The organism is Streptosporangium sp. NPDC049644 (assembly GCF_040675205.1).
Classification (GTDB): Bacteria; Actinomycetota; Actinomycetes; order Streptosporangiales; family Streptosporangiaceae; genus Streptosporangium; species Streptosporangium fukuiense.
In genome coordinates this window covers 55,966-109,103 of the sequence record NZ_JBFAOJ010000015.1, presented here as the reverse complement: position 1 = coordinate 109,103, position 53,138 = coordinate 55,966, and the positions used below count along the sequence as shown (strand labels likewise).

The window sequence follows — 53,138 nt, the reverse complement described above, 5'->3', positions numbered from 1 at the left end:
AGCCCCACGACCGGCGTGGAGGTGGTCGTCGAGCTGCGCGGCGGGAAGGCGCAGAAGGCGGCCGCCGCCTACGTCATGGCCTCGGTCGACGTCACCTTCACCGCGGGCAGGCGCAAGGACGTGCTGACCGTCCCGGTCGCCGCGCTGCTGGCGCTGCGGGAGGGTGGCTTCGGCGTCGAGGTCGTCAGCGGCTCGACGTCCTCCTACGTCCCGGTCACGACGGGCCTGTTCGCGGCCGGCCGGGTGGAGATCTCCGGTGACGGGATCACCGAGGGAACCGCGGTGGGGGTGCCGAAGTGATCTCGCTGAGCGACGTGACGAAGATCTATCCCGGCGGCGTCACCGCACTGGCCGGCGTCTCACTGGACATCGGCGCCGGCGAACTCGTCGCCCTCGCGGGCCCCTCGGGCTCGGGCAAGTCCACCATGCTCAACGTGCTCGGCACCCTGGACCGGCCCACCACCGGCAGCGTGCGCATCGACGGCTACGAGGTGGGCGGGCTCGGTGACGCCAGGCTGTCGGCGCTGCGGGCCACCCGGATCGGCTTCGTCTTCCAGCAGTTCCACCTCGCCGCGCGCGTCACGGCGCTGGACAACGTGGCCGACGGGCTGCTCTACTCCGGTCTGCGGCCGGGCGAGCGGCGGCGCAGGGCGGCGGCGGCGCTGGAGCGGGTCGGGCTGGGCCATCGGATGGACCATGAACCGCATGAGCTGTCCGGTGGTGAGCGCCAGCGTGTCGCGGTGGCGCGGGCGGTGGCGGGCGATCCCCCGCTTCTGCTGGCCGACGAGCCGACCGGCAACCTCGACTCCGCCTCGGGGGCCGGGGTGATGGAGCTGATGCGTGACCTGCACGCGGGAGGCACCACCGTAGTGATCATCACGCACGACCGGGAGATCGCCGAGTCACTGCCCCGCCGGGTGCGGATGCGCGACGGTCGCGTGACCTTCGACAACGCGCGGCCCGAGGCCACGGTCCCGGAGGTGGGGCGATGACTACAGAGATGCCGCGACCGGCGCTGCGACCGGCGCTACGACCGGCCAGGATGTGGCCGCGCGATGTGCTCAGGGTGGGCGTGGTGGGCCTGCGCACCCGGCCGATGCGGGCGTTCCTGTCCGCGCTGGGGATCGCCATCGGCATCTCCGCGATGGTCGCCGTGGTCGGCATCTCCTCCTCCTCGCGTGCCGATCTGGACCGCACCCTGTCCGAGCTGGGCACCAACCTGCTGACCGTCTCGCCCGGCATAACGATGACCGGTGAGCAGGCCAGGCTGCCGGTCGAAGCCGAGGCGATGGTGGGCAGGATCGCTCCGGTGGAGTCGGTCTCGGCCATCGGGCGGGTGGCCGACGCCGACGTCTACCGCACCGGAAAGATCCCCAAGGCGGAGACGAACGGGATCGCGACCTACGCCGTGCGGACCGGGCTGCCCGCCACCGTCGGGGTCGAGGTCCGTAGCGGTACCTGGCTCAACGCCGCCACCGCCTCCTATCCGGCGACGGTGCTGGGCGCGATCACCGCGCAACGCCTCGGGATCGGCCACGCGGGGCCAGACACCCAGGTAATGGTCGGCGGGGTGTGGTTCACCGTGGTCGGCATCCTGGCCCCGACGCCGCTGGCGCCCGAACTGGACACCGCGGCGCTGGTCGGCTGGCCGGTGGCCGAGTCCAGGCTGGGCTTCGACGGTCGCCCGACCGTCGTCTACACCCGCTCGCGGGACGCGCAGGTGGAGGCGGTGGCTCAGGTGCTCGGCGCCACCGCCAACCCGGAGGCCCCCAACGAGGTCGACGTGTCGCGTCCCTCCGACGCGCTGGCCGCCAAGCAGGCCGCCGACGCGGCCTTCACCGGGCTGCTGCTCGGCGTGGGCGGGGTGGCACTGCTGGTCGGCGGGGTCGGGGTGGCCAACACCATGGTCATCTCGGTGCTGGAACGGCGCGGCGAGATCGGCCTGCGCCGCTCCCTGGGGGCGACCAAGGGGCAGATCCGCACCCAGTTCCTCGCCGAGTCGCTGCTGCTGTCGGCGCTGGGCGGGATCGCTGGCGCGCTGCTGGGCGTGGCGGTCACGGCGGGGTATGTCACCTCGGTGTCGTGGTCCGTGGTGATACCGGTGTGGGCGGTGCTCGGCGGGGTGGGCGCCACGCTGGTCATCGGCGTGCTGGCCGGCCTGTACCCGGCGATCCGCGCCTCCCGCCTGTCGCCCGCCGAGGCGCTGACACAGCCATAGCCGGTACCAGGAGCCGTGGGTGACAGCAGTGCGGCAGGGGCCCCTGGAGATCGTCCAGGCTCCGGAAGCGAACGACCGTCATCCCCGGCTTCCGAGCTTCGACCTTCGGGACCATCCTGTGGCGGGCCGGAACCCGGCCGAGGCGGAGGGCCGATGGCGCCGGTGTCGAACCATCGGGTGGGAGGGTACGTCATGAGGGCATGAGACATCGGCTGTTAGTCGTTCTGCTCCTTCTGGCCGGGGCCCTCGTGATCGCTCCCGGTACGGCATGTGCCTGCTCCTGCGCTCCCCTCGAACCGGCCGAGCAGGTGAAGGGGGCGGCGGCCGTCTTCACCGGGACGGTGGTGGCCGCCCGCCGGGTCGGCGGAGACCCGCTCGGTACTCCACCGCCGGTCGTCTACACCTTCCGGGCCGACCAGATCTACAAGGGGAAGGCGAGCGCCGAGTTCGAGGTGGCCACCAACGCAGACAGCGCCGCGTGCGGATACAACTTCGTCACCGGGTCGCGGTACCTGGTGTTCGCCGCCACCGGCCGGTCAGGTCTGCTCACGGCCGATCCGGGGGTGGCCCTGAACACCTCGCTCTGCGCCGGTAACCTGCTGGTCAGCCCGGGTGATGCCGCGTTGCGTGCCGGGGACGGCCTGCCGAGCGGGGAGTCGCTCGCCGCGGAACTCGTCACCGCCCTGGGTACCGCGACCCCGCCCCCGGCGCTCCCGTCCCCGACGGCCGTCGCCACTCCCGCACCGGACGCCTCCGGCGGCGGGCCGATCCCGATCTGGATCTACGCGGGGGTGGCCGTGACGGGCGCCGGCCTCACCTTCACCGGGTGGCGATTCTCCCGGCGGCGCGGACGGAGCAGGCGCCTGCCGGACTAGGCGTATCGACCGGACGGGCCGGCGACCGCGACAGACGGAAAGATCCGCAGAACGGCACGCGGTTGCCGTGGAGCCGGTTCGGGTCGCCTCCCTGGGATACGGGCTCGTCCAGGGAGGCGGCACCGGGCTCAGAGGCCGTAGGTGGAGAACAGGTTGGTGGTCGGCCAGGTGGTGACCGCGTTCGCTGCCTTGTGCATCAGGGAGTCGATGTCGCCGTAGCCGAGGCCCGAGGGGTCGTCACGCTGGTCGAACAGCACCACCCAGCTCAGCCCGTCGTACCTGCGGACCATCAGGGTCGAGGTGCCGGGCAGCGACCCGGTGTGCCAGGTGTTCATGCCACCGGTGACCGGGCGCACATTCCAGCCCAGACCGTAGTACCAGCCGTCCGCGTTGATGCCGATGGACGGCTTGGCGAACGTCCTGGTGATGGACGCCGCGGTGAGCGGCCCCGCCCCGTCGAAGATCGTGCTGAACTTCGCCAGGTCGACGGCGGAGGAGAGCCAGCCGCCGTGCGCGGCCATGTTCTCGATGTTGAAGCTCCCGTAAGGAGCGGGCACCACGGTGCCGGAGGTGTCGAGCACCGTCGTTCCGGTCTTCCCGGAGAAGTACGGAGCCTCCGTCGACCGCCGCTGGTTCTTCGCGGATCTGCCGAGCACCATCCGCTTGATCTTGACGGCGCCGAGGACCTTCTGCTGTACGTAGTCGGCGTACGACAGGCCGCTGATCTTCTCGATGACCTTCTCGAGCAGCAGGTAGCCGTAGTTCGAGTAGGCGTACTTCGTTCCAGGGGCGTGGTCGAGCGGACGCCTGCCGGTCCACTCGATGACGTTGGCCTGGCTCACGGGCAGGGACACCCCGAGCAGCTTCGCGACGGCGCGGTCCTGGAACATCGGGTCCGAGGAGACCGCGCTGTTCCAGCCGCCCAGGTGCTGCAGCAGGTGGAGCACGGTGACGTCGCCGAGCCGGGCGTCGGCGGCGGTGCTCAGGCCGAGCAGCGGCGCCACCCGGGCGGACAGGCTCAGCTTTCCGTCCTGGACGAGCTTCGTCACCGCGGTCGCGGTGACCGGCTTGCTGAGGCTGGCGACGCGGAACAGGGAGGTGGGGCCCGCCTGGAACGTGGTGTCTGCGGTCCAGTTGTAGCCACGGGCCAGCATCAGCCTGCCCTTGCGCACCACGGCCAGGGACGCGTGCGGGATGGCACGTGCCTGCATGAAACTTTTCAGGGTGCTGTCGAAGGATGCCAGCCCCGAGGCGCTCTTCCCGGTGACCGTCCAGACGGGGGCGGTCACCCGGCCTGACGTGGCGGCGGCGAATCCCGGACGAGCCTGTGCGGTGGCGGCCCCGGCCGCCGCGGCGCCCGCGAGCAGCCTGAACGTGTCCCTGCGGGTCAACATCCCAGATCCCCCGATCTTTGAGGTCGTCACGAAAGCGGGATCTTACGGGAAATAGATCCCTATCCGGTGGAGATAGGGCGGAGCGCAGAGTGCGGACGGCTCCGAACTCCCATCATTGACACATTTGTCAAGTCTCTCTAACTTGCAGATGGTCTTGTATGCGGAAGCTGTCCATGTGTGTGACCACGGGAGTGTGACCATGTCGCCCCAGAGTCCGTCGTTCGGCCGACGTCAGATGCTGGCCGGGGCCGCGGCCCTCGGCCTCGCGCTCGTCCCGGCCACCCGGGCCGCGGCCGGGAGCATCCCCGCGCGCCCGTTCGGGCCGTACGGCTCACCGCTCCGCAGGCTGAACGAGCGCACACTGTACGTCGACTCCCAGGGTCGGGGTGACCACACCACGGTCCAGGCGGCGGTCGACGCGACGCCGGACGCTCCCGGGCAGGGCTGGACCCTGGTGATCGCGGCCGGCACCTACCGCGAGACGGTCCTGGTGGCCCAGGCCAAGACCGGCCTGACCTTCGTCGGCGCCACCCGCCGGGCCCGCGACGTCGTCATCGTCTTCGACAATGCCGCGGGAACGGCCAGGCCCTCCGGCGGCACGTACGGCACGAGCGGCAGCGCCACCACCACGATCCAGGCCGACGGCTTCACCGCGGCCCACCTGACCTTCGCCAATGACTGGCTGCGCGCCGACCACCCGGAGATCACCGCGACGCAGGCCGTCGCGGTGAAGGTGATGGGCGATCGTTCCTTCTTTGAGGCGTGCCGTTTCCTCGGTCATCAGGACACGCTGTACGCCGACACCCTCAGCCTGGCCGCCTTCGCCAGGCAGTACTACCGGCGCTGCCATGTCGAAGGTGACGTCGACTTCGTCTTCGGCCGGGCCACCGCGGTCTTCGACCGGTGTGAACTACGGACCCTGGTCCGCGACGTGCCGTTTCGGCCCTACGGTTTCGTGTTCGCCCCGAGCACCGCCGCCGCGAACCCGCACGGTTACCTGGCGACCGGTTGCCGCATCACCGGCGAGTCCCCCGACGGCGCCTACGGCCTCGCACGTCCCTGGCGCCCGAGCAGCGACCCGACCGCCGTCCCGATGCTGACCGTGCGCGAGACCTGGATCGGCCCCGGGATCGACGTCGCCGCTCCGTACGTGAACATGAGCGCCGGTTATCCCTGGCAGGACGCCAGATTCGGCGAGTACCGCAATGTCGGCCCGGGGGCCGCGAGGCCCGTTCCCGAGAACAGGCCCCAACTGACCCCCGAACAGGCGGCCGGGCGGACCGTCCGCGCCTGTCTCGGCGACTGGCGGCCGTCGACGATCGGTGACCATCTCAGGTCAGCTCCGGGCCGGTGACAGTTCCGCCATCCGCGACCAGCCCTCGCCGGGTACCTCGACGTTGATGATCTCCGGCGTCTCCGTGATCAGCTCGGGCATCCAGGCCATGGCGGTCCTGAAGTGCTCCGAGTTCACATGCGCCTCGCCCGCCGCGGGCGAGGCGAACGCCTCCAGCAGGACGAACTGGCCGGGCACCTCGACGCTCCTGGACCATTCGAAGAAGACGTTCCCCGGCTCGCTGCGGGTGGCCTGGGTGAAGTCGTCGACGAGCGAGAGCCACTCCTCGGCCCGCTCGGGACGGATCGTGAACTTGACGGCGATGAAGATCATGAGCTGTTCCCTGTCGAGAGTCGAGACGAGTGTTCCCCGCCTGCGGGTATGGCGTGGGGCAGGTGTGCGGCGCCATGGCCAAGATAGGCGAGCGGATGCCGGGGAGCGGGAACCCACCCGCCGTGAGTCGGCCTCGGTCGGCGGCGCATGGGCGGGTCCCGACCGGGAAGGTCGGCACATGACGGGCGACGAGACCTGGCTCAGGAACCTCACCGTCCCGGGAGTGACGTCCTCACCCGACAGGGAGCAGACCATGCAGGCTCCACCGTCCCTACGCGTGGCCCGGCCGGTCATGTACCACCGCTGGTCCGAGATGACCTTCATGCACTGGCGGTACCCGCCGGCCGAGATCCAGCTGCTGCTGCCGGCCGGGCTCGCGGTGGACACCTTCGACGGCGCCGCCTGGGTCGGCCTCACCACCTTCCTGATGGAGGACGTACGGGCACCGCACTCGCCGGCCCTGCCGTGGCTGTCGCGATTCCCCGAGACCAACGTGCGCACGTACGTGCGAGATGACCGGGGGCGCGACGGCGTCTGGTTCCTGTCGCTGGACGCCGGGCGCCTGCTCGCCGTTCTCGGCGCGCGGGTCGCCTATCGGCTGCCCTACTTCTGGTCCGGCATGTCCGTCCGCGCGGACGGTGAGCGTCGCGGCTACCGCTGCCGCCGCCGGTGCCCCGGGCCGGTGGGCGCGCGATGCGACGCGGACGTGGAGGTCGGCCCGCCGCTCGCGGAGCCGGAGCGCGACGAGCTGGCGCACTTCCTGACCGCCCGCTACCGGCTGTTCACCACGGTCGCGGGCCGGACGGCCCACGCCGAGATCGAGCACCCCGACTGGCCGCTGCGCCACGCCCGGCTGATCCGCCTGGAGGAGGACCTCCTCCGGGCGGGCGGGCTCGCCGCCCCGGATGGCGCCCCCGTACTGCACGCCTCATCCGGGGTGCCGGTGAGGATCGGGATGTGGAGCCGGTGACCACCTGTCATCCCTGCCTGACCAGCAGGTGGCGCGGGCCGCGCAGGACCGCGCTCTGCCGGTACGGGGGCGGGTCGGCGACGAGCCGGGGATTCTCCAGGTGGCGTACCAGCCCGTTCAGCGCGATCTGCGTCTCCAGCCGGGCCAGGGGGGCGCCGAAGCACAGATGGATGCCACTGCCGAAACCGAGATGCCGGTTGTCCCGCCGGTCGGGATCGAACCGGTCGGGGTCGCGGAAGTACGCGGGGTCTCGGTTGCCGGAGGCGAGCATGAGCGTGATCCGCGAGCCCTTCGGGATGGTGACGCCCGCGATGGTGAGGTCGCTGTAGGCGGCCCGCCAGGGGATGATGTGCACCGGAGGTTCGTAGCGCAGCAGTTCCTCGACCGTCCGGATGATCATCTCGGGCTCGCGACGCAGGCGCTCCAGCACTTCTGGGTGGCGCAGCAGGGTCAGCACGCCGTTGGTGATCAGGTTGACCGTCGTCTCGTGACCCGCGATGAGCAGCAGGTTGGCGGTGCTGACGATCTCCTCGTCCGTCATGCGCCCGTCGGGGCCTTCGTCGCTCGCCAGCCGGGACAGCAGGTCGTCGCCCGGCGGCCGGCCGCGGCGGCTCCGCAGGAGTTCGGCGAGATAGTGCCTGAGGTCCTTGCGGGCCTGCGTGCCCTCCCGCAGGCGTTCCTGAGGGTCCGTCGCGGGGTCGAAGTCGAGCAGCGCGACGATCGCCTCGACCCATCGGTGGAATCGCGGCTCGTCCTCGCGCGGCACGCCGAGCAGGTGGCAGATCACGGTGACCGGGAAGGGGTAGGCGAAGTCGTCCACGATGTCGATCTGGTCCCTGCCCACCAGGTTCTCGATCAGGTCGGTGACGACGGCGGTCAGGTCGGGCCGCATGTCGTCCACCAGCGTGGGCGAGTGCGGGGGGCCGAAGTGCCGCATCGCCATGCGGCGCAGCCGGTCGTGCCGCGGCGGGTCGAGGCCGATGAACGCCGGTGGGTCTCCGCGCTCGGCGAGGGCCGGCCCCGGGTTTTCGAGGCTGTGCGCGTCGGAGCTGAGGTGCGGGTCGTGCAGCAACGCGCTGATCTCCCGGTAGGTGCTGACGACGTAGTCGCCGTCCTCCTGCCGGGCCACCGGCCTCCTGCGCAGCTCCGCGTAGAGCGGGTACGGGTCGGCCCGGCTGGAGTAGTCGAGGATCCGCTGGAGAGTGCTGGGCGCCTGAGCGACTTTCATGACCGCTTCTCCTAGGGTTTCAACGGCCCGGTCTTACGAACGCCACGCGCCGCTCGCTCGGCTCGTGGCCGGTGACCATGACGGTGGCTCCGTGGGTGATGACGACGGGATCCGGGAAGCGGGCGGGGACCGGCTTCATGTCCGCGGGCCGGTCGGGGGTGGGGCAGGAGGGTGGGAAGGGGGCCGCCGCCTCGATCAGCTGCTGGTAGTGGTCGAGCCATTTGGCGTTGTCGAAGCTGACGGCCGCGGTGACTCTGCCGCGGTACCCGTAGGCCGCGACGAACCGGTGCTCCTCCACCGACCCCTGGGTGACGACGACCTCGTCCGCCATGACCGGAACGCCGACGGACTTGATGTTGACGCCGAACTGCATGGACCAGAACGTCGGCATGGACAGGTGCGGCCAGCGGTCGGTCGGAGGGCTGACCATGTTGTGCGCCGCGACCTGGGCCTGCTCCACCGCGTTGGCCCAGTGCTCCAGCGACAGGAACCGGTACTCGTAGACCGGGTGCGGGCAGCGTGCCACGTCCCCGGCGACGAAGACGTCATCGGTGACCAGGCCGTTGATGTCGAACGCCCGGCACCCCGAGTCGCAGGCCACCCCCCAGCGACCGGCGGCCAGCCCCGAGTCCCGCAGCCACTCGGTGTTGCGCACACCGCCGAGCGCGACCACCACCACGTCGGCGTCGATCGTCTCTCCATCGGAGAAGTGAGCGCGGCGCACCCGCCCGTCGCCCTCCAGCCGGGTGACCCTGACACCGCAGCGCAGGTCGACGCCGTGAGCACGCTGGAGGCCCGCGGCGATCGAGCCGATCATGCTGCCGAGTGCCCCCACCAGCGGGGCCTCGGCGACCTCGGCGACGGTCACCGGTATGCCGCGCTCGCGGCAGACGGAGGCGATCTCGGAGCCGGCGAATCCGGCCCCGATGACGAGTACCCGGCCGGGCCCGGCGTCCAGCCGCTCCCGCAGGCGGCCGGAGTCGTCGCGGGTGCGGACCACGAACACGCCGTCCAGTGCGGCCTCGGCCTCGTCGGGCCAGGACCTGGCACGTACACCGGTGGTGATCAGCAACCTGTCGTAGGGGATCTCCCGCCCGTCCGCGAGCCGCACCCGCTTGCCGGCGAGATCCAGTCCCGAGGCGGCCACACCGAGCAGCCACTCCGCGCCGACCTCGCGGCGCCGGGGTAGTGCGGTGCCGTCCGCGGGTACCCAGCCGGTCAGGACCTGCTTGGAGAGCGGAGGCCGGTCGTAGGGCTCGCACGCCTCGTCCCCGATGAGGGTCAGCGATCCGGTGAAGCCCTCGTCGCGCAGCGCCTCCGCGGCTCTCAGCCCCGCGAGGGAGGCGCCGACGATCACGATGCGGCCGTCACGCCTGAACGCCTTCAGGCTTCTCTCGCTGCTCATGACGGCTCAGATGTCTCGACCAGGATCGCCTGGACCGGACAGGCCGCGGCCGCACGCAGTACCTGGTCCCGCTGCGCGTCGTCGGGGCTGGAGTGGAACGCGAGGGCCTCCTCGCCCTGCATCCGGAACGTGTCCGGGGCCAGGAAGGCGCACTGCGCATACCCCTGGCAGCGCGCCAGGTCGACGACAACCCTCATCAGGACCATCCCTTCCGAGCCCGAACACGGTCGAACGAGGCACGAGGGGAGTCCGCAGGCCGGGTCTACCGTGAACCCGGCCTTGGAGCGATGCCGTGGCACGTCCTCACGTGCCGCCGACGGCCACCACGGTTTCGGGGAGAACGGTCAGGGAAAACCGCGAGGTAATGCGCTGACCTGGCTAAACGAGCGTATCGCGGACATTGCGGCGGAGCATCGCCCTTCTGTCAGCGGGTGGTCAAGGATTGCGTACGAGCGATCCCCCGGCTCGGCCATGGCGCGTTCCGGTCGGCTGACGGTCGTGAGGGCGGTTCCGGTGCGCCCCCTTCGCGAGCGGTGATGCCCGATCGGCCGGTTGACGATCGAGGCTCAGAACGCGGCCCGGACCTCTTCCTGGCCGGGATCCCCCTAGTTGAGCGCCCTGCTCCGTGCCGCCGGTGAGCGCAGGTTCATCCGCAGGCGGACCCGGGAGCCTACGGCGATCCGCTCGATGGTGAACTCGTCGCACAGCTGGGTCATCAGCCACAGGCCGAAACCTCGAACGGTGCCCGTGGGGCGTCTCGCCGGGATGTGCTCGGTGGCCAGAACCCCCACGGTGTCGGTGACGTCGATGGTCAGGTGGGTCTCGTCTCGCCAGACGTCCACCGTGCCCTTGCCGCCGCCGTGCTCCAGAACGTTGATGACCGCCTCGTTGGTGGCGAGGAGGAGGTCGTTCAGACGTTCGCCCCGCATGCCGGCCTGGGTGGCGTAGTGGTGGAGACGTTCCCGCAACGCGCTGAGATCCTCGTCGATCGGCCAGTGCTGGCCGTGGTCGCCGATCACGACACCCCCTTGACGTCGCCTTGTCTGGCAGTCACCGGGGGACGAGCCGACTTGCTCCAGAATCAGGGCGTTGCGGATGAGTTACACGATGCTAGACACCTGCCCGATCGTTGCCAACTTACGACGGTCATCCGCCGTGAATATCCGGGGCTCGCAGTGCCTTGACGGCGTCGGCGACGGTGGGCTGGATGCCGAAGGCCTGGGCGAGTCCGGTCAGGTGGAGGATTCGTTTCAGGCGGGGGTGCGGGCCGGCCAGGACGATGCTGCCTCCGCGATCCTGGACGAGCTTGCGGGCGTTCAGGAATTCCTGGATTCCTGTGGAGTCGCAGAAGGTCAGATCGGCCAGGTCCATGACGAGGTCACCCCGGTCCTGGCCGATGGCCTGGCGAAGGTCGTGACGGAACCGCTCGGCATTGGTGTAGTCGAGCTCGCCGGCCAGGCTCAGCAGGACCATCTCCTTTACCGAGGGGTCGGACACATCGGTCACGCGGACGGCAGCGCTCACGGGTTACACCTCTGTGGACGGTCGGGAGGAGGGAAGGCGGCCGGTGCCTCAAGCCTGGAGCCGACCGGGCCGATCCGAAGGAGCTCGGCTTGAGATCCTCCGAATTTCTCTAGAGCACTTTTACGCTACAGCCGAGGGGTGATCAGTTGTTATCCCACTGGCGGATACCTTCTCTGGACCTGTCGTCGAGCACCTCCGACCAGCCGCAGATCTCGGCGATCCGCCACGCGTGCGGCCGGAGACCCCTGACGACCAGTCTGCGGTCGCCCGCCATTCCGGACGCGACCTCTGCCAGCACCCGCAGGCCGCCCACGTCGACGAAGTCGACGCCCTGGAGATCGGCATGCAGATCGCCGCAGGTGCGCTCCGCCGCCACGGCGAGGGCCCGGACCAGGATGTGCCGCGTACAGAGGTCGATGTCTCCCTCGCAGCGCAGGCCGACCGGCAGATCGGTGAAGAGAACGCGCAGTGAGCCGTGGCTGACCTCACCTACCATTGTGATCACCTTCTGGACGGGACATGAGGGTCGGTCGGCATCTGCCGCGACGGCAGGCACGTCGACTGATCGTCATGAGGAACCGGCGGTGCCGGTGCCTGCTCTCATCATCCTTCAGCTGGGCGCATTTTGGTATGGTTTGCCGGTTTCGTGTTTCAATGCACAGAAACCGATCGGCCATCGCGTCCGCCGGGGACCCGCACGCACGGGAATGAACGTCTCGCGGAATCGGCTGACCGGGAGACCGCCGTACGGCGGTCCGGCAAAGGAGAACCCCCATGCAGGTGGACGTCAAGCTCTCCCCCGGCGGCGATTCCTTCGTGGCGACGGTGGACGGCAGGCGCGCGGGGCGGCTGGAGCTCGTCCGGCGTGACGGGGTCATCGTCTATCCCCACACCAAGGTCGAGCCGGCGTACGAGGGCAACGGGGTGGGGGCCGCACTCGTCCGCACCGCGCTGGACGCGGCCCGCGCCGAAGAGGCCAAGGTCGTGCCTCTCTGCTGGTTCGTCAAGGAGTGGATAGACCGCCACCCCGACTACGCCGATCTTGTTCAGGGCGGCTGACCGATCCATAGCGAGCGGGTTTGGGACGTTCGCGCCCCCGATAGTCACGCCGGAGCAGGCGGACGTGCTGGTCACCGCGATGTCCGGGCAGAAAGCTTCTTGGCGGCCGGTGACCGGAACTTTCGGGCGGATGGAGCGGCCCACTCCGGGGGTTATCGTAAGAACGCGGGCGGTTTTGCAACAGGATTCATGGCAGATTGTGATCATCAGGTCGCGAGTCGTGCGGGATGATAGTGGCAATTACCCGGTTAGCGTAGATCGGCTGTGACGCTTGTCATGCGGGCCGGGTCATGGCCCGATCCCTTGCTAGGCTGCAGGGAACCGTTCGAACCGGGCGTTGTCTCACCCCGGCAGGTGAGACTTCTCAAGAAGTGGGGTCACACCGTGAAGAAGTTGCTCGTTCTGGCGCTCGTCGCCCTCGGGGGGCTGCTGGTCTGGCGCAAGGTGCAGGCCGACCGCGCCGAGCTCGACCTGTGGACCGAAGCCACCGGCAGCGAGAACTGACAGACGCGGCTACCGATTCGGGTGCTTTCATGGTCCTTGCCCAAGATGGAGTAAAGCCCATCAGGCTTGTCTGCCTGGATCTGGCAGGCACCACGATCGGTGACGTCGCCATGGTCGAGCGGGCGTTCGCCGAGGCGATCGCCACGCAGGGCATCGTGCCCGGGACCGGTGCGTACGCTCGTGCCATGGTGCACGTGCACCGGTCCCGGGGATGCTCCAAGATCGATGTCTTCCGGGGGATCTTCCCGGACAACGAGGCCCAGGCCCAGGCGGCCAACCTGACCTTCGAGCGCTCCTACGAGGGCGCCATCGGACGCGCGGGCCTGGCTCCGCTGCCCGGAATCGTCGAGGCACTCGACAAGCTCCGCGGTGCCGGCGTCAAGATCTGTCTCACCACCGGCTTCAGCCGCGTCACGCTCGGCCGCGTGCTGGCCGCCCTGAGCTGGTCCGACAGGATCGATCTGGCCCTGTGCCCCGAGGACACCGGCCGTGGCCGTCCGATGCCCGACCTGGTGCTGGCCGCGGTGATGCGCCTCGGTATCGAGGACGTACGCCAGGTCGCCGTCGTCGGGGACTCCGAGAGCGAAATGCTCTGCGGCCGCCGTGCCGGCGCGGCGGTGGTCGCCGGCGTCCTGACCGGCGTCCACAGCAGGGAACGCCTCCTCAACGGGGGAGCCACCCACATCCTCGACTCCCTCGCCGAACTCCCCGACCTCCTCCTCGGCACCACCACCGCCGAACCTCCCTTGGCCACCGCGGCCCACTGACGGGCCACAGAGCAGCCTTAGCGGATCTCTACGAACCGGATGCCACCCCGGGTAAAAAGCTCGATGTTCCCTGTGCCCCTGTCCAACCTGCAGCGACAGGAACCTTCTGGGTAACGCCCACCTTTGATCGTCAGCAGTACTGCGGTTACTCAGGGGCGGATGAGGACTTTACGTATACGCCCATGCCCCGCACCGTCTCTACGAGTCCCTCGTCTTTGAGGACCTGAACCGCCTTGCGCAAGGTGTCGCGTGCGACCTGGAACTCTGCTTCCAACTCGACGAGGCTGGGGATCCGGCGGCCAGGCGGGATCTTTCCCGAGGCGATGCGCTGGCGCAAAATCTCGGCGATCTGCCGATAAGGCGGGATCGGTCCCTCTCTGTCGATCATGTGATGACCCTATGCGGCCACCCTCGACACCTGATAGCTACCCCAGAGGGTAGACGGGGGTAGTACACCAGGGATACGGTGCCCTTCAAACACCACGGATTCGCCAGGTGCTGAACACCGGACAGGCCCTTGATCAGGAAGAGAGCCCTGACCTGATGCCCAACCTTAGTGTTCCGGTCCTCGACCAACGGCCGGTCGGTGGCTGCGGCTGTTTCGCCGATGTGCCACCGATGCCGATGGGCTGTGCCGTCTGCGGGCACGCCCCTTACGCGCACGGCTGTCCCGACCGGCCCGCCGACCACGAGTACACCCAGCCCTCCGGTGACCTGCTGGACATCCGTCTACGGGCCCGTCGTACCGGAGATTGTTCTCCGCGCTGCTTCGACCCACCTGCTCCCACGACCCCGGCCAAGACGATCCCGCCGATCTCCACCCAGGAGGTCCCCGTCGAGGTGGTTGCACCGGTATCCGCTCAGCAGCGTGTCGATTCGGCCCCGGCCAAGAGGATTTCGTCGGTGCCCGCGCAGCGTCGTCCCGAGCAGAGCCCGCCCGTCGAGCCTCCCTTACCGGCACCGCCTCGACCGATACCTTGCCGTCCGCGTCCGGCGCCTCCGTCGGGGTCTGCTCTCATCAGGCCGCCCCGGCTGGGCTACCGGCGTCGCCTCGCGTCCCGCCCGAGGCGAAGAACCACCTGCGCACTGAACCGCTCGGCGGTCATCCCGTCTTCGTACCGGCCACCCGGCCGGTACGGCGAACCCCTCCAGATCCTTCCCCGCTTCATGAAGCAGGCCCGTCCACCGCTGGAAACGACCGGACGGGCCCTTGATCGGATCGAGGTCCAATCAGTGAGAGATGGTAGTTCCACCCACCCAGAGCCCACCAGCCCCAAGACGACGATTCCCGGCTGGCGGCTGATCCTCAGTGACGCCGGACGGCTGTGGGCCAGCCGGGAGAAGCCCTTCTCCCCGGTGGCCACTCATGCCGGGGCCGAGCGGACCGTCGACGGCGACAGCCTGGAGGCGTTGCGGGCCGAGACCGACCGGCAGGAGACCTTCGCCCGCGAGGCGGAGGAACAGGCGGCACGCGAACAGGAGACGCGGGAGCAGAAGCAGGAGATACGAGATCGGGAGACGCCGGAGCGGGAGCAGGCCGGGCAGGTGATCGCATGATCCGCCGCTGTCTGGCCCGCGCCCAAGGCCGTCACCGCGACGGCCAGGACGCCGCCGCTCCGGTCCCGGAGTACACCTGGGACCACGAGGCCCGAGCCGAGGCCGCGATGCTGGAGATCACCCGGCCCGGCTGGGCCGTCCTGTACGGCACCGGCAGTCGCCTCTTCCACGCCATCGCCACCTGGCCCACCCCCGAACCGCTGCTCCTGTGCGACCGGACCATCGAGGGTCTCAAGGCCCAGATGCGTGAAGCCGAAACGACCATGCTCCACCGCTGGGCCCTCACCTCCGGCTCGGCCGGCATCGGCCACTTCTGAGCGGGCACGGCGACCCCATCCCTTCCCCGGTCCAGGGCCGCCGCGCCGCCCAAGTCGTACCGCGTGAGGGTGAAACGCGGTGCGTGACGCGGGCGGGCCGCCCACCCGGCCCGCCCGCGTCCTCCAGACAGGAGCCCCCGCGATGAACCCCCCGCAACAGAACCCGCTCACCGCACTGCGGCAGGCGTTCCCCGGCTGGTACATCGACCACGACACCGTCCTCGGCCGCTGGATCGCGACCTCTCACCACCCAGGAGACCAAGGCCGGCGCCAAGCACTTCCTCCAATGCGCCTGCCCCGAACGGCTCGGCATCGCGCTGACCGGCCAGACGGAACTCACGCGTACCGCTCGCTGAACCGGCGCGGCGAGTGCGGCCCGCCTCCGTGGCGTACTCGCCGCGCCAACCCACTCCCACGATCCAGGCTCGCTCGCTCGGCTCGAGCCCATGCGAAACCGCTCGATCCGCTCAATGGGGTCCGGCCTCGTGCTCTGAGACCGTTCGCGACCTCCGGCTTTCTCACCCGGCGCGCATGCCGCGCCCGCCCAGTCCAAGTGGCGTAGGAGCCGGTCCTGTTGCTACGGTGTACGACTGAAGCAGGCCGCCTCCCAGACAGCGGCCTGAATCTCGGGGCCTTAGCTCAGTTGGCAGAGCGCCTGCTTTGCAAGCAGGATGTCAGGAGTTCGAATCTCCTAGGCTCCACTCCCTCTCGGACACGAAAAAGCCCGGGTCAGGAATGCTGCCGTAACCTGGGCTTCGATCTTCATCGGGCCTTCTTCCGTGCCCGTTGCGTGCCCGATCCCTTCTTGGGCGCCTCACGGGCGAGGTCGTCGAGCTTGCGGGCCACCTTCCGCCGTCGTTCGTGGGTGGAGTGCTGATAGATCATCGCGACTCGCGTGCTGGAGTGGCCCATGCGCTCCATCAGCTCCCGGATCGGCGCCCCGGCGTTCGTGGCGAGGGTGTTGCCGGTGTGCCGAAGGTCGTGAGAGTCAAGCGGCGGCGCGCCGCGTCGCCGTACCCGGCCATCTGCCGCCCGCCGTCCGGGTGTGCGGCGTGGGCACCGGTCCCGGACGGCGGCGCCCCGGGCCGTAGCCGCACCGCGTCCCCGCCATACCGCCGCAACCCATCGTGTCAGGCAACTCGCTCAAGCACCGAAGACAGGTGGCCTCCTCAAGCCCCGTCTGTCCTCACGCCATTCCCTGTCGTTCCACCTCGCATAGGCTCCGCCCAGAGGACCGAACATGATGCGAGGATCATCGGACTGCACCAGGCAGAACATCCGGTGCCCCATCAACATCGCCGTCCACGAGCTACAGGCGATGATATCCAGGACCATCTCGGCGACCTCGGGAAAGCACGCTGCGAACTTGTCGTAACCGATCAGTACCAGAACCAGGCCGGTCGCCTCCGGTCGAACCCCGTAGTCACAGACCGCGACATCACTCAGGCAGTCATCGAGCGCCATCAAGCTGCGCCCGTAGTAGGCCGGGAAACTGAACGCCGAGGCGAAGTCCCGGTGCAGGTCACCTTCCTCCAGCCAGCCCGAGGCATCCAGACGGACCACCTGATAGCCATGAGCAGTCAGCCAATCGATCGCCTCGTCCAAAATCGCCTGAGACCAGAAGAGTGTCACCGGCGAGCCCGCCATCAGGCGGTAGTCCAGGAGATGAGTGGATCGGGCATCCTGATCGAAGACTGCCATGATCGGTAAGATTAGTCACTGCTGGAGCAATACCGTCATCCAACGGAAGACCACGCCTCCGACCGGGGCACTCCGACTTCGGGATGATCATCAAAGGTAAGGGCCAGGTTCGTAGTTCTCAGATCGTGCCACTCGCGTGCCAGTAAGGCCGGGGAACAGGGGGACTCACGGCCACTCGACCCGTCCTTCCGCCGGTCAACGTTTCCCCGGCTCAGGAGCCAGGCGCGATAGAGACTTCCCAAGCTGACGGTCCGGCAGGGTTGACAATGGGTTCCTGATCAGCAGTAGGTCGGATCCTGACCCTCGCGATCGAACCTCTCCCGGGAGATCACCTTGTCCGCAAAGACGATCTCTGAGTCCACTCCGTTGACATCTGGAGTCTTCAACGGGACGCTCTCTCCTTGCTGAACGAGAACCTGGCCCGGTTTGAGCTTTGCCAAGTCGGCTGCCCGGAAGCTGACATGGCCGGTATTGACCTGGCTGTTTCCCCTCCCTTGGAAGCCGAACGCGGTGTAGGTGATCCCGGGTTTCAAGACGACTGGTCCTGGATCCGCCCTCCAGCCATCGGCCGGAGCGTCGAGACGAACCGACGCGCTCTGTCCGTCCAGATCCGATGCGATGAACCTCGCGTCATCGACGATGCGAGTAGATGGCTCAATGCTTGGAGTGGCCGAACGGCGGCCTGTAGTGCTGGCGGCTGGCGCGCTGGAGTACGGTTCGTCGTGGTAGATGATCACTCCATCCGGCGTTGCGCCATCGCACCATGCCAAGACGATGATGGGGTGGCCTTCTGTGTCGACGCTGAATCCGGTCGCTCCCTTCACGGGAGGCGTGCAGGCCACCACACCCATCACGATCATGACCGTCAATGTGATCTTCAGCCATCGCCGCATGCCCTCAGAGTAAGAAGCATCAGCCCTGCACCATAGCCGAATGATCTTATCGGAGCCCGACCGTTACGAGGAGGACGGGGAATGGGGACGGGCTACGTGGTACGCCGCCACAGGTGTAGGCGTGATCGTCGGGTTATTGAGGACGGTCAACCGGGGGCAATCACAGTCACTCGCAGGGAGCCTCGGCCCGCCTGGAGATCAACTCCTACACCAACGCCGACATGCTCCCCGACTGGGACGCCCCCAAGCGCTTCCACCGGTACAGCAAGCGGCCCGCGTTCTTCTGCCAGACCCTCATCCGCGAACACGGCCCCGTCCGCTGGACGACCCTGACCACCTCCCGCATCGCCTACGAAGACGAACGCGCCCGCCTGGGCATGGACTACGCCGAAGCGATCCTCATCATCCGCCGCACCATGGCCGACCAGAACGGCCACCCGATCGAGGTCACCGAGGTCAAGGCCCCCGCCAACCGCTACGAGATCGGCTACAGCGCCGAACTCGCCGACGACACCAGCGCGGTATTCACCCCCGAAGAACTCGCCGACAACGGCATCGCCCTCATGATCTAGCGCAACACCAAGGGAGATCTCTCGGCGGACCCGCTACCTCCCCTCGGAGCCGTCCTCCTTGCGCTGCTCAGCCCGGTACTCGTCCAGGAAGGCGAAGAACGACTCCAGTGGTGTGGTTCCCGGTTCCACCTGACGTTCGATATCGGCTGCCCAGCCCAATGCGCTCGACCGGCCATAGCGAGCGAGCCATTCGGAGAAGGGGCCGTTCGGCCACAGGTCGAACCGCTCCTCGACACCATGAACATCCAGCGCGAGCTTGTACCCGACCAGCATCGTTTCCAGCTCCCGGAGGGAGCCGTTGCGAATCCACATCCCTGGTCGCCGTCGAAGCTCATCGAGGAAGCCGTACACGTCTCGCCACTCAGATACAGGCTTGACTTGTGGCGACGGTGTCTCCTCATCTGGCATGGCTCCACACTACTGATCATTAGTGGCTCAGAGTTTCTTTACTGGTTCAAGGCGACCCGCCTGCAGCGGCTCGCCGCGCGCCGGGCGGTCGCTGGCCCGGCATGCGGCCCTCCGGCCGGTCCGGGCCAGCGCCGCCCACGCGCCACAGTCCTCAAAAAGCGGAAGTGCCGCCTTATGACCACGCCGAACGCGGACTTTGCAGGTGAACGTAAGCAAGCTGAGCGAGTAACTGTGTGGTGGAAGGTGATGTGAGATGGCAGGGGGTGAACTGCCACTCTTTTATGCCTATTTGACCCTATGATCAGGTTCGACATGTCTGCTTCCCGACAAGGAGTGAACCATAGATGGAGGACTGGATCGATGAGCCGATTGTGGATCCGATCGTTTCGGAACTAGATCGGCAGAAGATCATCAGTATGCCCGTCCTCCTACACAGATCCTCCGAGCTTTCCTCGAGAACAAGGCGCTTTTTCACTATCAGTGGATCCATTACTGGAGTGATCGGAGCATTTCTGGCTGGTATAGCCATCCAGTCCGATTCCCAGCCTGTGGCCTTTGTGTCCGTTCTGGCTTTTATCATCGCTGGCCTCTTTGTCAACATTGGACGCCCTAGCCTCACTGCGCGACTGCAACATCTCTATGGGGACTGCTACATAATTCCAGCGGATCTAGATGACAATGCTTTAGGTCTGATCCGTCGTGCGCGGAAAGCGATTGAGAGCGTATCTGCATCTAGAGTAAATCGCTTGGGGCTGCTTGACGACATAGCCAACGATGTCGTTCTTCCAGAAAAACTCTGGGACATCGCCCGCCTTCTCCATACACAGGTGGCATTGCGGGCGGAGCAGGACGAGGCGATGAGCGAGGTGGTAACGCCCGAACTGATGGCAGTCATCGCTCCGCAGCGGGAAGCCCTGGATCGCTCGATAACGTCAGTCACCAAGCAGGTCGTTGAACTCGAAGATTATGCCAATCGTGTTCAGGAGGCTGACGCGGCGCTTCGGGCTCATGAGCTGTTGAAGAGCAACGATAAGTATCGAGACCTCTTGGCCCAGACTGACGATGCTCAGGGTCTCCTGAGTCTCACCGAACACGTCAATGTGCTCGAAAGCACGCTCGCTAAAAATTTGCGAGACGCGATTAATGCAGGCCAGATCCTAGTAGTCCCAGGGGATACCACCGCAGTATGAATCAAGGCATATATCATTCTTTTTAATGAGATAATCTGGTTTCCGTAGCTCGCCGCTATTCATATCTAGTCGTCCCCGGCAATCACATATCATCTGCCGCTGCGACCGCCGGCCCAATCGCTTCGCGGCCCCTTCGGGGTGGGACGAGGCAGACGGGAAGATCCGGCGAGAAGGGGCGTGCGTACGCATGGTCTATCCCTTTGCCGGCCTCACACACCAATTGGATGCTCAGCGCATGAGTGAACAAGAAGGTCCTGCCGCACGTCAGGGGAAGGCAATTGACGGTATCCAAGCAGTGGACGGGTGGGGGAACGCAGCTCTTGCCCTGAGCGCAGCAGTTCCCATCCTCGGCTTCATCTTCGAAGAAGAGCTCACTACTAACGCCCTCCTTGGAGCGCTCATCTTCGCGACCGTCGGAATTGGGCTACGTATTGAGGCAGCGATCAAGAGTTGTAGGTGACGTGCCACTCGCGTGCCAGTAAGGCCGGGGAACAAGAGGGAATCACGGGGACTCACGGACAGGGGAAGGCCGCCTCTCACCTGCACCACAGCACTTCAGGGAGCCGTGTGCCGAAATCTTCCAAACTGGTGATGTGCTACTGAAATCGAGATTGCTCCCATGACCGCCATGTACGTCGGCCACATCCATTTACGGGAGTGAACCCACGGCCTTCAAACGCAACGAGTGGACTGGCATGATGTAGGCATGATCGAGAAGCAGCCCGAGGCCCCTCACCGGTACCAGAAAAAAGCATCACGGTTCCGGACGTTCATCGTGTGCTCCGTCACTGCAGGCTTGGTACTCATCGGCGGCCTGTTCTTGCTTAATCGTGACGATTCTCAGCAGACAGACATGTCCACCGTGCTCCATCAGATCCGTTCGGGCAATGTCTCGACCGCCAGGCTCATCGACGCCGAGCGGAGAATCGAGATTACTACGATGGACAAGAAGCATTTTCACTCTTATTGGAGCGAGGTCGGCGATCAAGGCTCAGAGCTTGCCGACGAACTCCAGAAGGTCATGCCTCCGGACGGCTACACAGTCGAGGTTCCCAAACGCTGGGGATGGTTCTCACCGCTTGGGGTCGCCAGGTACCAGGGTTGCACTTCGGGTTGCAATACAGGGGCGTTCAGGGCCGTTCAGAATGGACCGCATACACCCCATGACCTGCGTTGAACTACCTGGAACAGTCCAAGGCCAATCTTTTGATCCGCAGGTTTCTGATTCGACCTGCATAGATCCTTTTATCCTGGCGCTGCAGCTCATCGGTGATCAGGGCAAGGAACAGAGCACTGTCAGGCAAGCCGCTGGGTGACCTTGCTCAGTCCGAGGTACCCCAGGTCAACCACGTTCGCGACGCCGGGCACATGAGGCCGAGAAGGCCGATCACGGTTTCGTCAGACCCGCATGCCAGGATTTCTCTGATCTAACCGGGAGAGAGCAGGATTCTCGTGAGCGTCTACAGCTGGCTTGATGACGATGCGTTCTGCGCAACGCACGTCCGCGGCCTCACCCCGCATGAGGCGCTGGCTCGCCTCGGTATTGAGGTGTTCGACGGTGATGACGAGAAAGGCGAGATAGAGGAAGGTCTCATCTGCGCCCATCCGGCCGAGGGCGGCACCATTCTGGGCGAGTGGAACGGCTTCGCCGGCACATTGGACGAGGTGCTGCGCCCCTTGTCGGCAGGAACGGTCACGGCAAGCGTCTTTGTCAACGTGAACAGGGTCGCGTCCTTCGACCACTATGCGGACGGTCGCAAGCTCCTGTCTTTCGACCCGCTGATTCCCCATGAGACGGACAACATCCAGACGGACTACCTGGCCGACCGGATCGAGCTCGGCCTGGTCCATGGGAACTCGGGGGGCGGGCTTGCCGCGGCGCGACGGCTGGCCGAGCGCATCACCGGGGTCCGGCCGAACGCTTCCAGTCACATCGTGACCGCCCACGGCATCCTTGAGTACTGAGACTTGTCAGCCTCACGTACCAGGTGTCGTGCGCGCGGTCGCCCAGTGGTTTGCCGAACGGTGCTCTGTTCCTTCTGCTGCCCGCCGAGGAGGGAGGGCAACCCCTAAACCGCTATACCGCTCACCATTCATCCCACCCTGACCACCTGTACCAGGGGCCGACAAGTGGGTCGAGATTCTCCACATCGTCCCCAGGCATCTGGCCTGCGGGGCTCCACACGAAGCCTGCCGAGGTGCGGATCAGCCAGTCATCGACCGAGAATCGAGCACCGCCGCCAGGGGTCGACTCTGACCAGCAGACGCGATAGAGGCCAACGTACCGGCACTCGTGCGATACCTGCCCGCTCTTGGCGACAGTCTCGGCGAAGGCTGTCAAGGCGGGCTGCGACAACGCAAATCGTGCGTAGAACGGTGCATCGACGATGATTGAGAGGACGACGCCGCCAAGAATCATCCATGGCACGAACCATTGTCGTATGTGCGCGGACACCGCGTTGGAGTCCGTTATCGCCGCGACGATGATCCGTGTGATCCACACTAGGAAGAGCACGCCACCCGCGAAGAAAGCGAAAAGGAGCAACTCGACGTACAGGTAGGGCGCGCTGGCCCACCACAGACACACGAGCGCCGTGAGCGAGAATGCCGTGAGTAACGGCCATCCGGGTGGCTTGGCGATCATGGCGTTACCTTAGTGTCCCGCCAGACAACACCAATAGCCCGCATGATGAGCCCTCGGTGGCGTACTACCGGATGTGGCTCACCACGCATGACGGCGATGGTCAAGCGGCGCTCCGCGCCACCTCGCGCCCCTGCACTCGCTCGGCAGCCGGGCAATGGCCGGGAGGTCGGCCCCCGCGGACTCAGGACTCCAGGCCGTGCACCGAGCCCGGCGCTCGGCTTACCTGACCGGCGACAGCGTACGGTAAACGCCAACGGGTTCAGCGCCTGAGCTCTTTCAAGTCAGCATCTCTGAGTGACCGACTGGGTGACGACGACCCTGGACAAGGCCGGACGACGGTGGACCACCGTGGACCGTATGCGCAGGTGGAAGCGGGTGTCACCCATGGTCCCGCCCCCACCGGGTTTGCTTCGCAAGCAGGATGTCAGGAGTTCGAATCTCCTAGGCTCCACGTCACAGGCCACCTCTCGTGATCAGGAAGTGGCCTGTGCGATCTCGTGCAGCAGCGAAATACACCAACGGCGACGAATCCAGCTGCTCACCGAGCCGTTTGAGAGATCGGGAGCTGTGGAATTTGAACCCGGGATAAAGCAGGCTTCTGGGCCGCTTGAGAGCGGTAGAGCCGGCCGCCTCGCTGAGTGAGGCGGCCGGCTCGTTCCACGTCAGGCCGGGATCTGCTTCTCGTGCCAGGTGTAGTAGAGGTAGGTGCTGCCGGGCCCGGTCAACGTGCCGTAGACCTGCCAGAAGCTGTTGGCGCCGAGCGAGTAGCGGAAGACCTTGTCCCCGGGCCGGTCGTCCACGAACACACTCTGTAACCCGTTGGACCAGATCCGTACCTCGATCGTGAATGTCGAGGTGTCCGGGATGTCGAGGCAGACCTCGTACGTGTACGCCGACGGGCCGCCGATGTTGTAGCTGTGACCGTCCACCGCGGGCCTCTCGACGTTGGTGGGGACGTAGCTATTCAGGACCCGGGTGTACCCGCCCGTGGCGCAGTCGATTGCGGAGGTGGCTGCGGACGCGGGACTGATGCCGGTGAGCGTGGCACCGAGGACGCCGGTGGCGACGAGAATGGAGATGGTGCGCTTCATGCCTCTCCTCATCCGTGCGGTGACTCTCCAACCAAGTAGTTGAAGGCTGAACTGATTCTGGCTCGGTTGCCGTATCTGGACAAGTCCGGGCAAGAATCCGTGCATTTTCGAGTCAAGCGGGTCGCGTTCAGTCCTTCATCGATGAACTCGGCCTATGTGTTCTCGGTGAAAGCGCGGTTCGCGAGGGCGCAACATCACCTCGTGCGGGCACACGCAGCCGAGCCGCGACCACCTATGGAGCAGGGCGAGGAGCCCTCTATGCCGCGACCGGCTCCCGTTCGCAAGCGGGATGTCAGGAGTTCGAATCTCCTGGGCTCCGCCAATTCAAACGCACTCTCACCGAAGGTCGTCGGCGAGAGTGCGTGACTGTCCGAGTGACTACGATTATCGGTATTTCGGCGTCGGCAAGCTGTCTGCAGATGCTGCCTCAGCGAAGCCGCACGGTGCCTTTCCAGAAGTGGTCCAGCGTGATAGCGAACGTTCGGCTGCCATTCTGTGCGGACGGGGTTGTGTCCCAGTTGCATACGCCGGGTGGCGGTGTGCTCGCGGCTTTTCCGACGGCTCAGTTGTAGGGGTTGTCGTAGGTCACGGATTTGGTGCGGCTGTTGTAAGTGTTGCCGGGATAGAACCAGCCGCCCGTCACGTACAAGGTGACGTTCGTCAGGGTGGTGGAGTGGGTGTATTCACCGTCGTAGAGGAATAGCGACAACTGGCACCCGGGGGGAGCGGCTGCCGTGCCCGTCTGGGTGGGATAGAGGACGGTGCTGCCGTTGACGGAGACGTAGAAGTTCGGCATGGGGTAGGAGCCGCTCCCCCAGCACAGCCGGAGCGCGTACCTGAACTTTGTGTTCCCGTCGTCGAACGCCAGCGTGCCGGTCAGCTGGGCGAGCATGATCGACGGGCCGGCGTTCGAGGTCACCGTGATGGACACGGTCTGGTCTGGGCCGTAGGCGGCGTGCGCGGGAGTGACGGGCACCAGGATTGCCGCGAGCGTTGCGAGGACGATGGCGACAGAGCTGGCCGCACGACGTGCTTTGGAATGTGCCAATTCCAACCTCATCTCTTCATGATGTCGGCGGAGCACACAGGAGATTATTGTCGGGGCCTACAGGCGTCCAGAGAGACGATTGGGAGCCACTGATTCGGCCCGGCGTTAACTTGTTTCCATGGCAGCTCTCGCGAAGGTAAGCCAGGCGTGCCACCAGGTCGGGGATTAGTCCTGCGGAGCCGTAATACCGGCGTGACGGGTGAAATTTTCATTCCACCGGGACGCGGTCGACTCCGGCACCGGAGGCGGCCGGACCGGTGTGATCGTCTTCTGGCTTTCCCTGCAGTGCTCATAGCCTCTCACCCGCCTCCGAAGAGACCGTCCATCGCCGTCGCGCCCTCCTGCATGACGGGCCGGACCTGGAGACGGTAGACCGTCTCGGTGACCACGGTGTTGGCGTGGCCGACCAGGCGAGAGATGTGCTCGATGGGCACGCCGGAGTCCGATAGCAGCGAGACGAAGCTGTGCCGCATCTCCCGGGGCGCCCACTCCGTGTCGACCAGCCCGGCTTCTTTGAGGATCTTCCGTAAGTCCCGCCGGACGTTGCCGGCGCTCAGCGCGGCCCTGTTCTTCGTGCAGAACACCAGCCTGCCGGTTCCGCCATGGTCGGTGGTTCCGCTGGTGAGCCCGTCGTTCTCCCAGAGTTTGTTCGTAGATCACGCTGCGGCTCATGGTCTCGCAGACGCGATACAGCCGCGTCTGCCAGTTCGCTCGCGCCAGGCGGATCCTCGGCTCCCGCCTGACCGTGCAGCCTTCTGAAGGTGGAGACGAGGTCGACATCACGGTGGCATGCCGAGGACTCGATGATGTGCACCAGCTGCTGCAATTCGCAGACGGCCTCACCGTGATCGATCCCCTCGAAGCTCGCGACCGGATCCGCGAGATCGTGGCACGGATCCTTCACCAGTACTCGTAGGATCCGCCGAGTACGAACTGGAGCTGTGCGCCGAACGCCAAGCCGAAGGCATCGTCGTGACTGAGCTGGGCCAGGGAACTCCTTGGCAAGATTCGCCGAACACTATCCGTAGCCATGAGGCCAAGGGTTTGTCCTGCGAAACTCAGTAATTCCGGGTCGACGTCGTGCTGTCACGGTTTGGTGTCGATCACGCGTTGTCGGCCTGGGCTTATTACGAAGGGTGATGCTCTTCGGCAGCTCGACTGTGTCTCGTGTTCGCGCTGTTCATCCAGGTAAGGAGGCCATCGGTCAATCGAATTCATGTTCTAGAAAGCCTGGGGCATCACTAAACGTCGATCTTGACCCCAGGGGCATTTCTCTGGCTTGATCAGGGCGCTTTGCTTCTTTCTCACTCCCCAAGAGCGGAGACCCATGTGCGCCCCTTACCTGTGGCACGCCCTCATCCCGCGGCATCGCTGCTCACTCGGCTCGTACGCCAGTCAGTAAGTCTCGTTTCGATCTTCGCTATGGCGGCCGCACTCCTCACGGCCCTGGCTCCGGCTACCTCAGCTGCCGATTCCATGACGGATCTCGGGGTGGACTGGTCCTCTAGGCCCGGTGATCTCGCTGTTGGCAACGGGAAAGTCTTCGTTGCCAACGGAGACCGGATTGTCGTTGTGGGCACCAACGGCGAACTCATGAGCGCGATCACCGGGCTGTCCGACGCCTATGGTCTGGCAATGGCGTCGGACGGCGCTCACCTCTACGCAGCGTTGATCGGCCCCAGACAGGTGATCGAGATCGACACCGCCACACTACAGATCACTCGGCGGATCGATCTTGGCGCCTACCCGTGTCCGACGAACCTGACACTGGCCGGCGACCGGCTGTGGGTAGGGTACGGCTGCCTACTCGCCTACGATGGCGGCGTCCTCGGACTTGATCTGTCAGTGGCAACGCCGGAGCCGGTCGCAGTCGCATCCGACCTCAGTGGTCCTCCGGTTGTCGCAGCCGGGGGGGACACGTTGGCGGTCGGGGAGACGGGGGTAAGCCCGTCTGACCTGTTTGTTTACGACGTGAGTGGAACTCCCGCATTGCGCGGCGAGATCGACGGTCACACCTACGACACGTCTAGTCCCATTGAGCTCGTCGTCACGCCCGACGGATCGAACGTGCTTTCGGCATCGGCCGCCCCCTACCACTTCGAGAGGTGGGACGCCGTCAGCCTGACGAGGGTACGTTCCTATGGTGAGGAGCCGGGCTTCCCAGGTTTTCCGATGGCCATCGCGATCAGCCCGGACGGAAGCCAAATCCTGGGTGGGCGCAGATACGGCACCGATATCACGTTGTACGACGCAATGACGGGAGCGAAGATCCAGGAGGAGGATACGGAGGTCGGCGACCTGGTCGCGGCAAATATCGCATTCTCGGGTACGGACGTCTTCGCCGTGCTGAGGTCGTCTTACGACCGGCTCCACCTTTGGCGGCTCGAGGGCTTCGCCCGCCCGGCTTCCACGCTGACATTGACTGCTCCATCCGACCCGTTTGTGAACCGGCCGCTCACTCTGACCGGCCAGCTTGAGCTTCCCGGCGGGTCGGCTCCCGGTGCGCAGCCGCTCACGGTGACCCGTCGCTTGCCCGATGGAACCAGCGAGACACTCAACGGGGTGACGACTGCTGCGGACGGTACCTTCACCGTCACCGACACTCCCGCGATCGGCGGCGAATACGCTTATACCGTGCTCTGGGACGGAAACGCCGATTTCCGCGGAACTAAGACATCGGTGACCGTGACAGTCAACTACGCGCCCTCCCTCACACTGACGGGTCCAATCCGCGGATCCGTCGGCATGACACTGACCTTCAGCGGGGCGCTTCGGTTCGACGGCCTGAACTCCACAGACGGCTTCAGTCTCACGGTGCGGCGAACCGTGAGCAACGGCAACGGCACCGTCACCACCACTCTGCCGTCGTCCCACCCAAACAGTGACGGGACGTACCGCTTCACTGACAGGCCAATGGAACATGGCAAGTACGTGTACACGGTTGAATGGCCCGGAAGCGAACTCTTCGCGCCAGCTAAGGCGAAGCACAAAGTGCGCATCCATAGAGTCAGCGGATAGTTGCTTACTGGCGATATAGCGAGCGCCGCTCGGCTTCAGCTCCGAGCGGCGCCGACGCGGTCGCCTTCCGCGAGTCCTCCCCTGTCCGAGATAAGCTGCCTGAGAAGCTGCGTCCCGTCGTCGAAAAGCGGATGCGTGAGGCCTATCACGCCGACACCCCGCTGGTGGCCGAGTAGGAGTATGACCAGTTGCTCTACTGCTGGATGTGCGCCTGACCGGGGTGGCCGCCGAGAGATCAGCCAGGCTGACCGTCGGGCCGTCAGCGTGCCGTTAAGAGGGTGGCGGCGGTCTGTCATGGTCACTCGTGGGGAGCCCTCCGCCCAACTCACGACTCGATTCCAGGCCGTCGCCGGGGCCGTTCCGTCGGTAACCGCCGCGCCGGTCCGGTCGTTCGGGTGCTCCATGTCGGCCATCAGGCGACCTGTCCTTTCCTGAGCGTGACGGCGGCGATCAGGGCATCTGGCGCCGCTTCGGGGACGCGGACGCTGTGGCCGACATGGACGAAGGTGCTGCGCCGCCTTCGGTTGATTTTGTCGCAAGCTTTGACTCATTGTATTGATACAAAGCTTGCGACATTAGGAGAGGGTATGTCGAGCAGACCGTTACCGGATGCCGACCCCCCGGTGCCTCCGGAGGATCTTCGGCAGGCGGGTGCGTGGCTGGCGTGGCACGGGCTGGCCGATGCCAGGCCGACACCGTTGCTGGCCACGCGTCTGGCGGTGCGGCGACGCGCACGCCTGGCAGGTCACGTCATGCTGGCCGTATTGATCATGGCGGCCGCGCTCGCGCAGGTCTACGGCCGGCCTGCCACTTCCGCCTACGGCGGTTTCTGGCCGCACCCCCCGATGCCGTTGCTGCTCCTGACGGCGTCGGTGGTCGGATTTTTGCTGGTCCGGCTGCTGCTCGACCGGCGTGCCGGCGCGACGCTGTATCTCGCGGCCGACCTCGGCCTGGCCGTCAACACGGTCGGCAGGGCTTACCGGGAGCTGGAGGAGGACGGACTGATCGAGACCCGCGGGCGGGCGGGTTCGTTCGTGTCGGCCGCCGGCGAGGAGGGGCGCGAACGGGCACGCCAGGCCGCCGCCGACTATGCGGCTGTGATCGCCAGTGTCGGCATCGACACCGGTGAGGCGATCCGCATAGTTCAGGCCGCGCTGACGCCCGGTGGGGCAGCATCGGCCTCTGTGTGACTCACCACGGGGTGAACTTCCGGCGACCGGTACTACTTCGTCGCGTCATACAGTGCCGTCATGGACGAGCCGCTCCACACGGCAGACGACCAGCCTTCTGTCACCTGCCCCGCATGCGGAGCCGGACCCGAGCAGTCCACCGACCCAGACCGCATGTGGACCGGCATCTGCTACTGCGGGCATCCCAGGTTCTACGACCACAAGCATCACGAGCCGCTGAATTCGATGCCTCCGGCTCCGGGATGATCGCCGCCCGGCCCTGGAGTCCGTAGACGGCCGAGGAGGAAGCCAGATCATCCCGTCGCCATCGCCCCTGGATGAGCCAGGCGGGTCAGGGGCTGGGGCGACGGAATGAGCCGACGCTTACGCGACTCAATCGCGTTCGCGCATCGCGAGGAGGCAAACGACAGCCGCCACCGTTAAGACCGGAACTCCAACGAGGATCGGCGCTCTCAACCCCCACCCGGTCGCAAGCAGGCCACCGAGGAGGGCTCCCAGCGGAGACGCGCTCATCACCGTGGTCATCGCCGCGCTGCTCACTCGACCGAGCATCTCGGCTGGAGTGAGTCGCTGACGAGTAGTACGAGCCACGACGGCCCACACGCCGAACGCGGCACTCGTGATGACCAGACCCGCGGCCACCACGACGGCGGAAGCGGTAAGTCCGATCATCAGCTGCCCGGTCGCGGCGCAACCGAGGCACCCGGCCAGAGCTCCCGCGGGTCCGATCATTCGGGTGACCCGTGTCGCGAAGAACCCTCCGGCGAGCCCCCCAACGGCGCCGACGCCCAGCAACACGCCATAGCCCCAAGCCGGTAGACCGAGAACCTGAGGCACGTAGAGCACGAGCACGGCGAACCAGGCACTGTCCATCGCCGCGAACACGGCACCCAAGCCCACGATCATCCGCAAGCGAGGATGTTCGATCAGCCACCGCAGACCGGCGCGAGTGTCACTCCAGATCTGACCCTTACTACGGTACGAACCGGCTTTCTGAGCGAACACGTTGGGCAGGCTGAAGATCAGAGCGGCTGCCAGAGCCAGGGCTCCACCGTTTACCGCGAACGGGAGCACCAGCGCTACGCCGAACAGATATCCACCGATCGGCGGCCCCACCAGTTCGTTCCCCGCGACCTCGGCGTTGACCAACCCACCGTTGGCCCGATCGAGATCGGCGTCTTTCACCAGAGGCGGAAGGAGTGTTGCCGTTGCGGTGTCGCGCAGCGTCTCACCCACACCACAGACGAACGCCACCAGGTAAAGCAGCGCGATCCCGGCAACGTCCAGAGAAACCGAAACGACCAGGACGGCCAGCATCGACACCCGAACCACATCGACGGCCGCAGCAAGGCGACGCTGGTCGAATCGATCAACGACCGCCCCGGCGAACAGCCCGAACAACAACCACGGGCTCTGCCCGGCGATGGCGACACCGGCCACCGCGACTGGATCAGAGGTGATGGTGGCTGCCAACAACGGCAAGGCAGCCATCCGAATCCCATCCCCCAAATTGGACAGCACCGTCGCCAGCCATAACCGGTGGTACGCCGGTCCCAATGACGCCGAAACCATCGGCTCCCCCTCGGGTAAACCTGATCATCTATGTGCGGGCAACCTGAGGCAGGCTGATCAGATCACGATGTGCTCGATCGCCTACCGGTCGGCCTGCCAAGCCGTGCCCATGCGGAGCGGAGGCGACGAGCACGTGGGAACGGCGCTCAGGCGCGGACCCACCGAGCCCCGCCGCGCACCGGTCAGCCGGATTCGCACAGCCTCTTGAGCTCGGCGAGGTCCGTGTTGATGTCCGCGATCACCTGGTTGGGATCGCCGCCGGTCATGCCGGTCAGCCGGAAGTTCAGTTCCTGGAATTCGGCGGCCAGTCGGCTGATCGTCGCCCCCACCGCTCCTTGGGCGTCGAGGACCGCGCCCATCAGCTCCTGGTAGGTCTGACGAGCCGCGGCCGCCTGGCCGCTGCGGGTGGTCCCGGCGTTTCGGCGGTATGTGGTCAGCGCCGTCGCCGTCTCGTCGCAGCCCCCGGGCCGGACCACCGACACCAGCGGGGAGACAGCCGAGACCGCTCGCGTGGGGCTTGGCGCCGGCGGTTGGGGCTCGCCGGACTCGGGCGACGGGCGCGGGGTCGGCGGTGCGGGCCGGGTGGTGACCGGATCCGGTGACGACGGCTGCGGAGGTGGGGTGGTGACCACCGTGTCGGATTGTGGTGGCGGAGGCGGGGCCGGGGTGGTGACCACCACGTCGGACGGGGGCTGCGGAGGCGGGGTCGGTGGTACCAGGTAGGCGACCAGAGCGACCACGGCGGCTGCCGCACCCGCCAGAGCGCTCATCGCCGCCCAGTTCGGGGGTGAACCTGCTCTTCCACCCGCCGTCGGCGGCCGCGCTGGTCCGTTCTCCGTCATGCCCTCATCGTGGCCGAGCCGAACTCGGTCCAGGAAGCCTTCTGCTGAGGTGGGAACGCGCAATTCATCGGACACGCGGCGACATCATGCCTACCGCCTCAGTTCGACACCATCGGTGTTCACATTGGTACCAAAGGTGATCGGCATATCCGTCTGCGGGTCACCGAGGTCGGCGGCCCTTCTTTTTACGGCCGACCGGCACGGCCCGGCGACCGGAGCCGTTCTGTGCGGGTTTTTGTGCCTGCCGCTGCGCCGGTTTCTCCGCAGGGGAGGCGGGGGTACGGCCCCGCGAGCTGTTCACCGTCCGGCCGCGGACGATGCCGATGAAATCCTCCACCAGGTCGGTGGTCGCGTCCGTGGGCCAGGCCAGCGCAACCTGAGACTGCGGCGCGTCCGGCACCGGCCGGTACGTGAGATCCCCGCGGTGGTGGAGGCGCGCCAGCGACATCGGAACCAGGAGAATCCCCGCGCCGGCCGCTGCCAGCTCGACCGCGTCCGCCGTTGTGGCCGGGCGGGTGAACGCGGGCAGCCCGGGCCGGACCGTCCACTCGATGGTGTCGTCCAGAGGGTGGAACACCTCGTCGTCGTCAAGGTCGGTGATGGCCACCTCGTCGGCGGCGGCCATCGCGTGGTCCTTGGGCACCACGACCACCGTGGTCTCCACGTAGAGAGGGATCACACTGAGCCCGTCCCGGTCGACCGGCAGCCTGACGAATCCGGCGTCGGCGCCGCCATTCCGTAGGAGTCCCACCACCTCGGCGGTGGGAACCGCGACCAGGGTGATCGGCACACCGGGCATTCTCTCGGTCCAGACGTTGACCCATTTCGCGGGTGTCACCCCGGGCACGTACGCCAGTCGAAACGTCCCGCCGGTCTCTCCATCGGTCACTTCCCCAGGGTATCGATGTCAAGGGAACCTGTTCCGGCTGGCTACTCTTGACGCCATGACCTCGTCCAAACCGAAGACCATCCAGACAATGAAGCCCGCGACCGCGGCCAAGAAGCTGGGTGTTCCCCTCTCGGCCACTCCCGCCGAGTTCCAGGCGAGTGTCGTCTCCAGGGACGAGCTGAACGAGTTGCAGGCGACGCCCCCCGCCTGGCTCGTTGACCTGCGCCGCAACGGCCCGCACACCAAGCAGGTCATCGCCGCGAAGCTCAGGATCTCCGTTGCCGGCCTGCTCAGAGGCGGGATCACCGGGCCGCTCACCACCGCTGAGATCGATGCGCTGAAAGCGGAGAACCCGGCGTGGCTGGAGCGCGAGCAGTCCCTCCAGGTCGAGGTCCGCAAAGAAGCACTCCGCCTCAAGCAGCGCTAGACAGCTGAGATCCCGCACGTTTCCGACCTGGACGCGTCTCCAGGCTGCCGCCACAGCCTCGCTGAGTGACCATCGATGATCTACCCGGTGCGCGACAACACCGAACTCCGCGTCAACCTCGGCTTCCACGCCGAGGAGCCCGTCACCTACGACCACTGTGATGTCGAGGCGCAGAAGCGGCTGGTCGCCGAGCGTTACCTGGACGCGCGCTGGGAGGTGCCTCGGCCGCTCAGGGCGGTGTGGGACGCGCCCGACTTCTATTTCGACTCCGATGCCCTCAGCCGGAGCGTCCCGCGTAGTAGCGCCGCGACTTGTCGCGGCTGCCACAGGTGGTCATGCTGCACCACCGGCGGCGACGATTCTTGCTGACGTCCAGGAACAGCCAGCAGCACGACGGACACTCACCGAGCCGATCCAGCGGCCCGTGTGTGAGCAGCTCGACCGCCGAGGCCGCGACCTCCCAGAGCAGGATTCGCGGCGTACGTGGCGCCCCCCAGGAGAACCGGAAGTTCCCGTCGGCCTCCTCCAGCCGGCCATGGGCGATGCCGTCACCGTGCAGCGCGACGACGACATCGAGATCCGGCCGCGGCGCCCGCTCTCCCTGCGCGAGCGGCTGAAACACCCGGAACACCGCCTCACGCAGCTCACGGGCATCCGGCAGGGCCGCCGCGAGCCCGTCCGGTTCCCCGATCGGATGCCCCGTCGCCGCGGCCCAGGTCACAGCCTCCTCCGGGCTACCCAGCCAGTCTCGCCGAGCCACCGGACGAGCGTTGACCGTGTTGGCGAAGTCCAGGCACAGCGCGTTCCCAACCAGCTCGATGGCAGTCACGGCACCGAGTATCTCACCGATCAAATCCCGTTGACAGGTCAGGTGACTTAAGCCACGCTATGACCGATCAAAGGTATTTGAAAGGTAAGAAACGGATGCGCCTCCTCCCGCTGCCGCTGGGTCGGTCGTTCAACGCGCTGTGGTTCGGCACCGGTGCCGCGAACCTCGGCGACGGCATGGCGCTGTTCGTCCTGCCACTGCTCGCCATCGCCGTCGACGCCTCGCCCGGCGGGGTGGCGGCCGTGACGGCGGCGCTCACCCTGGCATGGCCGGTCTTCGGCCTGCACGCCGGCTGGATCGTCGACCGGGTCGACCGCCGGACACTGCTGAGCGGCGTCAACCTGGTACGCGCGCTGGTGCTGTCCGGGCTCACCGTCGCTCACTTCACCGATACCCTGTCGCTGCCGCTGCTCCTCGCCGTGGCGGTGCTGCTCGGCGTGGCCGAGACGCTGGTCGACACCGCGCTGACCTCGACCATCCCCATGGTCGTCGAGCCCGCCGGCCGCAACAGAGCCAACGCGCGCATCGAGGCGACCATCAACGTCACCAACCAGCTCGCCGGCCCACCGCTCGCGGGCCTGCTGGCGAGCCTCACCCTCGTTCTGGCCACCGGTGCGAGCGCGGCCCTCTACGTCCTGGCCGTCGCGGGCATCGCCATGATGGCCCTGCGCCGGGCGCCCGCCGAGACCCGAATCTCAAGGGGCGGCGGCGTGGTCGCCGGCTTCCGGTACCTGTGGCGGCAGCCGGTGGTGCGAACGCTGACCCTCTTCACCGCCGTGATGAACATCCCCTGGGCGGTCGCGACGGCCCTGCTCGTCGTGTACGCGGTCAGTCCCGGCCCGCTCGGCCTCACCGCGGCCCAGTACGGCCTGGTGCTGACGGCGATGGCCGTGGGCGGACTGCTCGCGGCGGGGGTGGTGGAGCCGTTGCGGCGCCGGTTCGGGGTGACCAGGCTGCTGATCGTCGACGCCGCCGGAACCGTTCTGCTGGTGGCGCCTGTGGCGCTGGGCGGACCGGTGTGGACCGTGGCCGCCGGGGCGGTGATCGCTGGGGCCGGGTCGAGCATCTGGCGCATCCTGGTGGCCACGATCCGGCAGAACCTGTCGCCGCCGGAGTTGCTGGGGCGTATCTACGCCGCGTCTCGGGTGCTCAGCTGGGGGGTGATTCCCGCCAGCGCGGCGTTGGCCGGGGTCGCGGCTGAGCTGTGGGGCGTGCGGACGGTGTTCGTCCTGGCCACGGGGCTCGCCATCGTCGTGCTGGGCCTATTCGTGCCGTACGCGCTCCGTACGGATCTGTCCGCGACCATCGAGCCGAGAGCGGACCGTCAGCCCGTCGCGTGATCGCGGCCGACGGCACCTGGCGCAGGCTCTCCCCTCCAGCCGGATTCTGTACCGCCGCAGGTCAGCGGTGTATTCGTGGGAGATCTCCGCATTGCCGACCTTCAAGAGCCCGGCCGGCGAGCACAGCGCCACCGCCTCCGGCGCCCCCCGGAGGATCGCCTCGCGGGCCATCGCGACCAGTGTCCGGTCGGCGGGTTTCAGCCGCCCGGCCGGGCATCCACCGGGAATTCGCCGCCGAGGCCACGCCGGACGAGGTGTTCGGTGGCGTCGGTGCTGGGCGATGCGGGGGCCGACTCATGTCCTCTGTCGCGTACTCGGACGACGCTGGTGGTCCGGCGGGATGCGGTAGACGGACACGTGGGAACGCGACTCGGCGGTGAAGTCGGCCCCGGCCCAGTCCGCGTGCCTGCTCTCCAGCTCGAACCCGGCCAACTGGGCCATGAGGTCCAGTTCGGCCGGCCAGATGTAGCGGTGCGGGCTGCGGAACAGCTGGGCCTGCCTGCTCTCGTCGAATGTGAAGTGGTGCGACACGACGTGTTGACGCAGAACGTCGTAGGTGTCCAGACCGATGTAGCCGGGCCCGGAATGCCACACCGTGGCCTGCTGACCCGGTGGGAGCTTGCGCAGTTCAGGCACCCAGAGCTCGATCACGAACCGGCCGCCGGGTATGAGGTGACGGGCGGCGTTGCGGAAGCACGCGACCTGCTCGGCCTGGGTGAGCAGGTTCGAAATCGTGTTGTAGACGAGGTAGACGAGCGTGTACTTCCCCGGGGCGACGGCGGTCGCCATGTCGCCGACGATTACCGGGATCGTCGCTTCGTCCGCTTTCGTTCGCAGTTGGTCGATCATCGGAGGTGACAGCTCGATGCCGGTGACGGGCACCCCTCGCTCGGTGAGCGGGACGGCCACACGGCCGGTTCCGATGGCGAACTCGAGCGCCTGCCCGTCGCCCGCGAGTTCGGAGAGGCGGTCCAGGACCGGCCCCAGGACCTCGGGCGCGAACATGCCGATGCCCGGCGTGTCATAGCGCCGGGCGGTGTCGACGTCCCAGATCTCCTCCTGTCGCATGCCTCCAACGATCGCCATGGGTATACACGTTGTCCAATAATTTTGCGACCCTACGAGGCGCGAACGTACGCAAGCGGCCGCGTGCTCGGATCCTGTCAAGCATCGGCCGGGACACGACGTCGGCCCCCGTTGGATCGCGGCGGGTTCACGCGGTCTTGCGAAGACCGGCGAACTGCAGGCCGGTGAAGCCGGCGACCACTACCGCCTGTGCGACCACCAGCGCGGTGCCCAGGCCGGTCAGCGGGAACCAGCCGGCGATGAGCAGTTCCGCGCTCGCGGCCACCCAGGCGATGTTGACGGCCATCACGACGCCCACGGCGGCCTTGCTCACCGTCGGCCGCGTGGCGAGGAAGAACACGGCGACCGCGAAAGCGACCAGGAACGCGCCGATCGGGTAGAGGAAGGCGGCGGGGAGGCCGAACATCTCGCCGAAGATCGCCGCGACGATGACGTAGACGGCTCCGTTGGCGCCTGTGCCCACCGCGTCCTGCTTGAGGGCGAAGCGGAGCAGCTTGGCGTCGGTGGTCCTGACGGTGCCGGCGATGGTGGCCATTTCGAAGATCCCTTCGTGGTGCTGACGTGCATGTGATCACGAAGTTACGCAGGTCCGCGCCACCCCGAATCAGTCATCGTGACGGTAGGTTCCTGACCGTGCTGTACGGGCGATCCAGTGAACAAACGGACATCGAACGGCTCCTGGCGGAGGCTAGGGCCGGCCAGAGCGGGGCCCTTGTCATTCGGGGGCAGGCGGGGATCGGTAAGTCGGCGCTGCTGCGCTATGCCACCACGCGAGCGGAAGGCATGAGAGTGCTGCGCGGTGTCGGCATCGAATCCGAGGCCGAGTTGCCCTTCGCCGCGCTTCATCTGCTTCTTCACACCGGGCTCGACCGGATCCGCGCACTGCCCGATGCGCAGGCCGCCGCACTCAGCGGAGCCCTCGGCCTGGGCGACATCGCGCCGGAAAACCGGTTCCTGGTCGGGCTGGCCACGCTGAGTCTTCTCTCCGAACTCGCAGAGGATGGCGCGCTGCTCTGCCTCATCGACGACGCGCAGTGGTTCGACCGGGCGTCCATCGACGCGCTGGTGTTCGCCGCCCGCCGCCTTGAGGCCGAAGGCGTCGTTATGATCTTCGCCGCCCGTGCGGGTTTCCACGCCGCGGGGCTGCCCGAGCTCCGGCTGGGTGGGTTGGACAGCACGGCCGCCGCCGCCCTGCTCCCCGCCGACCTGCCACCGCAGGTGCGAGAACGCCTCATCGAGGAATCGGACGGCAACCCCCTGGCGCTTGTCGAGCTGCCTGCCGCGCTCACCGCGGAACAGCGGGCGGGGCGATTGTCGCCGGTGGGTGCGATGCCCGTCGCCGATCGAGTTCGGGAGACGTTCCAAAGACAGATAGCCGCGCTTTCCGAGCCGGCGCGGACCGCGTTGCTGATCGCGGCGGCGGACGGTTCCGGCGAGCTTGAGACGGTGGCGGCCGCGGGCGCCTCCCTGCAGGGCCTTGAGTCAGCCGAGCGGAGCCGCCTGATCGAGATAAGGGGGGCGACCATCGGCTTCCGTCATCCCCTGATCAGGTCGGCCGCCTACCAGAGCGCGCCGGTCACTCGGCGCCTTGCCGTACATCGGGCCCTCGCCGACGCCCTCACCGGCTCGGCCGCCGTGGATGCGGCCGACCGGCGGGCGTGGCACCTGGCCGCCGCCGTGCTCGGATCTGACGAGGGAGTCGCACGGGAGCTGGAGGAAGCGGCGGAACGGGCACGTACCCGCAGCGGCTACGCCGCGAGCGCGGCCGCCTACGAGCGAGCCGCCGAGCTCACCGCCGATCCGGTACGACGATCCGGACGGCTGGCCGCCGCCTCGTTGGCGGCGAGTGACGCCGGACTGATGGGCCGCGCCGCCGTGCTCGCCGACAGCGTCACGTCCGATGTGGACGACCCTGACGTGATCACCGCGCTGATCCAGGTGCGTGCCCATCGCGAATTCGAGCTGGGCACACCGCTCGCAGCGGGCCGGATCATCCTGGACGGCGTTCCCCGGGTGGCGGCTCGCTCCTCGGAGTGGGCCACCTGGCTACTGGTGGAGACCGTCCGCTGCGCCTGGTTCGCCGGTGACGCGCGACTGGCCGAGGAGGCGGCCGCGAGCCTCCGCGCGCTTCCCGAGGCCGACTCGCCACTGATCAGCGGGGCGCTCGGGCTGACCCGCCTGCTGAGCGGTGACATCAAAGAGGGGGCCAGGCTCATGGGCGAGGCGGTCGACGGACACGCGCTCGCCGGACTGGGGGTGCCCGGGCTGACCTTCACCGCCTCTCTGTGCCTTCCGCTGGGCCGCGCCGTCCACTACGAGAAGATCACCGGCCAGATCGTGACGGAGTGTCAGAAGAGCGGAATGATCGGCTGGCTCGCCTTCGCGTTCCAGGATCACGGCCTCGCGCAGGGGTGGCTCTGCCGGTACGGCGAGGCCAGGGCGGCCCTGGACGCAGGACTGCGGCTGGCGGTGGACCTGGGCCATGAGCACCGGGTCAGTCACCTCATGTGCTCTCTCGGATGGGTGCTCGCCCACCAAGGGGACGTGGAGAGGTGCCGAGCGACCGCCGAGGAGGGCATCGCGAGGGCCGACGGCCAAGGACAGGCCCTTGCCGCGGCCATCGGACGCTGGGCACTCGGCCTGCTCGAACTCGGCCTGGGCCACCCGGACGCCGCCCTCCGGCAGTTGGAGGCCATCTCACTGACGGGCATCGCCGTCCTCTCCGCCGCCGACCAGGTCGAGGCGGCCGTTCGCGCCGGTCGGCCGGAGCGGGCGAAGGAGCCACTCGCCCGATACCTGGCCTGGGCGCGGCACGTCCGTCAGCCGTCACCCAACGCGATCGCGCTGCGCTGTCGTGCCCTCGTCGAGGGGGACGAGGTGCACTTCGCGCATGCCGTGCGCTGCCATGAGGCAGCCGGTCAGCCGTACGAGCAGGCGAGGACGCAGCTCGCCTACGGCGAGTGGCTACGACGGGCACGGCGGCGAGCGGATGCCCGGTCGCAACTGCGCGGCGCACTGGAGATCTTCGACCGGCTCGGCGCGGAGCCGTGGGCCGAGCGCGCCCGGGTGGAGCTGCGCGCGACCGGAGACGTTCCGGCGGCGCCGCGCAAGGCCGACGACCCGCTCAGCGTGCTCACCCCCAGGGAGCGCCAGGTCGTACGGCTGGCGGCCAACGGCGCCTCCAACCGCGACATCGCCGCGCAGCTTTTCCTCAGCCCGCGGACCGTCGGCTATCACCTCTACAAGGCGTTTCCCAAGCTGGGGATCACCTCCCGATCCCAGTTGGCAACCGTCGCCCGGTCCTCACGGGTGCCCGACTGATCGTCCATCCGGATAGGGAGTCCTCCCAGTCCTGCTGCCGGTTCCTTCTCCTACCGGCCTTGGATAACGTCGAGGTCATGCGGCTTCATGTGGGATGCGCGATGTGGACTCTCAAGTCATGGCAGGGGCGTTTTCTGCCTCATCCGCTCCCGGTCGGAGAACGCCTGCGGGCCTACGCGACCTGGTGCAACGCGGTGGAGGGCAACACGACGTTCTACGCGACACCGGCGAGAAGCACGGTGGAGTCGTGGGCGCGGCAGACCGGCCCGGACTTCCGCCTGGTGGTCAAGCTGCCCAGGACGATCACGCACGAGGGCCGCCTCACCGGAGTCGAGGAGGAACTTCGGTCGTTCCTGGAGGCGATCGAGCCACTCGGGCCTCGCGCTCACGCCCTCTGGATCCAGTTGCCGGGATCATTCGCTCCGACCGACCTCGGCACCCTGGCGGGCTTTCTTCGCGGACTTCCCCGCTCGTACAGATACGCCGTCGAGGTCCGCCACCGCGCGTTCTTCGACGACGAGCGATCTGGACGGTCTCTCGAAAGGGTTCTCGCCGGCGTCGGTGCCGAATGGGTTCCCTTCGACACCGTCACCCTCTTCCAGAGCCCTCCGACCAGTGACGCCGAACGAGACGCGTGGACGAAGAAACCGCGTGTGCCGCGCCGGTCGGTCGCGCTCACCGACCGTCCGATCGTGCGCTACCTCGGCCGGGACGCCACGGAGCGCACGATCGAGGGCTGGCGGCAGTGGATCGACACGGTCACCGAATGGCTACGCGAAGGCCGCTCGCCGACCGTGTTCATCCATACTCCCGACAACGCCGACGCGCCGATGCTCGCCCGTCGTTTTCACGACGACGTACGGGCCCGGCTGCCCGAGGTCGAGCCGTTGCCCGAGCCCATGCCGGCCGAGCCGCTGACCCTCTTCTGACCGCACGGGCTTCTGACCGCACAGGTTCACCGTGGTCAGAAGCCGCCCACGACTCCGAGCGCATTGCGCATCTGGCAGCTGTTCCCGAAGGTCTGAGAGGACATGGTGAACCGGCTCTTCCACACACCGACCGCCGACACCGTCACCGGCTCATAGATCAGCGGGCAGATCAGCCCCGTCGCGGGCTTGAACTTACGCACGTCGCCACTCGCGGGTTCCAGAGCCGCGCACGCCTCCCGCGTCCTCGGGTGCGTCCCTCCGCCGATCGGTGAACACTGCAACACCACCGTCCGAGTCGACGGCAGGGTGGTCGCCCCCTGGGTGAGCGTCAGCACCAGCGCCCGGGCTGAGAACTCATCTCCCGACATATCGGATATGCCTGGCCTAGGGTCACCGAGTGAATCAGCGCCGGCAGGTGACGCGCTGAGCGCGGCCATCGCACCGAGGACCGCCGAACCGAGAACCATCCACTCTGTAAGCCGCCTCATTACAGCCCAATCTCTACTCAGCTCACGCGGTGTTCGACGCTCCCAGCGTGACCAGCGGTGACATGGAAGCCGGGTACCGACCCTCCAGGTGCCGGTCAAGATTCCGCGAGTGGGGTAAAGCCGGGGCTGAACCGGTCGCGGTGGTGATCAGGCGATTCCGGACCGGACCGCCGGTGCGTCGGAGGACTCGTGCTGGGGGGCGGTGTCCGGCCTGGGTTGCCGCAGCACGATGAGCGCGACGGTGAAGGCGGCCGCGAGCAGAACGGCGGCGGTGCCGAAGGCCAGTTGGTAGCCGCCGGTCAGCGCGGCAGCCTGGCTCTCGCCGGCGGACAGCAGCTCCTCGGTACGCGAGGCGGCCAGCGTGGACAGTACCGCGACGCCGGTGGCCATGCCGACCTGCTGGGTGGTGTTGAACAGCCCGGACGCCACGCCCGCGTCATCGGCCCTGGCGCCGGACATGCCGAGTGCGGCCAGCGCGGGGAGCATCAACCCGCCACCCGCGATGAGCAGCATCACCGGGAGCAGGTCGGTGACGTAGTCCGCGTCGACCGGGACACGGGTGAGCCAGACCATCGCGCCGAACAGGAGCGCCAGGCCCGCCAGCAGGACGGCGCGCTCACCGAAGCGGGTGTTGAGCCGGGCGGAGACGAACAGGGACACGCCGCCGATGGCCACCGCCGCGGGAAGCATCGCCAGGCCGGTGTCGAGCGCGCCGTAGCCGAGGACCTTCTGCAGGTAGAGCGCGACGAGGATCTGGAAGGCGAACATGGCGGACACCGCCAGCATCTGGGCCAGGTTGGCGCCGGAGACGTTGCGCGAACGGAGGATCCGCAAAGGCATCAGCGGGGTCCTCGCGGTCGCCTGACGGATGAAGAACGCGGCCAGCAGGGCGAGCGACACCGCGCCGAAGCCGAGGGTGTGCGTCGCGAGCCAGCCGTACTGCTCGATCTTGACCACGGTGTAGACGCCCAGCATCAGTCCGCCGGTGACCAGTACGGCGCCGAGGGCGTCGGCCCCGGCGGCGAGTCCTGCCCCCCGCTCGCCTGGCAGCGCCCTGATCGCCAGCGCGATCGTGGCCAGTCCGATGGGCAGGTTGATGAAGAAGATCCAGTGCCAGCTGAGCGCGTCGGTGAGAACCCCGCCCAGGACCTGGCCGATCGAGGCTCCGGCGGCACCGGTGAAGCTGAAGACGCCGATCGCCTTCGCGCGCTCTTTGGCCTCGGTGAACAGCGTCACCAGGATGCCCAGTACGACCGCGGAGGCCATGGCGCTGCCGATGCCCTGCAGGAAGCGGGCGGCGATCAGCATGCCGGGCCCGGCGGCCGCTCCGGCCAGCAGCGACGCGACGGTGAAGACAGCGTTGCCCGCCAGGAACATGGTCTTGCGGCCGATGAGGTCGCCCAGCCGACCGGCCAGCAGGAGGAGGCCGCCGAAGGGGATGAGGTACGCGTTGACGGTCCAGCTGAGTTCGGCGGGCGAGAAGCCCAGATCCCGCTGGATGGCCGGCATCGCCACGGTCACGATGCTGCCGTCCAGGATCGTCATCAGTGCTGAGGCGGACAGCACGGCGAGTGCCGACCAGCGTGATCGGGATGATCGGAGCGAGGGTGAGGTGTATGACATGACCGTCTCCTGTTCGAAGGGGAACAGGAGAGACCGTAACAGATAGTTTTGTTATAGACGATCCCTTTCGGGTCTATCTTGTGCGTTGCCGTGCCCGCCGGGCCGCCTGTGGCGCCTCGACGGGGGCGGCCAGATGGCCCTGCACCAGGCGATTCATGGCACGTACCAGCACCTCGGCCTCATCCGCGTCCAGTGCGTCCAGCGCGGCCCTGTGTACGCCGTCGACGATCTGCTGGCTCCGCCGGGCGGCCTCGGCACCCTTCTCGGTGACCGAGATGATGCGGGCCCGCCGGTCCGTGCTGGACGGGCGGCGCTCGGCGAGCCCGGCCTCCTCCAGGGCGTCGACCGTGACCACCATCGTGGTCTTGTCCATGTCGCCGATCTCGGCGAGCTGGATCTGGGTGCGCTCCTCTTCCAGGGCGTGGACCAGCACGCAGTGCATCCGTGGCGTCAGGCCGATCTCGGCGAGCGCCGCCGCCATCCGGGTTCTCAGCGCGTGACCGGCATGGTCCAGCAGGAACGACAGATCGGGCTCGGTGCGGGCGGGTGCCATGGCGGTCATATCTCCAGCATAGCAATTAGTCCCGTTCTGGATTATCTGCGAATGGGCGCTTTTGTTCCCGGTTCGTCGACGGCCACCAAGTGATCGCTGTGCCTGACGGAAAAGTTCGTTTTCGATGGTCGGCGAGAGAGCGTCCGTACGGTGATCAATGCATTTCCCGCGACCCGGGCCGGCGGTCTAGTGCGCCTCGTGAGATGCCGATGATCGTTCGGCCGTTCCGCGAGGCATCAGCAGGAACACCTTCGGAGACAGGCGGTCCATATTCCCGCCCCTGCCGAACACCAGGCCGGCGGCGAAATCCACGAACTGCTTGGCCTCGCTGTCCGGCAGCTTGGTGAGGTCCATCACCACGGGGGTGCCGGTACGAAAGAAATGCCCCACGTAGATGGCCTCGTTGTAGTCGCGGGGACACAGTGTTTTAATCACCGCATCAGTCTCCACCGCCCACGGTGACCGTCAAGTCGTCTACTGAATCGGTGGCCGCGCGTCGCGGTGGAGATTCCGGTCACCCCCGCGGGGCGTACATGATGACCAGCACGCCGAGCAGGCAGACGGCGGCCCCGATGATGTCCCAGCGGTCGGGCTGGAACCTGTCCACCACCATGCCCCAGATCAGCGAGCCCGCGACGAACACGCCTCCGTAGGCGGCGAGGATGCGGCCGAAGTTGGCGTCGGGCTGGAAGGTGGCCACCAGTCCGTACAGGCCCAGGGCGACGAATCCGGCCCCGATCCAGAGCAGCCCGCGCTGTTCTCTGACTCCCTGCCAGACCAGCCAGGCCCCGCCGATCTCGGCGAGTGCGGCGATCGCGAACAGCAGGAGGGATCGGGCGACGGTCACGACCGTGACTGTACGCGGTGGTCCTGGCAGCCACAGCCGGTGCCGGCGCATTCCGCGACTCGCCTCCGGCGGCGGAGCGACCACGCCGGCCCCCAGGCCGACACGGCCAGGCCCGCCAGGATGAGAGCCACCGTCGGCATGACGCCGGTGAGGGCGATGACCCCCGTTCCACCGATCACCCCGGCGACCAGCAGCGTCGGCAGTACGCAGCAGGCGGCACAGGCCACCGCGGCCGGCCATGTCAGACCGGTGCGGAGCGTGCGTCTAAGCGTTGACGTCGGCATGCCGTTCCTCCCTCGCGAGATCGGAGAAGGGCAGCGGGCAGCACGGGCTCGCCGCGCAGGCCACCAGGTCGTCGCATCCGGCGTCCACCGCCTGGATCAGCGTCTCGCGGATCATCCGAAGGTCGGCGATCCGCTGTTCCACCTCGGCGAGCTTGGCCGTCGCCCGTGCTCGCAGACCGCCGCCGGACCTGCCGTGACGGTGGCCGCCCAACTCGACCAGGTCGGCCACCTCGTCCAGGGTGAAGCCCAGCCGCTGCGCGGCCTTGATCACACGGAGCGCGGTCACCGTCTCCGGTGGATACAGCCGATGGCCACCGTTGCTCCGTCGCGGCTCGCGCAGCAGGCCCCGCCGGTGGTAGTAGCGCAACGTCTGGGCGTTGACCCCGGCCGCTTCCGCGACCTCTCCGGTACGCAGCCACTCCCCGCTCATGAGCCGCTCCGGGGAGCCGCCTCGATCGCCCGGACAGCCAGGCCAGCCAGGCCGTCGAGCACTCTCGAATGAACCGGGGGCACCTCGATGTCCAGGGTCAGCTCCTCGCCGTCGGCGGTGAGGGTGAAGGTGAAGAACGCGCAGCACTCCGTCTCCCTGGCCGTCAGGTCGCGTACGGTCCGCTCTCCGCCCTTCAGTCTGAGCCGCAGGTGAGCGGGGCCCACCCGTTCCAGCCCGCGCAGCGCGGTGGCGAAGAGCTCGTCGAACTCCGCCACCCGCAACGGCCGCTCCTCGGTCGGAAGCGCGCATTCGGCCGGTGCCCACTCCATGGGTTCCTCCCTGGCGCCAAGGCCGCCCGTCTCCGCCGCGAGCTGCCCGCACCCCGAAGGTAAGCCTGTATCGGGGTACAGGATGCAACTCCTGCCGCTACCCGAGGTCGGTGCTGGACGCCGCGTCCTGCGCGGGGTGGCGGGCGGCGTGCCGTCTGGCGCGGTAGGCGCTGGCCTTGGCCCGGTTCTGGCAGGACAGGTCGCAGAATCTGCGCGAGCCGTTGCGGGTGGTGTCGAAGAAGACCAGGTCGCACCCGTCGGCCTGGCAGGCTCCGAGCCGGGGGGCCTGGCCGACGCCGATGACCATGGCCAGTGCCGTGCCCATGTCGGCCGCCCACGCGTCCACGAGGGGCGCGTCGGGCCGGTGGAAGGCCAGCCGGTGTGGCCGACCCGGATCGACGTGCAGGCTGGGGACGGCGGCGTGCCGTACCAGCAGGTCGTTGAGTGCGGTCGCGACCTCGGTGATGGACTCGCCCGCGCCGAACGCCGGCCGTAGCCGGGCGGCGATCCCGGCCAGCCGATCCGCCTCGGTGACGGTGAGGGCACGGGGAGCCCGGTCGGTCACGACGCTCTCCTCGCCGATCGCGGCCAGTCGCTCGGCGCCTGAGGCCGGTGGCGTGACCTCGCGGCCGTGCGCCGAGGTGACGGTGAGGCGGTTGACCAGAAGAGCGGCCAACTCGATCCTGCTACCGACGTAACTGTCTATTTGAGGTTGACGAGTGATGCGCCAAGGATCTACTGTCACTGTCATATTCTACATAGATAGTGATGAACGGGGCTTGTGATGTCGGAGTTCTCCAAGCTGGCACGGCAGATGTGGCACCAGATCGAGCCGGTGCACGCGTCGCTCTATTTCTCCCCCGAGGCTTTCGACGAGGCGGCACGGCTCGGCTACGACGTCGAGTCACGCTGGCCGAGCTACTTCGCCTGGCGTACCGCGCCGCTCGGCGCCGCCGGGCCGAAGCTGGTCACCGGCACCTACTACAGCTTCAGCCCGGCGGCCGTCGCCGAGCACGTGCCGGGCATCTGGGCCACGGCGCGGCCCGAGGCGGTGCTCCAGGCCCGGTCGCGGGCGGTGGACCGCACCCTGCGCACCCTCCTCGGTGACAAGGTCGCCACGCCCGAGCTGGCCGAGGCGGCCGTGCTGGCCGTCAGGGCCGCCGAGAGCGTCGAGGTCGTCCACCGCCCCCTGGCCGCCGCCAACCTCGATCTGCCTTGGCCCGAGGAGCCGCACCTGGCGCTCTGGCAGGCCTGCACCGTGCTGCGCGAACACCGGGGCGACGGGCACCTGGCAGCCCTGGCGACCGCGGGACTGGACGGGTGCGAGGCGCTGGTCTCGTTCGCCGCGATCGGGGCCGCACCGGTGAGCAACTTCGCGGGCCGCGGCTGGAGCGACGAGGAGTGGGCGGCGGCCCGCGACCGGCTGGCCGTCCGTGGCCTGGTCGACGCGGAGGGGAGCGCCACCCCGGCGGGCCGGGCGCTCCGTGACCAGGTCGAGCGGATCACCGACGAGCTGGCCGCCGGACCGTGGCGCACGCTCGGGACCGAGTCGGCCCAACGGCTGGCCCTGCTCAACCGGCCTCTGCTGGGCGCGGTGTTCGAGTCGGGGATGCTGCCGATGGTCAGCACCCTGGGCATCGGCAGCGTGCGGGCGCCGGAATAGGGGACGGCCCGGTCTACAGGTCGACCGCCCCGGCGATCCTGTCCCGCGTCGGCCGTCTGCTCAGCGGGTAGGACACTTCCGCCTCCAGCTCGGCCGCCGCCGCGATGTACCAGTGCTGTCATATCTCCGGAGAGGAACTCGCCTTGTACCCCCCTATCGAGCCCCACGAGCACGGCCTGCTCGACACCGGTGACGGCAACCTCGTCTACTGGGAGGTCTGCGGCAACCCCGCGGGCAAGCCCGCGGTCGTCGTCCACGGCGGTCCCGGGTCGGGGTGCAGGCCCGGCCACCGTCGCCTCTTCGACCCCTCGCGGTACCGAATCGTCCTGTTCGACCAGCGCAACTGCGGCCGCAGCCTGCCGCACGCCGGCGACCCCGCGACCGACCTGAGCACCAACACCACCCATCATCTGGTCGCCGACATGGAGCGCCTGCGCGAGCACCTCGGCATCGACCGGTGGTTGCTGTACGGCGGATCGTGGGGCTCCACGCTGATGCTCGCCTACGCCGAGACCCACCCCGAGCGGGTGTCGGAGATGGTCGTCGCCGGCGTCACGATGACGCGCCGCTCCGAGATCGACTGGCTCTACCGGGGGGTCGGGCGGTTCTTTCCCGAGGAGTGGGAGCGGTTCAGGCGGGGAGTCCCCGAGGCCGACCGCGACGGTGATCTGCTCGCGGCCTACGCACGGCTCATGGCCGACCCCGACCCCGAGGTGCGGGCCAGGGCGGCGCACGACTGGACCGCGTGGGAGGACGCGGTGGTCTCCCTGGAGCCCAACGGCACGCCGAACGCCTACAGCGGCCGGCCTCCCGCCGCGCTGCTGGCCTTCGTGCGGATCTGCGCGCACTACTTCTCCAACGCCGCCTGGTTGGAGGAGGGGATCCTGCTGCGCGAGGCCGGACGGCTGGCCGGGATCCCCGGCGTACTCGTCCACGGTCGCCTGGACCTGGGTGGACCGCTCGACACGCCATGGCAACTCGCTCAGGCCTGGCCCGACGCCCGGCTGGTCGTGGTCGAGGACTCCGGGCACACCGGCAGCGACACGTTCAGGACGGAGATCCTCTCAGCCCTCGACGCCTTCGCCGGCTGAGCACCCGAAAGACCGGCGACGGTACGGGAGCGGCCCGGGTTCCGCCGAGTCACCTTCCCCGCGGGCCGTGCGCGGGGCGTGCGGACGTGGCGCGTCCGCGCGGGTCACGGGGGACCTCGGGGTGCCGAGCCCTGGGGATTCGCCGGGGTCGTTCCGGGTGAGCCTCCGGGCGGCGTTCGACCCGGACCTCGGGGCGGCGGACATACACCGGATCACCCGGCTGGAGGAGCCGGTAGAGGGGGACGGCGTTGTGCAGCGGGACCCGGACGCACCCGTGGGAGGCGGGGAAGCGGGGAACGAGGGTGGAGCCGTGGACGGCGATGCCACCGTTGAAGTAGACGGAGTAGAACATCGATCCCAGGACCCCGGTGGACCAGCCGGGGACCCGCGCTCCGACCCGGTAGTCGCCGACCGGGGTGTCGGCGAACCCGCAGTGGCCCTTCTCGCAGTACGACCTGCGGGCACCGGTCGAGATATGGGTCACCAGCACGGGTTTCCCTCCTCGCCACACCGTGAGGAGCTGGCGTCGCAGGTCGATCTCGGTCCGTTCGGACCCGCCGTATCCCACCAGGGGCCTGATGCGCCTGGGGCGCAGGAGGGCCTGCCAGGTCGGCAGGTCGATCCTGTCGACGGGCCTCAGCCCGTTGGCCTTCTGGAAGGCCCATACGGTCATGCGCAGCGCGGAATCGTACGTGGAGCTGAGATTTCCCGGGGGGAAATCCAGATCTCTAAGCCTTTTCTTCACATTATGCACCTCGATTCCCCTGCTGCCCATTTTGAGGATCGTGAATTGGTCGGGAAGGGGGGCCTGCTGGAAATTCGGGGAGGGGTCGATAGCGGCGTGCGCGACGCCGGCGGGCAGGGTCGCGGCCAGGGCGAAGATGGTGCCTGTGACCAGGGCGCGGCGGACGGTGCTTCGCATATGTGACGTCTATCCGCTGACAGTGATGATCAACCCTCTAATGCCGCTTGCCAGAAAGTAAGACTTATACCGCCGTGTGCGACCCGACGGTTAGTGTGAAGAGACTTTCCCGAGAAAGCAGATATGTGTTTTAAGGCGGCGAGATAAGGTGATTTTAGAGATATTCGCCAGATATTTCAGAGGAATTGGGGGTGAAGGGCGCGCCGCACCGCGTCGGCCGATCCTGATCGGTTCCCGCGGGGTGCGTGAGAAGCGTGGAACCCGGACGCCGGTCTTCGCCGCCGGCCGACCCGCTCGCGAGCCATACGAGTGCGCATGGCCTTGTGCGGCTTGCGGCATATCTCTATAGTGCATATTGCAATAAAGAATTTTGCACCACACGGAGTGCGGGAGGGGCCATGGCAAGGGGCGTCGATCTGGTCGGGCTGACCGTTCTCGCGCTGCTCTCGGTCCGGCCGAGCCACCCCTATGAGATGCACCGCTTCGTCGTCGACACCCACAAGGACTACCTGACCGGGCTGCCGCGCAGCCTCTACCACGCGGTCGACCGCCTGGTCAGGGACGAGCTGATCGCGGCTGTCCAGACCAGCAAAGAGGGGCGGAGGCCGGAGCGCACCGTCTACGAGCTGACGGACGAGGGACGGGCGGAGCTCGCCACCCGGCTGCGGCGGCTGCTTGAGGAGGTGGGGCCCGACAGCCGCACCTTCACCGCGGCGGTCTCGCTGATGGGGTGCCTGTCGACGGCCGAGGTGGAGCGGGCGCTGCGGGTCAGGGCCGCCACCCTCGAAGGGAGGGTCGTCGCGGCCGACGCCGGCCTCAAAGGGCTCGCCGAGAGTGGGTTGCCCCCGGTGCTCCTGCTGGAGCTCGAATGCGAACGCGCCCTGCGTGCCGCCGAACTCGACTGGGTGGCCGGCCTCCTCGCCCGGCTGGAGTCGGACGAGATCACCTGGGCGGGCAGCCTCAACCGCGAGCCGCCGGGCCGGATCGATGAGGGCGACGAGTCGCCCCATTCGCGCGAAGAACAGGAGAGGCACCAGGAACCGCCCGGGCCACCCGGAGACGGTGCCTCGCGGTTCATCTCGTTCCCGAACACCCCTGGGAGCTCACTGTGAGGTCCACCCCGCTGTTCGAGGCGGCCGGGGTGATCGAGGCCCCGGTGGACCGGGTGGAGCGGCTGCTGCTGGCCGTGCGCCCCGGGCCCGTCGGCACGGACAACGTCTGGCTGCTGGCGGAGCACGGCGGCGTCGTGGCGGGCGGCCCGGAGCGGTTCACCCTCAGCACGCCGACACACACCATGACCGTCGAGGTACGCGAACACGCCATCGTCTTCCAGGGCGGCTGGTGGTACCGCGGGGAGTACGCCGTCGAGCCGCACTCGGAGGGCGCCCTGCTCACCCACCGGGTCCGCAACGTCGCGACCAGGGGACGGTGGGGCGTGCCGCTCGCCAACCGCTTCTTCTTCGGCCTCGACAGGAGCGCGAGCGACGGTTTCACCGCGGGGCTCCGGCGGATCGGCGACGAACTGGGCTGCCGGACACGCCTGCTCTGAGCGCGCGACGGTACCGGATCCGCAGAGCCGGAGAACGCCGGACGCGCCCCTCCGGGGCGCACGGGGATGCTCGCGAACGTCATGAAGACATCCCCGTGCGGAGCCCAGGGGAGCACCGGCCGATCAGCCGAGCCGGATGACGCCCTTGGAGACCTTGATCTTCCTGCGGGCCAGCGGTCGACCGGCCGGCCCCCTGGCCACCGAGCCGTCGGCGATCCGGAACCTGCTGCCGTGGCAGGGACAGTTGATGGTTCCGCCGCGAATGGTGGCGACCGCGCAGCCCTGGTGGGTGCATTTGGCGCTGAAGGCGCGGAAGGTGCCCTTGACGGGCTGGGTGACCACCCATCTGCCGTTGATGATCCGGCCGCCGCCGACGGGGATGCTGCTGGTCCTGGCGAGCACGGGACCGGCGGTCTCCCCGGCCTCCTCGGCCGCCTCGGCCGGGCGTACCCACGCGACGGCCGACGCGATCGCGGCGGCGGCGCCGCCCGCGAGACCTCGGAAGATCATTAATCGACGGGTGGGGGTGGGCATGGCGGGCCTCCCGGGAGACGAATGGATCGCGTGTGTGGTTCATATCACAGGAAAGCGGGCCTGCAGGCAGGCTCCGCGGTCCTCCTCGGCGATGCGCAGGCTGCCGCCGTGCCGTACCGCGATGTCCCTGGCGATGGCCAGCCCGAGGCCCGATCCGCCCGCGTCCCTGTCCCTGGCCTCGTCCAGCCGGGTGAACCTGTCGAAGACCGCCTCGTGGTGCTCGGCGGGGATGCCGGGGCCGTCGTCGCACACGTCGAGCACCGCCTCACCGCCGTCGGATGCCAGCCGGACGGTGACCGTGGAGTTCGCGTGACGTACGGCGTTGTCCACCAGGTTGGCCACCAGGCGGCGCAACTGCCCGGCCGAGCCGAGGACCACCGTGTCGGCCGCCACCTCCAGCGTCACCCTGATCTCCGGCCTGGGCCGCGACCGGGCCGCCTCCTCGGCGGTCACCTGGCCGAGGTCCACCTCCTCGTGGCAGGCGGGCTCCGCCGCGTCCAGGCGGGCGAGCAGCAGGAGGTCGGAGGTGAGCGCCTGGATCCGCTCCACGTCGGTCAGCGCCTCGGCCGCCAGCGGCCCCGGCGGCGCCAGCTCAAGACGTGTCCTCAGGATGGCCAGCGGGCTGCGGAGCTCGTGGGCGGCGTCGGCGACGAAGCGCTTGTGCCGGCTGACCGCCAGTTCGAGGCGGTCGAGCGTGCGGTTCATGGTCTCGGCGAGGCGGGCGATCTCGTCGCGCGACCGCGGTACGGGGACCCGCCGGTGCAGGTCGTTGGCGGTGATGTCGGCCATCTCGGTGCGGATGGCCGAAACCGGTGCCAGTGCCCGGCCGACGGCGAGCCAGGTCAGGACGGCGACCAGCAGGAGCAGCGCGGGGATGCCGGGTAGCAGCAGGCCCCACAGTGCCCGCAGCGCGTCTCCCGTCGGCTCCAGCGACGCCCTGGCCTGCACGACCAGCACACCGTCGGCGGTGTCCACGGGCGTCGTGGCCAGGGCGAAGGCATCGCCGGGCGCCCACTGCCCTGCCTCGGCGGGCTGTGGCGCGGTACTGCTCCGAAAGTCCCGCACGGTTCCCGGGGTCCTTCTCCTGGGTTCCGGGGTGGCGGTCGATCTCCAGGCCGAAAGCTCGGAGGCCGACGATACGGGGTACGCGAAGATCTTGACATCAGGGTCGAGGAGGGACGTCTCCGTGAGAGTGACACTGTCCGCGGGCTCCCTGAAGATCGTCACGCTGTCGGCGAGCACCTTGGCGGTGGCGTCGGCACGGCGGACGGCCTCGTTGGAGGCGCTCCGTGCCAGGCTCCCGGTCAGCACGCCGGCGAGCACCGCGGCCGCCACGCCCAGCGCGACCGCGACGATGGCGGTGGTCGCGAGGGTCGCCCGGAGCCGCACCGACAGGCGCGACGCCATCCTCAGGCCTCCAACCGGTAGCCGGCGCCGCGCACCGTCACCAGTGACGAGCGGCCGAACGGAGAGTCGATCTTGCGGCGGAGCGCGCTGATGTAGACCTCCACGATGTTCGGGTCGCCGTCGTAGGAGAAATCCCACGCCTGGGCCAGCAGCTCGCTCTTGGAGACCACCTCGCCCTGTCGCCGCGCCAGGCCGTGCAGCACCGCGAACTCCTTGGGGGTGAGGGGGATGTCCACCTCCCCGCGGCGGCAGCGGAGCCCCGCGGGATCGACGGTCAGGTCGCCGACCGCGATGGACACCGGTCTGGCGTGGCCACCCCGGCGTACCAGCGCGCGCAACCGGGCCAGCAGCACCACGTAGGAGAACGGCTTGGACAGGAAGTCGTCCGCGCCGGTGTCCAGGGCCTCGGCCTCGTCGTGCACCCCGTCCTTGGCGGTGAGCATCAGGATCGGCGTCCAGTTCTCCGCGTCGCGGAGCCTGGCGCAGACGGTGTAGCCGTTCATCCGGGGCAGCATGACGTCCAGCACGATCACGTCGTACGGGTTCTCGGTCGCCATCCACAACCCGTCGCGCCCGTCGTACGTCACGTCGACGGCGAACCCCTCGCCCGCCAGCCCGTCCTTGAGCAGATGGGCCAGACGTTTCTCGTCCTCAACCAGCAGCACACGCATACCGCTCAGAGTGCCGCACCCCGCCTAAAGCCAACCTGAAGATGACTTCTGCCGCCTTCAGCCTGGGTTCAGGCAGGGGGCGGGAATCTGTGATCTCCAGATCCGCCTGACAAGGAGAATGCCCATGCGTATCCGCATGCTCGCCGCCGCCGTGGTGACAGCGGGGGCACTGATGGCCACCCTGACCGGGGCCGCCAGTGCCGACGACACGCCCATGCCCGCTCCCAGAGAGGGCACGGTACAGATCCAGTGCGAGGGCGGCGGACAGGCGAC

64 protein-coding genes and 2 tRNA genes (2 of these 66 only partly in view) are annotated in these 53,138 nt (G+C 67.8%); 30 read left to right on the top strand and 36 right to left on the bottom strand.

Annotated features, from left to right (window positions below; all coding sequences use genetic code 11):
- The 4 genes from AB0J58_RS11865 to AB0J58_RS11850 all read left to right on the top strand — a co-directional run.
- A protein-coding gene (locus AB0J58_RS11865) for a peptidoglycan-binding domain-containing protein (RefSeq protein ID WP_364213728.1) crosses the window boundary here: on the top strand, positions 1 to 300 show its 3' portion. The gene continues 798 nt to the left of window position 1, outside the view; only the last 300 of its 1,098 coding nucleotides appear in the window; its start codon lies off the left edge, out of view; the stop codon is at positions 298 to 300.
- The gene (locus tag AB0J58_RS11860; protein WP_364213725.1) at positions 297 to 992 is read left to right on the top strand and encodes an ABC transporter ATP-binding protein; all 696 of its coding nucleotides are present in this window, start codon (positions 297 to 299) and stop codon (positions 990 to 992) included. Before AB0J58_RS11865 ends, AB0J58_RS11860 begins: the two co-directional genes overlap by 4 nt.
- Positions 989 to 2,218, top strand: a complete 1,230-nt coding sequence (locus AB0J58_RS11855) for an ABC transporter permease (protein ID WP_364213722.1) — start codon at positions 989 to 991, stop codon at positions 2,216 to 2,218. Before AB0J58_RS11860 ends, AB0J58_RS11855 begins: the two co-directional genes overlap by 4 nt.
- 200 nt (positions 2,219 to 2,418) lie before the next feature.
- Positions 2,419 to 3,093, top strand: a complete 675-nt coding sequence (locus tag AB0J58_RS11850) for a hypothetical protein (RefSeq protein WP_364213719.1) — start codon at positions 2,419 to 2,421, stop codon at positions 3,091 to 3,093.
- Between the two features lie 128 nt (positions 3,094 to 3,221).
- Here AB0J58_RS11850 and AB0J58_RS11845 read toward each other — a convergent pair whose 3' ends face one another.
- On the bottom strand, positions 3,222 to 4,487 hold the full coding sequence (locus tag AB0J58_RS11845) for a serine hydrolase domain-containing protein (RefSeq protein WP_364213716.1): 1,266 nt from the start codon (positions 4,485 to 4,487) through the stop codon (positions 3,222 to 3,224).
- Positions 4,488 to 4,686: 199 nt separating this feature from the next.
- Here AB0J58_RS11845 and AB0J58_RS11840 point away from each other — a divergent pair, with 199 nt between their 5' ends.
- On the top strand, positions 4,687 to 5,841 hold the full coding sequence (locus tag AB0J58_RS11840; RefSeq protein WP_364213713.1) for a pectinesterase family protein: 1,155 nt from the start codon (positions 4,687 to 4,689) through the stop codon (positions 5,839 to 5,841).
- On the opposite strand, the gene AB0J58_RS11835 is transcribed toward AB0J58_RS11840, so the two are convergent.
- Complete coding sequence (locus AB0J58_RS11835) at positions 5,824 to 6,153, bottom strand: putative quinol monooxygenase (protein ID WP_364213710.1); 330 nt, start codon at positions 6,151 to 6,153, stop codon at positions 5,824 to 5,826. The two genes, AB0J58_RS11840 and AB0J58_RS11835, sit on opposite strands and share 18 nt — an antisense overlap.
- A gap of 178 nt (positions 6,154 to 6,331) precedes the next feature.
- Between AB0J58_RS11835 and AB0J58_RS11830 the strand changes: the two genes are divergently transcribed.
- Entirely contained in the window at positions 6,332 to 7,123 is a 792-nt protein-coding gene (locus AB0J58_RS11830; protein WP_364213707.1) for a DUF2071 domain-containing protein, read from the top strand.
- A 7-nt stretch (positions 7,124 to 7,130) separates the two neighbouring features.
- On the opposite strand, the gene AB0J58_RS11825 is transcribed toward AB0J58_RS11830, so the two are convergent.
- The 6 genes from AB0J58_RS11825 to AB0J58_RS11800 all read right to left on the bottom strand — a co-directional run bounded on the left by AB0J58_RS11825 (position 7,131) and on the right by AB0J58_RS11800 (position 11,776).
- Positions 7,131 to 8,351: a cytochrome P450 gene (locus AB0J58_RS11825; protein ID WP_364213704.1), complete on the bottom strand. Its 1,221-nt coding sequence runs from the start codon at positions 8,349 to 8,351 to the stop codon at positions 7,131 to 7,133.
- Between the two features lie 19 nt (positions 8,352 to 8,370).
- A complete protein-coding gene (locus AB0J58_RS11820) occupies positions 8,371 to 9,756 on the bottom strand; it encodes an FAD/NAD(P)-binding oxidoreductase (protein ID WP_364213701.1) in 1,386 nt (461 codons plus the stop codon).
- Positions 9,753 to 9,953: a ferredoxin gene (locus tag AB0J58_RS11815; RefSeq protein WP_364213698.1), complete on the bottom strand. Its 201-nt coding sequence runs from the start codon at positions 9,951 to 9,953 to the stop codon at positions 9,753 to 9,755. The genes AB0J58_RS11820 and AB0J58_RS11815 overlap by 4 nt, the downstream gene beginning before the upstream one ends.
- A 408-nt stretch (positions 9,954 to 10,361) precedes the next feature.
- Positions 10,362 to 10,775 carry an ATP-binding protein gene (locus tag AB0J58_RS11810; RefSeq protein WP_364213695.1) on the bottom strand — a complete coding sequence of 138 codons (414 nt, stop codon included), beginning with the start codon at positions 10,773 to 10,775 and terminating at the stop codon, positions 10,362 to 10,364.
- A gap of 127 nt (positions 10,776 to 10,902) precedes the next feature.
- Positions 10,903 to 11,280 carry an STAS domain-containing protein gene (locus AB0J58_RS11805; RefSeq protein ID WP_364213692.1) on the bottom strand — a complete coding sequence of 126 codons (378 nt, stop codon included), beginning with the start codon at positions 11,278 to 11,280 and terminating at the stop codon, positions 10,903 to 10,905.
- Positions 11,281 to 11,422: 142 nt separating this feature from the next.
- Complete coding sequence (locus AB0J58_RS11800; RefSeq protein ID WP_364213819.1) at positions 11,423 to 11,776, bottom strand: STAS domain-containing protein; 354 nt, start codon at positions 11,774 to 11,776, stop codon at positions 11,423 to 11,425.
- A 278-nt stretch (positions 11,777 to 12,054) separates the two neighbouring features.
- Between AB0J58_RS11800 and AB0J58_RS11795 the strand changes: the two genes are divergently transcribed.
- The 3 genes from AB0J58_RS11795 (at position 12,055) to AB0J58_RS11785 (ending at position 13,610) form a co-directional block, all read left to right on the top strand.
- Positions 12,055 to 12,339 carry a GNAT family N-acetyltransferase gene (locus AB0J58_RS11795; RefSeq protein ID WP_364213689.1) on the top strand — a complete coding sequence of 95 codons (285 nt, stop codon included), beginning with the start codon at positions 12,055 to 12,057 and terminating at the stop codon, positions 12,337 to 12,339.
- A 384-nt stretch (positions 12,340 to 12,723) separates the two neighbouring features.
- Positions 12,724 to 12,843 (top strand): DLW-39 family protein, encoded by a 120-nt coding sequence (locus AB0J58_RS11790; RefSeq protein WP_211264163.1) that lies wholly within the window; start codon positions 12,724 to 12,726, stop codon positions 12,841 to 12,843.
- Positions 12,844 to 12,872: 29 nt separating this feature from the next.
- Positions 12,873 to 13,610 carry an HAD family hydrolase gene (locus AB0J58_RS11785; protein WP_364213686.1) on the top strand — a complete coding sequence of 246 codons (738 nt, stop codon included), beginning with the start codon at positions 12,873 to 12,875 and terminating at the stop codon, positions 13,608 to 13,610.
- A gap of 145 nt (positions 13,611 to 13,755) precedes the next feature.
- On the opposite strand, the gene AB0J58_RS11780 is transcribed toward AB0J58_RS11785, so the two are convergent.
- Positions 13,756 to 13,998: a GntR family transcriptional regulator gene (locus AB0J58_RS11780; protein WP_364213683.1), complete on the bottom strand. Its 243-nt coding sequence runs from the start codon at positions 13,996 to 13,998 to the stop codon at positions 13,756 to 13,758.
- A gap of 845 nt (positions 13,999 to 14,843) precedes the next feature.
- Between AB0J58_RS11780 and AB0J58_RS11775 the strand changes: the two genes are divergently transcribed.
- From AB0J58_RS11775 to AB0J58_RS11765, 3 genes are all read left to right on the top strand, one after another.
- Positions 14,844 to 15,167 (top strand): hypothetical protein, encoded by a 324-nt coding sequence (locus AB0J58_RS11775; protein ID WP_364213680.1) that lies wholly within the window; start codon positions 14,844 to 14,846, stop codon positions 15,165 to 15,167.
- Complete coding sequence (locus AB0J58_RS11770) at positions 15,164 to 15,484, top strand: hypothetical protein (RefSeq protein ID WP_364213677.1); 321 nt, start codon at positions 15,164 to 15,166, stop codon at positions 15,482 to 15,484. The genes AB0J58_RS11775 and AB0J58_RS11770 overlap by 4 nt, the downstream gene beginning before the upstream one ends.
- 628 nt (positions 15,485 to 16,112) lie before the next feature.
- Positions 16,113 to 16,185, top strand: a tRNA-Ala gene (locus AB0J58_RS11765).
- A gap of 61 nt (positions 16,186 to 16,246) precedes the next feature.
- Here AB0J58_RS11765 and AB0J58_RS11760 read toward each other — a convergent pair.
- From AB0J58_RS11760 to AB0J58_RS11750, 3 genes are all read right to left on the bottom strand, one after another.
- Entirely contained in the window at positions 16,247 to 16,618 is a 372-nt protein-coding gene (locus tag AB0J58_RS11760; protein WP_364213816.1) for a tyrosine-type recombinase/integrase, read from the bottom strand.
- A 9-nt stretch (positions 16,619 to 16,627) separates the two neighbouring features.
- Entirely contained in the window at positions 16,628 to 17,185 is a 558-nt protein-coding gene (locus AB0J58_RS11755) for a barstar family protein (protein ID WP_364213674.1), read from the bottom strand.
- A 278-nt stretch (positions 17,186 to 17,463) separates the two neighbouring features.
- Positions 17,464 to 18,078, bottom strand: a complete 615-nt coding sequence (locus AB0J58_RS11750; RefSeq protein ID WP_364213671.1) for a hypothetical protein — start codon at positions 18,076 to 18,078, stop codon at positions 17,464 to 17,466.
- Between the two features lie 221 nt (positions 18,079 to 18,299).
- Between AB0J58_RS11750 and AB0J58_RS11745 the strand changes: the two genes are divergently transcribed.
- Entirely contained in the window at positions 18,300 to 18,650 is a 351-nt protein-coding gene (locus AB0J58_RS11745) for a UTRA domain-containing protein (RefSeq protein WP_364213668.1), read from the top strand.
- Between the two features lie 33 nt (positions 18,651 to 18,683).
- Here the strand turns inward: AB0J58_RS11745 and AB0J58_RS11740 are convergent, their stop codons facing one another.
- Positions 18,684 to 19,058, bottom strand: coding sequence for a hypothetical protein (locus AB0J58_RS11740; RefSeq protein ID WP_364213665.1), 375 nt, complete (start codon positions 19,056 to 19,058; stop codon positions 18,684 to 18,686).
- Between the two features lie 344 nt (positions 19,059 to 19,402).
- On the opposite strand from AB0J58_RS11740, the gene AB0J58_RS11735 reads away from it, so the two are divergent.
- From AB0J58_RS11735 to AB0J58_RS11725, 3 genes are all read left to right on the top strand, one after another.
- Entirely contained in the window at positions 19,403 to 20,248 is an 846-nt protein-coding gene (locus tag AB0J58_RS11735; protein WP_364213662.1) for a hypothetical protein, read from the top strand.
- A gap of 706 nt (positions 20,249 to 20,954) precedes the next feature.
- Entirely contained in the window at positions 20,955 to 21,425 is a 471-nt protein-coding gene (locus AB0J58_RS11730; RefSeq protein WP_364213659.1) for a hypothetical protein, read from the top strand.
- A 275-nt stretch (positions 21,426 to 21,700) separates the two neighbouring features.
- Complete coding sequence (locus tag AB0J58_RS11725) at positions 21,701 to 22,213, top strand: DUF6461 domain-containing protein (RefSeq protein ID WP_364213656.1); 513 nt, start codon at positions 21,701 to 21,703, stop codon at positions 22,211 to 22,213.
- A 121-nt stretch (positions 22,214 to 22,334) separates the two neighbouring features.
- On the opposite strand, the gene AB0J58_RS11720 is transcribed toward AB0J58_RS11725, so the two are convergent.
- Together AB0J58_RS11720 and AB0J58_RS11715 are read right to left on the bottom strand one after the other, a co-directional pair.
- The gene (locus AB0J58_RS11720) at positions 22,335 to 22,892 is read right to left on the bottom strand and encodes a hypothetical protein (protein WP_364213653.1); all 558 of its coding nucleotides are present in this window, start codon (positions 22,890 to 22,892) and stop codon (positions 22,335 to 22,337) included.
- 662 nt (positions 22,893 to 23,554) lie between these two features.
- The gene (locus AB0J58_RS11715; RefSeq protein ID WP_364213650.1) at positions 23,555 to 23,983 is read right to left on the bottom strand and encodes a hypothetical protein; all 429 of its coding nucleotides are present in this window, start codon (positions 23,981 to 23,983) and stop codon (positions 23,555 to 23,557) included.
- A 248-nt stretch (positions 23,984 to 24,231) separates the two neighbouring features.
- On the opposite strand from AB0J58_RS11715, the gene AB0J58_RS11710 reads away from it, so the two are divergent.
- Positions 24,232 to 24,305 (top strand) — tRNA-Ala (locus AB0J58_RS11710).
- A 240-nt stretch (positions 24,306 to 24,545) separates the two neighbouring features.
- On the opposite strand, the gene AB0J58_RS11705 is transcribed toward AB0J58_RS11710, so the two are convergent.
- Together AB0J58_RS11705 and AB0J58_RS11700 are read right to left on the bottom strand one after the other, a co-directional pair.
- Positions 24,546 to 25,031, bottom strand: coding sequence for a hypothetical protein (locus AB0J58_RS11705; RefSeq protein ID WP_364213647.1), 486 nt, complete (start codon positions 25,029 to 25,031; stop codon positions 24,546 to 24,548).
- 299 nt (positions 25,032 to 25,330) lie between these two features.
- A complete protein-coding gene (locus AB0J58_RS11700) occupies positions 25,331 to 25,615 on the bottom strand; it encodes a tyrosine-type recombinase/integrase (protein WP_364213644.1) in 285 nt (94 codons plus the stop codon).
- 86 nt (positions 25,616 to 25,701) lie between these two features.
- Here AB0J58_RS11700 and AB0J58_RS11695 point away from each other — a divergent pair, with 86 nt between their 5' ends.
- The 4 genes from AB0J58_RS11695 (at position 25,702) to AB0J58_RS11680 (ending at position 29,485) form a co-directional block, all read left to right on the top strand.
- A complete protein-coding gene (locus AB0J58_RS11695; RefSeq protein ID WP_364213641.1) occupies positions 25,702 to 25,947 on the top strand; it encodes a hypothetical protein in 246 nt (81 codons plus the stop codon).
- Positions 25,948 to 26,453: 506 nt separating this feature from the next.
- Positions 26,454 to 28,049, top strand: a complete 1,596-nt coding sequence (locus AB0J58_RS11690) for a hypothetical protein (RefSeq protein ID WP_364213638.1) — start codon at positions 26,454 to 26,456, stop codon at positions 28,047 to 28,049.
- A 587-nt stretch (positions 28,050 to 28,636) separates the two neighbouring features.
- Positions 28,637 to 29,239 carry a hypothetical protein gene (locus AB0J58_RS11685; protein ID WP_364213635.1) on the top strand — a complete coding sequence of 201 codons (603 nt, stop codon included), beginning with the start codon at positions 28,637 to 28,639 and terminating at the stop codon, positions 29,237 to 29,239.
- Positions 29,240 to 29,299: 60 nt separating this feature from the next.
- A complete protein-coding gene (locus tag AB0J58_RS11680; protein WP_364213632.1) occupies positions 29,300 to 29,485 on the top strand; it encodes a hypothetical protein in 186 nt (61 codons plus the stop codon).
- A 126-nt stretch (positions 29,486 to 29,611) separates the two neighbouring features.
- On the opposite strand, the gene AB0J58_RS11675 is transcribed toward AB0J58_RS11680, so the two are convergent.
- From AB0J58_RS11675 to AB0J58_RS11665, 3 genes are all read right to left on the bottom strand, one after another.
- On the bottom strand, positions 29,612 to 30,811 hold the full coding sequence (locus AB0J58_RS11675; RefSeq protein ID WP_364213630.1) for an MFS transporter: 1,200 nt from the start codon (positions 30,809 to 30,811) through the stop codon (positions 29,612 to 29,614).
- A 182-nt stretch (positions 30,812 to 30,993) separates the two neighbouring features.
- Positions 30,994 to 31,581 carry a hypothetical protein gene (locus AB0J58_RS11670; protein WP_364213628.1) on the bottom strand — a complete coding sequence of 196 codons (588 nt, stop codon included), beginning with the start codon at positions 31,579 to 31,581 and terminating at the stop codon, positions 30,994 to 30,996.
- A gap of 232 nt (positions 31,582 to 31,813) precedes the next feature.
- Entirely contained in the window at positions 31,814 to 32,542 is a 729-nt protein-coding gene (locus AB0J58_RS11665) for a LysR family substrate-binding domain-containing protein (RefSeq protein ID WP_364213626.1), read from the bottom strand.
- A gap of 55 nt (positions 32,543 to 32,597) precedes the next feature.
- Between AB0J58_RS11665 and AB0J58_RS11660 the strand changes: the two genes are divergently transcribed.
- Entirely contained in the window at positions 32,598 to 32,969 is a 372-nt protein-coding gene (locus tag AB0J58_RS11660) for a DUF5997 family protein (protein WP_364213623.1), read from the top strand.
- Positions 32,970 to 33,246: 277 nt separating this feature from the next.
- Here the strand turns inward: AB0J58_RS11660 and AB0J58_RS11655 are convergent, their stop codons facing one another.
- A complete protein-coding gene (locus AB0J58_RS11655) occupies positions 33,247 to 33,798 on the bottom strand; it encodes an ABATE domain-containing protein (protein WP_364213621.1) in 552 nt (183 codons plus the stop codon).
- 95 nt (positions 33,799 to 33,893) lie between these two features.
- Here AB0J58_RS11655 and AB0J58_RS11650 point away from each other — a divergent pair, with 95 nt between their 5' ends.
- Positions 33,894 to 35,138 (top strand): MFS transporter, encoded by a 1,245-nt coding sequence (locus tag AB0J58_RS11650; RefSeq protein WP_364213618.1) that lies wholly within the window; start codon positions 33,894 to 33,896, stop codon positions 35,136 to 35,138.
- Between the two features lie 294 nt (positions 35,139 to 35,432).
- Here the strand turns inward: AB0J58_RS11650 and AB0J58_RS11645 are convergent, their stop codons facing one another.
- A complete protein-coding gene (locus AB0J58_RS11645; protein WP_364213615.1) occupies positions 35,433 to 36,224 on the bottom strand; it encodes a class I SAM-dependent methyltransferase in 792 nt (263 codons plus the stop codon).
- A 127-nt stretch (positions 36,225 to 36,351) separates the two neighbouring features.
- Positions 36,352 to 36,759 carry a hypothetical protein gene (locus AB0J58_RS11640; protein ID WP_364213612.1) on the bottom strand — a complete coding sequence of 136 codons (408 nt, stop codon included), beginning with the start codon at positions 36,757 to 36,759 and terminating at the stop codon, positions 36,352 to 36,354.
- A gap of 98 nt (positions 36,760 to 36,857) precedes the next feature.
- Here AB0J58_RS11640 and AB0J58_RS11635 point away from each other — a divergent pair, with 98 nt between their 5' ends.
- Both AB0J58_RS11635 and AB0J58_RS11630 read left to right on the top strand, forming a co-directional pair.
- Complete coding sequence (locus AB0J58_RS11635; RefSeq protein ID WP_364213609.1) at positions 36,858 to 39,545, top strand: AAA family ATPase; 2,688 nt, start codon at positions 36,858 to 36,860, stop codon at positions 39,543 to 39,545.
- A 77-nt stretch (positions 39,546 to 39,622) separates the two neighbouring features.
- Complete coding sequence (locus AB0J58_RS11630; RefSeq protein ID WP_364213606.1) at positions 39,623 to 40,474, top strand: DUF72 domain-containing protein; 852 nt, start codon at positions 39,623 to 39,625, stop codon at positions 40,472 to 40,474.
- Between the two features lie 35 nt (positions 40,475 to 40,509).
- On the opposite strand, the gene AB0J58_RS11625 is transcribed toward AB0J58_RS11630, so the two are convergent.
- From AB0J58_RS11625 to AB0J58_RS11585, 9 genes are all read right to left on the bottom strand, one after another.
- On the bottom strand, positions 40,510 to 40,842 hold the full coding sequence (locus tag AB0J58_RS11625) for an SSI family serine proteinase inhibitor (RefSeq protein ID WP_364213603.1): 333 nt from the start codon (positions 40,840 to 40,842) through the stop codon (positions 40,510 to 40,512).
- A 267-nt stretch (positions 40,843 to 41,109) separates the two neighbouring features.
- Positions 41,110 to 42,585 carry an MFS transporter gene (locus tag AB0J58_RS11620; protein WP_364213600.1) on the bottom strand — a complete coding sequence of 492 codons (1,476 nt, stop codon included), beginning with the start codon at positions 42,583 to 42,585 and terminating at the stop codon, positions 41,110 to 41,112.
- Between the two features lie 73 nt (positions 42,586 to 42,658).
- Complete coding sequence (locus AB0J58_RS11615; protein ID WP_343970611.1) at positions 42,659 to 43,147, bottom strand: MarR family transcriptional regulator; 489 nt, start codon at positions 43,145 to 43,147, stop codon at positions 42,659 to 42,661.
- Between the two features lie 177 nt (positions 43,148 to 43,324).
- Positions 43,325 to 43,573: a cell division protein SepF gene (locus AB0J58_RS11610; protein ID WP_364213597.1), complete on the bottom strand. Its 249-nt coding sequence runs from the start codon at positions 43,571 to 43,573 to the stop codon at positions 43,325 to 43,327.
- A gap of 79 nt (positions 43,574 to 43,652) precedes the next feature.
- Complete coding sequence (locus tag AB0J58_RS11605; RefSeq protein ID WP_364154681.1) at positions 43,653 to 43,985, bottom strand: YnfA family protein; 333 nt, start codon at positions 43,983 to 43,985, stop codon at positions 43,653 to 43,655.
- Complete coding sequence (locus AB0J58_RS11600) at positions 43,982 to 44,269, bottom strand: hypothetical protein (protein ID WP_364213594.1); 288 nt, start codon at positions 44,267 to 44,269, stop codon at positions 43,982 to 43,984. Before AB0J58_RS11600 ends, AB0J58_RS11605 begins: the two co-directional genes overlap by 4 nt.
- Positions 44,250 to 44,699, bottom strand: a complete 450-nt coding sequence (locus AB0J58_RS11595) for a MerR family transcriptional regulator (protein WP_364213592.1) — start codon at positions 44,697 to 44,699, stop codon at positions 44,250 to 44,252. Before AB0J58_RS11595 ends, AB0J58_RS11600 begins: the two co-directional genes overlap by 20 nt.
- Positions 44,696 to 45,028 (bottom strand): hypothetical protein, encoded by a 333-nt coding sequence (locus AB0J58_RS11590; protein ID WP_364213590.1) that lies wholly within the window; start codon positions 45,026 to 45,028, stop codon positions 44,696 to 44,698. Before AB0J58_RS11590 ends, AB0J58_RS11595 begins: the two co-directional genes overlap by 4 nt.
- Positions 45,029 to 45,125: 97 nt before the next feature.
- On the bottom strand, positions 45,126 to 45,704 hold the full coding sequence (locus tag AB0J58_RS11585) for a CGNR zinc finger domain-containing protein (protein WP_364213587.1): 579 nt from the start codon (positions 45,702 to 45,704) through the stop codon (positions 45,126 to 45,128).
- 108 nt (positions 45,705 to 45,812) lie between these two features.
- Here AB0J58_RS11585 and AB0J58_RS11580 point away from each other — a divergent pair, with 108 nt between their 5' ends.
- A complete protein-coding gene (locus AB0J58_RS11580; protein WP_364213584.1) occupies positions 45,813 to 46,691 on the top strand; it encodes a hypothetical protein in 879 nt (292 codons plus the stop codon).
- A gap of 143 nt (positions 46,692 to 46,834) precedes the next feature.
- Positions 46,835 to 47,782 (top strand): prolyl aminopeptidase, encoded by a 948-nt coding sequence (gene pip / locus AB0J58_RS11575; RefSeq protein ID WP_364213581.1) that lies wholly within the window; start codon positions 46,835 to 46,837, stop codon positions 47,780 to 47,782.
- A gap of 49 nt (positions 47,783 to 47,831) precedes the next feature.
- On the opposite strand, the gene AB0J58_RS11570 is transcribed toward pip, so the two are convergent.
- Positions 47,832 to 48,704 (bottom strand): L,D-transpeptidase family protein, encoded by an 873-nt coding sequence (locus AB0J58_RS11570; protein ID WP_364213578.1) that lies wholly within the window; start codon positions 48,702 to 48,704, stop codon positions 47,832 to 47,834.
- A 398-nt stretch (positions 48,705 to 49,102) separates the two neighbouring features.
- Between AB0J58_RS11570 and AB0J58_RS11565 the strand changes: the two genes are divergently transcribed.
- Together AB0J58_RS11565 and AB0J58_RS11560 are read left to right on the top strand one after the other, a co-directional pair.
- Positions 49,103 to 49,816 (top strand): PadR family transcriptional regulator, encoded by a 714-nt coding sequence (locus AB0J58_RS11565; RefSeq protein WP_364213575.1) that lies wholly within the window; start codon positions 49,103 to 49,105, stop codon positions 49,814 to 49,816.
- The gene (locus tag AB0J58_RS11560) at positions 49,813 to 50,253 is read left to right on the top strand and encodes a hypothetical protein (RefSeq protein ID WP_364213573.1); all 441 of its coding nucleotides are present in this window, start codon (positions 49,813 to 49,815) and stop codon (positions 50,251 to 50,253) included. The genes AB0J58_RS11565 and AB0J58_RS11560 overlap by 4 nt, the downstream gene beginning before the upstream one ends.
- A 123-nt stretch (positions 50,254 to 50,376) precedes the next feature.
- Here the strand turns inward: AB0J58_RS11560 and AB0J58_RS11555 are convergent, their stop codons facing one another.
- From AB0J58_RS11555 to AB0J58_RS11545, 3 genes are read right to left on the bottom strand one after another with little or no spacing between them, the layout of a single operon-like run.
- Positions 50,377 to 50,787, bottom strand: coding sequence for a Rieske (2Fe-2S) protein (locus AB0J58_RS11555; protein ID WP_364213570.1), 411 nt, complete (start codon positions 50,785 to 50,787; stop codon positions 50,377 to 50,379).
- Between the two features lie 39 nt (positions 50,788 to 50,826).
- On the bottom strand, positions 50,827 to 52,194 hold the full coding sequence (locus AB0J58_RS11550; protein WP_364213567.1) for a HAMP domain-containing sensor histidine kinase: 1,368 nt from the start codon (positions 52,192 to 52,194) through the stop codon (positions 50,827 to 50,829).
- 2 nt (positions 52,195 to 52,196) lie between these two features.
- Positions 52,197 to 52,865 carry a response regulator transcription factor gene (locus AB0J58_RS11545; protein ID WP_364213564.1) on the bottom strand — a complete coding sequence of 223 codons (669 nt, stop codon included), beginning with the start codon at positions 52,863 to 52,865 and terminating at the stop codon, positions 52,197 to 52,199.
- Positions 52,866 to 52,989: 124 nt separating this feature from the next.
- Here AB0J58_RS11545 and AB0J58_RS11540 point away from each other — a divergent pair, with 124 nt between their 5' ends.
- A protein-coding gene (locus AB0J58_RS11540) for a hypothetical protein (RefSeq protein WP_364213561.1) crosses the window boundary here: on the top strand, positions 52,990 to 53,138 show its 5' portion. It continues 427 nt past the right edge of the window; the window shows 149 of its 576 coding nt (coding positions 1-149); its start codon is at positions 52,990 to 52,992; its stop codon lies beyond the right edge, outside the window.

Bases quoted from the DNA above. Each gene is read 5' to 3' on its own strand.
- AB0J58_RS11855 (WP_364213722.1), top strand. From the start codon at position 989: ATGACTACAGAGATGCCGCGACCGGCGCTGCGACCGGCGCTACGACCG.
- AB0J58_RS11850 (WP_364213719.1), top strand. From the start codon at position 2,419: ATGAGACATCGGCTGTTAGTCGTTCTGCTCCTTCTGGCCGGGGCCCTC.
- AB0J58_RS11845 (WP_364213716.1), bottom strand. From the start codon at position 4,487: ATGTTGACCCGCAGGGACACGTTCAGGCTGCTCGCGGGCGCCGCGGCG.
- AB0J58_RS11840 (WP_364213713.1), top strand. From the start codon at position 4,687: ATGTCGCCCCAGAGTCCGTCGTTCGGCCGACGTCAGATGCTGGCCGGG.
- AB0J58_RS11835 (WP_364213710.1), bottom strand. From the start codon at position 6,153: ATGATCTTCATCGCCGTCAAGTTCACGATCCGTCCCGAGCGGGCCGAG.
- AB0J58_RS11830 (WP_364213707.1), top strand. From the start codon at position 6,332: ATGACGGGCGACGAGACCTGGCTCAGGAACCTCACCGTCCCGGGAGTG.
- AB0J58_RS11825 (WP_364213704.1), bottom strand. From the start codon at position 8,351: ATGAAAGTCGCTCAGGCGCCCAGCACTCTCCAGCGGATCCTCGACTAC.
- AB0J58_RS11820 (WP_364213701.1), bottom strand. From the start codon at position 9,756: ATGAGCAGCGAGAGAAGCCTGAAGGCGTTCAGGCGTGACGGCCGCATC.
- AB0J58_RS11815 (WP_364213698.1), bottom strand. From the start codon at position 9,953: ATGAGGGTTGTCGTCGACCTGGCGCGCTGCCAGGGGTATGCGCAGTGC.
- AB0J58_RS11800 (WP_364213819.1), bottom strand. From the start codon at position 11,776: ATGGTAGGTGAGGTCAGCCACGGCTCACTGCGCGTTCTCTTCACCGAT.
- AB0J58_RS11795 (WP_364213689.1), top strand. From the start codon at position 12,055: ATGCAGGTGGACGTCAAGCTCTCCCCCGGCGGCGATTCCTTCGTGGCG.
- AB0J58_RS11785 (WP_364213686.1), top strand. From the start codon at position 12,873: ATGGTCCTTGCCCAAGATGGAGTAAAGCCCATCAGGCTTGTCTGCCTG.
- AB0J58_RS11780 (WP_364213683.1), bottom strand. From the start codon at position 13,998: ATGATCGACAGAGAGGGACCGATCCCGCCTTATCGGCAGATCGCCGAG.
- AB0J58_RS11770 (WP_364213677.1), top strand. From the start codon at position 15,164: ATGATCCGCCGCTGTCTGGCCCGCGCCCAAGGCCGTCACCGCGACGGC.
- AB0J58_RS11755 (WP_364213674.1), bottom strand. From the start codon at position 17,185: ATGGCAGTCTTCGATCAGGATGCCCGATCCACTCATCTCCTGGACTAC.
- AB0J58_RS11750 (WP_364213671.1), bottom strand. From the start codon at position 18,078: ATGCGGCGATGGCTGAAGATCACATTGACGGTCATGATCGTGATGGGT.
- AB0J58_RS11745 (WP_364213668.1), top strand. From the start codon at position 18,300: ATGCTCCCCGACTGGGACGCCCCCAAGCGCTTCCACCGGTACAGCAAG.
- AB0J58_RS11740 (WP_364213665.1), bottom strand. From the start codon at position 19,058: ATGCCAGATGAGGAGACACCGTCGCCACAAGTCAAGCCTGTATCTGAG.
- AB0J58_RS11735 (WP_364213662.1), top strand. From the start codon at position 19,403: ATGGAGGACTGGATCGATGAGCCGATTGTGGATCCGATCGTTTCGGAA.
- AB0J58_RS11730 (WP_364213659.1), top strand. From the start codon at position 20,955: ATGATCGAGAAGCAGCCCGAGGCCCCTCACCGGTACCAGAAAAAAGCA.
- AB0J58_RS11720 (WP_364213653.1), bottom strand. From the start codon at position 22,892: ATGATCGCCAAGCCACCCGGATGGCCGTTACTCACGGCATTCTCGCTC.
- AB0J58_RS11715 (WP_364213650.1), bottom strand. From the start codon at position 23,983: ATGAAGCGCACCATCTCCATTCTCGTCGCCACCGGCGTCCTCGGTGCC.
- AB0J58_RS11695 (WP_364213641.1), top strand. From the start codon at position 25,702: ATGGTCTCGCAGACGCGATACAGCCGCGTCTGCCAGTTCGCTCGCGCC.
- AB0J58_RS11690 (WP_364213638.1), top strand. From the start codon at position 26,454: ATGGCGGCCGCACTCCTCACGGCCCTGGCTCCGGCTACCTCAGCTGCC.
- AB0J58_RS11685 (WP_364213635.1), top strand. From the start codon at position 28,637: ATGTCGAGCAGACCGTTACCGGATGCCGACCCCCCGGTGCCTCCGGAG.
- AB0J58_RS11680 (WP_364213632.1), top strand. From the start codon at position 29,300: ATGGACGAGCCGCTCCACACGGCAGACGACCAGCCTTCTGTCACCTGC.
- AB0J58_RS11675 (WP_364213630.1), bottom strand. From the start codon at position 30,811: ATGGTTTCGGCGTCATTGGGACCGGCGTACCACCGGTTATGGCTGGCG.
- AB0J58_RS11670 (WP_364213628.1), bottom strand. From the start codon at position 31,581: ATGAGCGCTCTGGCGGGTGCGGCAGCCGCCGTGGTCGCTCTGGTCGCC.
- AB0J58_RS11660 (WP_364213623.1), top strand. From the start codon at position 32,598: ATGACCTCGTCCAAACCGAAGACCATCCAGACAATGAAGCCCGCGACC.
- AB0J58_RS11650 (WP_364213618.1), top strand. From the start codon at position 33,894: ATGCGCCTCCTCCCGCTGCCGCTGGGTCGGTCGTTCAACGCGCTGTGG.
- AB0J58_RS11645 (WP_364213615.1), bottom strand. From the start codon at position 36,224: ATGGCGATCGTTGGAGGCATGCGACAGGAGGAGATCTGGGACGTCGAC.
- AB0J58_RS11640 (WP_364213612.1), bottom strand. From the start codon at position 36,759: ATGGCCACCATCGCCGGCACCGTCAGGACCACCGACGCCAAGCTGCTC.
- AB0J58_RS11630 (WP_364213606.1), top strand. From the start codon at position 39,623: ATGCGGCTTCATGTGGGATGCGCGATGTGGACTCTCAAGTCATGGCAG.
- AB0J58_RS11625 (WP_364213603.1), bottom strand. From the start codon at position 40,842: ATGTCGGGAGATGAGTTCTCAGCCCGGGCGCTGGTGCTGACGCTCACC.
- AB0J58_RS11620 (WP_364213600.1), bottom strand. From the start codon at position 42,585: ATGTCATACACCTCACCCTCGCTCCGATCATCCCGATCACGCTGGTCG.
- AB0J58_RS11615 (WP_343970611.1), bottom strand. From the start codon at position 43,147: ATGACCGCCATGGCACCCGCCCGCACCGAGCCCGATCTGTCGTTCCTG.
- AB0J58_RS11600 (WP_364213594.1), bottom strand. From the start codon at position 44,269: ATGCCGACGTCAACGCTTAGACGCACGCTCCGCACCGGTCTGACATGG.
- AB0J58_RS11595 (WP_364213592.1), bottom strand. From the start codon at position 44,699: ATGAGCGGGGAGTGGCTGCGTACCGGAGAGGTCGCGGAAGCGGCCGGG.
- AB0J58_RS11590 (WP_364213590.1), bottom strand. From the start codon at position 45,028: ATGGAGTGGGCACCGGCCGAATGCGCGCTTCCGACCGAGGAGCGGCCG.
- AB0J58_RS11580 (WP_364213584.1), top strand. From the start codon at position 45,813: ATGTCGGAGTTCTCCAAGCTGGCACGGCAGATGTGGCACCAGATCGAG.
- AB0J58_RS11570 (WP_364213578.1), bottom strand. From the start codon at position 48,704: ATGCGAAGCACCGTCCGCCGCGCCCTGGTCACAGGCACCATCTTCGCC.
- AB0J58_RS11565 (WP_364213575.1), top strand. From the start codon at position 49,103: ATGGCAAGGGGCGTCGATCTGGTCGGGCTGACCGTTCTCGCGCTGCTC.
- AB0J58_RS11555 (WP_364213570.1), bottom strand. From the start codon at position 50,787: ATGCCCACCCCCACCCGTCGATTAATGATCTTCCGAGGTCTCGCGGGC.
- AB0J58_RS11550 (WP_364213567.1), bottom strand. From the start codon at position 52,194: ATGGCGTCGCGCCTGTCGGTGCGGCTCCGGGCGACCCTCGCGACCACC.
- AB0J58_RS11545 (WP_364213564.1), bottom strand. From the start codon at position 52,865: ATGCGTGTGCTGCTGGTTGAGGACGAGAAACGTCTGGCCCATCTGCTC.